This is a genomic window from Sphingobium naphthae, assembly GCF_043589935.1.
GTDB classification, from domain to species: Bacteria; Pseudomonadota; Alphaproteobacteria; order Sphingomonadales; family Sphingomonadaceae; genus Sphingobium; species Sphingobium naphthae_A.
Genome location: NZ_CP171454.1, coordinates 1,289,301 through 1,344,109, shown reverse-complemented (window position 1 = coordinate 1,344,109; position 54,809 = coordinate 1,289,301). Strand labels below are relative to the sequence as shown.

Sequence of the window (54,809 nt, the reverse complement as noted above, 5' to 3'; positions counted from 1 at the left end):
CAGCCGCGCAGGAGTCGGGCGCCACGCTGCTGCCGGTCGACAGCGAACATAACGCGATTTTCCAATGCCTTGCGGGCGGCGCTGTCGACGATGTCGCAAGGATCATCCTGACCGCCAGCGGCGGCCCGTTCCGCACCCGCAGCCGCGCCGAGATGGTCGGCATCACCCCGGCGCAGGCGGTGGCCCATCCCAATTGGTCGATGGGGGCGAAGATCAGCGTCGATAGCGCGACGATGATGAACAAGGGGCTGGAACTGATCGAGGCGGATCATCTCTTCTCCGTCGGGCTCGACCGGATCGAGATACTGGTCCATCCGCAGTCGGTCATTCATTCGATGGTCGAATATCGCGACTGTTCGACGCTGGCACAGCTTGGCGCGCCCGACATGCGCATTCCGATCGCCCATGCGCTCGCCTGGCCCGATCGCATTGCGACGCTCTGCCAGAAGCTGGACCTCGCAACCATTGGCAGGCTCGACTTCGAAGCGCCTGATGCGGAACGTTTTCCCGCGCTGCGGCTCGCCCGCGCGGCCGCCGCGGAAGGGGGCGCGACGCCCGCCATCCTCAATGCCGCCAACGAAGTGGCGGTGGCGGCTTTCCTGGACGGCCGCATCGGTTTCCTTGATATTGCCATGATTGTGGAGGATGTGTTGGGCCGGTATAGCGCAGGGCGGCCCGGCACGATCGGGGACGTGCTGGCGGCCGATGCGCGGGCCCGCGACGTCGCCTGTCAGGTGATGCGGCAGGCCAGCTAATGGAAAGATTGACCGCTTGATCCAGAATCCCGGCTTCCTGCTGACCGTGCTGGCCTTCGTGGCGGTCATCGGACCGCTCGTTTTCGTCCATGAGCTTGGCCATTATCTTGTCGGCCGCTGGTGCGGGGTGAAGGCGGAGGCCTTCTCGATCGGCTTTGGTCCCGAACTGTTCGCCTGGGTGGACAGGCGCGGCACCCGCTGGCGCGTGGCGGCGCTGCCGCTGGGCGGCTATGTCCGCTTCAAGGGCGACATGAACGCCGCCAGCATGACCGATCCGGCCTGGCTGCAACTGCCGGCGAAGGAGCGGGCGGAAAGCTTCCCGGCCAGGCCGCTGTGGCAACGCGCCGCCATCGTCGCCGCCGGCCCGGCGATCAACTTCCTGTTTGCCATCCTCATCATCGCCACCTTCGCCTTCGTCCATGGCGAAAGCCGCACCCCCGCCGTCGCGGGCGTGGTCGAGCGGGGCAGCGCCGCCGATGCCGCGGGCATCCAGGTCGGCGACCGCATCCTGTCCTTCAACGGGCGAGCGATGGACACCTATACCGATATGGTCATGTACACGCGCATCCGGCCGGGCGAGCCCGTCGACGTCGTGATCGACCGGGGCGGCAAGCGGCTGGAGATCCAGACGCGCATCGGCGCGGTGATGGAGGATGACGGCTTCGGCCAGCAATATCGCGTCGGCCGCCTGGGCATCGGCGCCAGCGATCCGGTGGTCGAGCGGGTCGGCCTGCTGCGCGCGCCGGTGGTAGCGATCGAGCGCACTGGACAGATCGTGCGCACCATGGTCGAGACGCTGGGCCAGATCGTCACGGGCGGACGATCGGTCAAGGAACTGGGCGGCCCGCTCAAGATCGCGCAGGTGTCGGGCCAAGCGGCGACGCTGGGGTTGGAGAGCTTCATCTTCTTCACCGCGCTCATCTCGATTAACTTGGGGTTCATCAACCTCTTGCCAATTCCCATGCTCGATGGCGGGCATCTGCTCTTTTACGGGATCGAGGCGGTGCAGCGGCGTCCGGTCAGTGCGCAGGCGCAGGAATGGGCCTATCGGTCGGGCCTGGCGGTGCTGATGGCGATGATGCTGCTGGTGACTTTCAACGATTTGTCGTCTTTCGGGCTTTGGAAAAGCCTGTCCGGCTTGATCGGCTGACGCGCTTCGGGCAGGGAAGCGCGGCTTGGCGTCGTCTGTTGCGACGGAAACATTCTTTTTGCGTTTGAGGTGAGCGGGTGAAAGCGATGAACAGCAGCATGAGGCAGCGCCCGGTCGTGGCCGCCCTGTTGGCGACGACGATGATCGCGGGCCTCGTGGGCGTTCCGGCGATGGCGCAGGATGCGACGGCGCCCGCCGCGGCCCCGGCCGCCGCGCCCACCATGGCGCCGCAGGGCACGATCCGCGCCATCACCGTGACGGGCACGCAGCGGCTGGAGCCGGACACGGTCCTGTCCTACACCAAGCTGCGCATGGGCCAGCCCTTCAGCCAGGAAAGCCTCGACCAGGCGCTGCGCGACCTGTACGAAACCGAATTGTTCGCCGACGTCCAGATCCGCAACGACAATGGCGCGCTGACGGTCGAGGTGAAGGAAAACCCGGTCATCAACCGCATCGTGCTGGAAGGCAATAAGCGGCTGAAGGACGACAAGATCCGTCCCGAAATCAAGCTCGCCCCGCGCCAGATCTACACCCGCTCCAAGGTCCGCGCCGACGTGGCGCGCATCGTCGAGCTGTATCGCCGCCAGGGCCGCTTCGCCGCAACGATCGAGCCCAAGATGGTCCAGCTGGACCAGAACCGCGTCGACATCGTCTTCGAAATCTCGGAAGGGCCAAAGTCCAAGGTCCGCCAGATCAACATCATCGGCAACGACAAGTTCAGCGACGGCGAACTGCGCAGCGAGATGGTGACCAAGCAGTCGCGCTGGTTCCGCATCTTCTCCTCGGGCACCAGCTATGATCCCGACCGCCTCGCCTATGACCAGCAGAAGCTGCGCCAATTCTACCTGACCGAAGGCTATGCCGACTTCCGCGTCATTTCGGCGGTGGCGGAACTGACGCCCGACAAGCAGGACTTCATCATCACGTACGTCGTCGAGGAAGGCGACCGGTACAAGTTTGGCGATGTGAAGGTCGAATCGGACATTCGCGACCTGTCTGGCGAAAATCTGACCAAGCGCCTGCCGATGAAGACGGGCGACTGGTATAATGCCAAGCTGGTCGAGGACACGGTCGACACGCTCAGCGAGACGGCGGGCCTGTTCGGCTATGCCTTCGCCGACGTCCAGCCGGACTTCAACCGCAACAAGGAAGACCTGACGATGGGGATTAATTTCCGCATCGCCAATGCGCCGCGCGTCTATGTCGAACGAGTCGACATCAACGGCAACACGCTGACGCAGGACAAGGTCATCCGCCGCGAATTCCGTCTGGCCGAAGGGGACGCGTTCAACAGCTTCCTCGTCAAGCGCTCGAAGGACCGCATCAACTCGCTCGGCTATTTCCAGGAAAAGCTCGACATCGAGCAGAAGCCGGGCTCGGCGCCCGACCGCATCGTCCTGGAAACCAATGTGCAGGAAAAATCGACCGGCGAATTGTCGCTGTCGGCCGGCTTCTCCTCGCTGGAGCGGTTCATCGTCGCGGCGTCGATCACGCAGCGCAACTTCCGCGGCAAGGGCCAGGAACTGCGCACGTCGGTCAATTATTCGGCCTATTCCAAGTCGGTCGAGGTGGGCTTTACCGAGCCCTATTTCATGGACAAGAATATCGCGCTGGGCGGCGACATCTATCGTCGCGATCTCAACAGCTTCCGCTATCTGACCAATAACGATCGCGACACGACCTACGAACAGACGACCACCGGCTTCCAGATCCGCGCCGGCGTGCCGATCACCGAATATATGTCGCTGGCGCTGCGCTACAGCCTCAATTTCGATGACGTGACGCTGGACGAGGATACCTATTATTCGGACACGGACGGCGATGGCGACACCGAGTGCGACCCGCTGCTGGCCGGCCGCTATCTGTGCGACGCGATCGGCAAGCGCACCACCTCGTCGGTCGGTTATTCGCTGATCTACGATACGCGCGACAATCGCATCCGCGCGACGCGTGGTCATAACATCACGCTGAGCCAAGATTTCGCGGGCCTGGGCGGCGACGTCAAATATGTGAAGACCCGCCTGTCCGCGTCCAAATATTGGCCGCTGGGCGGTGGCTTCATCTTCTCGCTGTCGGGCGAGGGCGGCTATATCCACAGCTTGGAAGGCGAACGGCGCGACGCGGCCGGCAATCTGGTCGACAAGGTCCGCCTGGTCGATCGCTTCTTCCTGGGCGAACCGCAGATTCGCGGCTTCGACATCCGCGGCATCGGCCCGCGCGTGAAGCGTTACTATCTGACCGCGCAGACCGACGACGACGGCAACACCACCGGCTACACCCGCAGCAACAGCAACAACAATGTCTCGGACGACGCGCTGGGCGGCAAGGTCTATTATCTCGCTCGCGCCGAAGTGCAGATCCCGCTGGGCTCGGCTGCGCGCGAAATGGGCCTGCGCCCGTCGATCTTCGTCGATGCCGGTGCGGTCGCCGGCTTGCGTGATCCTGACACGATCCAGTTCAACGGCTATTGCGCCCCCACGTCCGGCTCCGGCTCGACGGTCGAAGCGGGCGGCACGCCGCGGGCGCCGACCTGCCCGGTCAACTACAGCTTCTCGGGCGGCAATTTCGAGGAGGAATATCTCGGCGACACGCTCAAGCCGCGTGTTTCCGTGGGCTTTGGCGTCAACTGGAACTCGCCCTTCGGCCCGTTCCGCATCGACATCGCCAAGGCCCTGCTCAAGGAACCAGGGGACGACAACAAGCTCATCACCTTCAATGTGGGGACTCAATTCTGATGAAGACTATCGTTAAAGCCGCGGCGCTGGTTCTGGCGCCCATGACCGCCATCGCGCTGACCGCTGTCCCGGCCGCCGCCCAGACCAAGTCGGGCATCGCTGTCGTCGACCTGGAGGAAGCCGTCGCCAAGAGCAGCGCCTTCACCACCGCGATGACGCAGATGCAGACCACCTACAAGCCGCAGCTGGACCAGATCAACAGCCGCCGCACCGCGATCGAAACCGATCTCAAGAGCAAGAATGATGCGCTGCAGGCCGCCTACAAGGCCGCCGGCAACAAGTCGACGCCGGCGCTGGAAACCCAGTTCCAGCAGCTGCAGCAGGCCCAGCAGAGCGGCCAGGCCGAACTGCAGCGCCTGACCCAGCCGGTGGCGCTGGCCCGCGCCTATGTCGAGCAGCAGATCGTCGACAAGCTGGACGAGGCGCTCAAGGCCGCGACCGCCAAGACAAAGGCCGAAGTCGTGCTCAAGAAGGCTGCGACCGAAAGCTTCGCCTCGGGCGCGGACATCACCCCGGCGGTGATCACCGAACTCAACGCGCTGGTGCCCAGCGTCGGCATCACCCCGCCGGCCGGCTGGCAGCCCGGCGGCCGCCAGGGTGCAGCGCCCGCCGCTGCCGCTCCGGCGACCCCGGCGCAGGCGCCCAAGTCGCGCTGACACAGGAATGAACGGAGAGGTTGAAACGACCGCGCGTGGCCCGATGGATATCCGTCGGGTCATGGCCGCGCTGCCGCACCGTTATCCGATGCTGCTGATCGATCGCGTGGTGTCGCTGGTGCCCAGCCAGTCGATCCATGCGGTTAAGGCGGTGTCGGTGAACGAGCCCTTTTTCCAGGGCCATTTTCCCACCCGGCCGATCATGCCCGGCGTGCTGATCGTCGAGGCGCTGGCCCAGGCGGCCGGCGTGCTGGCGGTGGAATCGATGAACCTGGCCGATTCGGGCAAGCTCGTCTATTTCATGAGCATCGACGGAGCGAAGTTCCGGTCGCCGGTGGAGCCGGGCTGCCTGCTCGACCTGCATGTCGAAGTGACCCAGAATCGCGGCGCGATCTGCAAGTTCAGCGGCAAGGCGATGATCGAGGGCAAGCTGGCGTCGGAAGCCAATTTCGTCGCGATGATCACCGACCCGCCGCAGGATTGATCGCACGGCCATCACCATGCTTGCTTTGGCGCGCCGAAACCGCTAACGGCGCGCCTTCGCTTATTTTCGCATCCGGCCGGTCGGAAACCGGCCATCAGAGGAGCAGTTCGCCATGAAGGCCGATACCCACCCCGATTACCACATGATCACCGTCCAGATGACCGACGGCACCACCTTCCAGACCCGCTCGACCTGGGGCAAGGAAGGCGACACGCTGGCGCTCGACATTGATCCCAAGTCGCACCCGGCCTGGACGGGCGGCAACCGCCAGCTCGACACCGGCGGCCAGGTGGCGCGCTTCAACAAGCGTTTCGGTGGTCTGACGCTGAAGAAGTAATCGGCCTCACATGGCATGGCAGGATAAGGGCGCCCTGAAACGGGCGCCCTTTTTCGTTGCGGCGGAGCAGCGGGGTCAGCAAGGGGTCATGCGTCGGCCGCCACCGCCACCTCGATTGCGCCGGGCGCGATCTTCACCATCACCGGCGTGCGCGCCAGCACTTCCCCGTCAATCGAGATGCGCTGGGGCGGGCGCGTGTCGATGCGGAACGCCCGGCCGTGAAATTCCAGCGTATGCGCGTCGCGATCGCGCAGCTTGAAGAATTTGGCATACCAGTCCCAGGCGAGCCGCGGCTTGCTGCGCCCGACCACCGCCTGCACTACGATCTCCCCGGTATCGACGTCGGCATGATCGGACAGTTCGACCCCGCCATGATAGGGACCGTTCAGGATGCGCACCTCGGTCGACCATAGCCGATGTTCCTGCGTCCCATCATCGATGATCAGGCGGAACGGGCGGAAGCCGACCGAACATTTCGCTGCCCAGACCAGATAGCCGACGCGGCCCAGATAGCGTTTCAGCTTGTGCGGCACCGTCTGCCCGATCATCGGCGACAGGCCCAGCGAGGCGGCGTTGACGAAATAGTCGCGGTCGATCATCCCCAGGTCGACGCGCCGGCGCCGGCCCGTCGCGATCGCCCGCACCGCGCCGTCCAGGTCCAGCGGCAGGCCCAGCGTGCGCGCGAAGCTGTTGGCGGTGCCCAGCGGCAGCAGCGCGAACACGCAGTCCTTGCCGACAAATTCGTCCACCGTGCTCGACATGGAGCCGTCGCCGCCGCCCACGATCACCATCGGCGCGCCACTGTCGATCGCTTGCCGCACCGTTGCGGCCATCTGCTCGGGATCCTTGACCGCATGCGCGGCGATCAGCCGCACGCCGGCCGCCTCCAGCTTCTCGCGCGCCTGATCGAAATTGTCCTGGCCGCGTCGGCTATGGGCGTTGACGATCAATATGGCGTCTTTGGGCAGGGTCGTCGTTTCCATGTCGCAATAACTCCGCACCGGTGAATCGGCTCCGGCCGGAAACCCTTTCCGCGCGATTCGTTACTCAGCCATGGCCCGTATCGCTCATCTGTCCGACATTCATTTCGGCGCGAACGATCCCAAGATCGTCGACGCCGCCACCGCCTGGCTGCAGGAGCGCCAGCCGGACCTGGTGGTCATCAGCGGCGACTTCACCCAGCGCGCCCGCATCGACCAGTTCCGCCAGGCCGCCGCCTGGCTCGGTCGCCTGCACGCTGCGGGGCTCAGGACGCTGGTCGTGCCGGGCAATCATGACGTGCCGCTCTACGATGTCGTGCGCCGCTTCATGGCGCCGCTGCGCCGCTATCGCCGCTATATCAGCCATGATCTCTGCCCCTTTTACGAGGATGCCGAAGTCGCAATTCTGGGCATCAACACCGCTCGGTCGCTAACGATCAAGGACGGGCGGATCAATCATGATCAAATGGACATGCTTCGCGACCGCTTCGCCTCGGTAGCGCCGGACAAGACTCGTATCCTGGTCACCCATCATCCGCTGTTCGCCATGCCCATCGGCAAGGGCGGCGAACTGAGCGAAGCCGTGGGGCGGCATGAGGATGCCGTCAGAGCTGTCTGCCAGGCCGGCGTCCATGTCGCGCTGGCCGGCCATTTCCACCGCACCTATGCCGAAGCCGCGCAGAAGATGGTGGCGCATAGCGGCGGCGCACTTGTCATCCAGGCGGGCACCGCCACCTCCACGCGCCTGCGCAATGCCGAACCGCAAAGCTTCAACTGGCTCCACGTCCGCCGCAACAATGCAATGGAGTTGCAGGTCATCGTCTGGGACGGCGCCAGCTTCCGCCGCGCCAGCCATGTGGAATATGTCCATGACGGCGAAGGCTGGACCTCCCGTGACGTGGTGGAGCCGCCACGGGTGGGGAAAATTCCGCCGCATCAGGTCCTGCGCGGCTGACGCCGCGACTTGGCGCTACTGCGCCTTGCCTTTCAACGCCTCCGCCAGCGACATTGTGGCGCTGCCGCGCCGCGCGGGTTGCGCCTGGCTGGGATCGGGTTTCCAGCCGGACAGATAAATGACCGCCATCTGCTCGGCGATGCGGCCATCGGGATCGGCGCTGTCGGCGAAATGCGCGGCTGCGCGCATCAGCACCTCGCGCGTCAGCGGTGGGGGGCGATGGGCCAGCATGTTGCCAGCGCCCATGCCGCGCAGGTCGTGCATCAACCGCACGATGTCGCCATAGCGGATCGTCAGCATCTCCCCGTCCGCCACCGGCATGGCGAAGCCGGCGCGGCTCAGCAGGTCGCCGGCGGCGCGGACGTCGACCTGGGGATGGACATGCTGGCCGGGTCGATCACCCTCGGCGGCGAGCAGCGCGGACTTGAGCCGGGGCAGGCTGCCCGCGCCCGCAAAGGCCGCCAGCATCAGCCCGTCGGGCCGCAGCACGCGTCGCATCAGGATCAGCCCGCCGGGCAGGTCGTTGACGCTGTCGAGCGTGCCGCAGGCCAGCACCAGGTCGAAGCTGGCGTCGGCAAAGGGCAGGGCGTCCTCGTCCGCCTGCACGCCTCCGGCCTTTCGCGCCGCCAGGAAGGCGGGATCGACGCAGGCGACGCGCTTGCCCATCGCTTCCAGCGCGACGCGGGCGCTGTCGTCCGGACACCCGATCAGCAGCGCTTCGGGCAGGTCCCGCTGCACATCGCCCAGCCGTTCCAGCAATTCGTCCAGCATCACCCGGTGCAGGAAATCATGCGCCGCAAAACCGGGCAGCATCCGGTCGCGCCGGCGCGCGCGCAGCGATCGGTCGAAAATGTCGGGGCGGGTGTCCATGGCGGGCCTTGTGCATGCGCGGCGAAGCGGGAACAAGGCAGATGATGCCTCTCGCCCCGCTTCTCAAGGCCGCGTTGCGCCCCGCGCTCGATTATGCGCTGCCGCCGCGCTGCCCGGGCTGCGGCGCGATCGTCGGGGAGGATTTCGCCTTCTGCCTCGACTGCTGGAGCAGCATGGAATTTCTGGGCGAACCCTGCTGCGTGCGGTGCGGCCTGCCCTTTCCCCATGATCTGGGGGAAGGGGCGGCCTGCGGCGCCTGCCTCGCCGATCCGCCCGCCTGGGACGGCGCGCGTGCGGTGCTGGCCTACGGCGCGGTTGCGCGCACCGTGGCGCTGCGTCTCAAATATGGCCGGCGCATCGGCCTGGCGCGGCTGATCGCGCGGCAGATGCTGCGCCATGCCGGCACGGGGGAGGCGGGCGATCCGCCCCTGATAGTGCCGGTGCCGCTGCATCGCTGGCGGCTGTGGAATCGCGGCTTCAACCAGTCGGCTCTTATCGCCGATCATCTCGGCCGGCTGACCGGATGGCCGGTGGATCGGCACGGATTGCGACGCATCAGGCGGACGCAGCCGCTGCGCGGCATGAACCCGGCGCAGCGGGCGCGCGCGGTGCGCGGCGCCTTCGCACTGGCGACTGGCCATGGCTTTGGCGGGCGGCGCGTCGTGCTGGTCGACGATGTCCATACCAGCGGCGCGACCGCCGCCGCCTGCGCCCGTGCGCTCAAGCAAGGGGGCGCGGTGGAGGTGCGGCTGCTCTGCTGGGCGCGGGCGCTGCCGGACCGCGATGCCGCGCCTGCCGGCGGCTCCGCGGATGCGTCCGATTGACAAAGCCGCGCGTTCCCCCATCTTCAGGACAAAGGAGCGTTTATCTTCATGGCGAAAGTGGAAATCTATACCAAGGCCTGGTGCGGCTATTGCGCCCGGGCCAAGTCCCTGCTCGACAGCAAGGGCGCGGCCTATCAGGAATATGACATCAGCATGGGCGGCCCCAAGCGCGACGAGATGCTGGGCCGCGCGCCCGGCCGGACGACCGTGCCGCAAATCTTTATCGACGGTAAGCATATCGGCGGCAGCGACGATCTCGCCGCGCTGAACCGCGAGGGCAAGCTGGACGCGCTGCTCGCCCAGTGACGATCCTGCGCGCCGCCCTGTTCCAGATGACGAGCGGGATCGATCCCGCCGCCAATGCCGCCGCGATCGTGGAGATGGTCCACCGCGCCAAGGGCGAGGGGGCGGACATGCTCTTCACGCCGGAAATGGCGGGCTATCTCGATCGCGATCGCAAGCGCGCGGCGCAGACGCTGCGCAGCGAAGCGGAGGATGCCGTGCTGGCCGCCGTGCGCGATGCGGCCGCGCGCGCGGGCCTGTGGGTGCATCTGGGCTCGCTGCCGCTCAGGGACGAACGCGCCGATGGCCGCTGGGCCAATCGCAGCCTGATGATCGACGCCAATGGCGACATCCGCGCGCGATACGACAAGATCCATTTGTTCGACGTCGATCTCGCCAGCGGCGAAAGCTGGCGGGAGTCGGCGGTCTATGGGCCGGGCGAGCAGGTCGTCGCGGTGGATACGCCCTGGGGGCGAATGGGCCTGTCGATCTGCTATGATATGCGGTTTCCCGATCTGTATCGCGCGCTCACCGATGCCGGCGCGACGATCCTGCTCGCGCCGGCCGCCTTCACCGTGCCGACCGGGCAGGCGCATTGGCATGTGCTGCTGCGCGCCCGCGCGATCGAGGCGGGCTGCGTTATGATCGCGACCGCGCAGGCCGGGACGCATGCCGATGGCCGCGTCACCTATGGGCACAGCCTGGTGGTCGATCCCTGGGGCGATCTGCTGCTCGATATGGGGGACGCGGCGGGCTTGGGGCTTGCGGACATCGACTTGTCGCGCATAGGGGATGTGCGCGCGCGGGTGCCCGCGCTCGCCAACCGCCGGATCATGCCCAGGGACGTGACAATTTCGTGATCGTGTTCGACCTTAAATGCAGTGGCCAGGGCCATGTGTTCGAAGCCTGGTTCGGCTCCAGCGCGGACTATGAGGCGCAGCAGGCGCGCGGCCTCATCGCCTGTCCGATCTGCGGCGATGCTGCCGTGACCAAGGCGGTGATGGCGCCCGCCGTCGCGGCCAAGGGCAACAGCCGCGCGGTCGCGCCCCTGCCTGACACGCCCGCGCCGGCCGCCAGCGGCATCGACATGGCGAAGATGCAGGCGCTGGTCGAAGCCGTCGCCAAGGCGCAGCAGAAGTTGCTGGCCGACTCCACCTGGGTCGGCCGCGACTTCGCCGACCAGGCCCGCGCCATGCACTATGGCGAACAGGACCGCGCCAGCATCCACGGCGAAGTCGCTCCCGCCGAAGCCAAGGCGCTGATCGACGAAGGCGTCGAGGTTGCGCCCCTGCCGCTTCCGGTCGTCCCCCCGCACGCGAAGAATTGACCGAAACGCGCGCGCGCAATAGAGCCGTGGCCGGGCACCCATAGCTCAGCAGGATAGAGCATCAGATTCCTAATCTGGGGGCCACTGGTTCGAATCCAGTTGGGTGCACCATTTCGATGGACGCCATCAGCGTCCGGCAGCGCTGCTCTGCGCCCGACACCATGGCTTTGCAGGATTTTTGCCCAGCCGCTCCCTCGCGAAATTTCCAGAGTGACGGGAACATCGAATGTTCTGACGCCGTTATGACGATGTCACCATCGAAACGACGGAGTGTCAGAAAATGGGAGCCCTCAAGACGTCAATGATGATTTTCACGCTCAGCGCCTGTCTTGGCGCCTGCGCGCCGACTGATTCGATTGTTGACGCTGCTCCCGCGCACAATGCCCGCAATTCGCTGGATTGGGTGGGCACCTATAGCGGGATACTTCCTTGCGCCGATTGTCCGGGCATCGCCACGAGCGTCACCTTGAACGCCGATGGGACGTACAGCATGCGATCGCGATATATCGGCAAGTCAGCGCCGGTGACGGCGAGCGATGGACGTTTCACTTGGAGTGCGGATGGGCGCAGCATCCTTTTCTCCGGCGCTGAGCCCGCCCGGTTTCAGGTCGGCGAAAGCCGGCTGACGCGAATTGCGCTCGATGGATCATCGACGACCAGCCTGACGCCCGACCACTATGTGTTGACCAAGGCAAACGATCCGATCAGGGAAAAATATTGGAAGCTCGTTGAACTGCGCGGCCAGCCAGTCGGGGCGATGGAGCGGGAGCCTCATCTTATCTTGAAGGCAGAGGGCGACCGCGTCACCGGGTTCGCCGGATGCAATATGTTCAATGGCCGGTATGTGGTGGACGAACGGACGGCTCGTATCCGCTTCGATCAGCTTGTCATGACGCGAGTGGCGTGCAGCGATGGCATGCAGGTCGAGCGGGTCTTCAGCCAAGTGCTGGAGCAAGTCGATAATTATTCGCTCGACGGCGATCATCTCTCGCTCAACCGGGCGCGAATGGCGCCCCTCGCGCGCTTCGAGGCCGTGCAGCTGCCATAAGGTCTAACGCCGCCGTTCGGGGTTGGGCCCGCCATTGCGGTCAAGGTCGGTTGAGTGGCAGGCGATCATCACGCCCGCGGGCTGGACAAGGACTGGGCTTGCTACGTCATTTGCAACATGCCCGCTCAAAACGCCTTTATTTCGCTATCGAAATGAAATTTCAGCATGTCGCGCAAGCTGTCCAGTTCGCTGTCCAGCTTGATCGCGGAGCCCAGGTCGGGCTGGCCCGGCCAGCCCGCGTCGCGGATCGTGAGGCCCGCGGCGCTGCGGCTGCCTTCGTAGCGGGGGATGACATGGAAATGGACATGGGGATCGACCATCATCAGCATCAGATAGTTGATCTTGTCATAGTCCACCGCCCTGGCGAGCGCCGCTTCGATCGTGGCGGTGACGGTCTTGAGTTCGGCATGCGCCGCCGCCGGCAGGTCGCCAAAGGCGGTGGCCTCGCTCCTGGCCGCCAGCACCAGCGATCCCAGCGTCGGCTGGGCCGGGCGCAGCAGCACCAGCCAATGGTCGAACTGCGCGATCAGCGTCGCGGGATAGCCGAACTTTTCGATCGTGGCGTTCATGCGCGCCGGCCCTCCAATGCCGCTTCGGCTTCGTCCATCCAGCTGACGACCGGCCGGCCCGACGCGCGCATCGCATAGGCCTGCGCCAGACGCACCGCGTGGACGATCAGCGAGATGATGGTCCACCAGGCAAGCGCGATCAGGCCGATGTCCGGCCGCCCTGCCAGCAGGGCGACGAACAGGATCACCATATTGGGGTTGCGCCGCGCGGTGATGAGGCGGAACTGGCTGTCGAAGCGCCGCCAGACATGGATGTGCATGTTGAAGCTGCGCAGGAACAGCCCCTCGATCACCCGTTGCAGCACATAGCCGGCGATCACCGCCGTCATGATGAAGGCAAAGGTTTCGTCCGACAGCGCCAGCCCCCAATAGACGAGCCCGGTTCCCCAGAAATACCACCAGAAGGGCGGGTGGACGAGGTCGACGCCATGGTCGATCACATTGCCCCATTTGGACGAGGTGATGGTGCAGCGGGCAAGCTTCCCATCGACCGTGTCGAGCACCATGAAGATGAAGCCGGAGAGGAAGCCGGTCCAGTAAAGCCCCTTGGCGAAGAGGACGGTCGCGACGACGCACAGAGTGACGCCGATCACCGACACCATGTTCGGCGTCATGCGCAGTTGCGCCGCGATGCGGGTCAGCACCAGCGCCAGTTCGGGCCAGAGATATTTTGTGAGGATGTCGGTCACGCCCTTATAGGCGCCGAAATAGCTGCGCCGTTCGATCTCCCGCCGGTTCGCCGGCGTGAGTTCGCGCACCATGGGCTGCTCCAGCTTGCGCAACTGGCGATTGTAAAGCTGTCGCCCGTCCGACAAGTCGACGATATGGGGGGCGCTCAGCAGGTCAGCCCCCTGCGCTACCTGCCCGACGATCGGCGCGTCGCCCCAGGTGAAAAGCGTCCCCGGCGTGTCCAGCACGAGGGTCAGCAGCAGCGGATCGAAGGCATAGGCCAGGTTGAACAGCAGCTCATGTCCCGGTGCGAGGCGGCTGCCATTCTTCGCCGCGCTCTGCGCCATGCGCCGGTTGCGTTCGGCATTGGACATGCCCCAGATCGGCGTCGCATTGTCGCCGATCAGCCGGACCGGGCCCAGATTGGTGGACAGAAGCTGGCTCATGCGGCGTCCTTCAGAAAGTCGAGGATGATGTCGGCCTGTCGGCGCGAAGCGGGGACGGGGGACCGGTCGATGGAATCGCGCATCGCGGCTTCCTGCACGCCAAGGAACCCGGCTTGCAAGTTGTTCGCGCGGGCAAGCGCTGCGGGCAGGGCGTCCATCGTCTCGATCACCTGCCCCAGCCGCCAATGAGCGAAGGCCTCGCAACTGGCGTCGCGATGGTCGAGGTTGAGGAAGATGCAGGGCCGCGGCTCGATCAGAAATTCATAGACCTGGCTCGATACGTCGCCCAGATAGACGTCCGCGCTCATCGTATAGCTCATGTCGATCGACCGGCGACTGCCCATGTCCACCCGGATGTGAGGTGCCGCGCTGCTGATCGGCGGCACCCGCCGGGCCAGCTTGGTATGCGGCGCAATAAGAACGTTCCAACCCTCCAGCGACTCCAGCGCCGCCATCACTCCCGGGCCATGCCTGATCCAGGAAGACAGGATCGGGTCGAAATGCGGATTATAGAGCAGCACCGGCTTGTCGTCGGCGAAGAAGCGCTGCCGGGCCGCCTTCAGCTCGAATTTGGGATAGCCGCCGATCGCGATGCGCGTGTCGACGCACAGACCGCGCTCGATCATGCGCCGGCGATCCTTCTCGCCCGCGACCAGCGTCAGGTCGAATTCGGCGTGGCGCTTCTTGTACCCGCCCTCCCGGTCGCCCGCGCCATGTTTGATGAGGATCAACCGCGAGGCGAAGCCGGGCATCCGACGCAGCCAGGCGCTGCTGATCTCGGTCGTGACGATTGCGGGATAGCGTGCAATCCGCCGATGGTTGAGCAGCAGCGTGGCCAGGCGCGAAGGCTGGCGGAACAGCGAGTCGGGGCCGGACGGCGGCCGCGCCAGCCGGACCTGCGCCAACCGCCCGTCGGGATCGTAGCTGCCGATGAGCGCCAGCAGCTTGTCCGATGGCGACAGGACGCTCACCCGCACGCCTGGCCGCCGCGCCAGTTCCAGCGCGGCCGGGAGCCAGTGATAGAGCTGCTGCGCTTCGGCGATGGCGAGAAAGGCGATGTCGGTCGGCAAGCGAAGGGTGATCCTGCAAGCGGTTGAGGGACGAAGGGGCGGACCTGCCGCTTTCTCATTGCCCTAGCGCGACCGGCAGAGGAAGCAAGCCGCCGCCCGTAGTTCTGCAAGCCATTTGCAACAAGGGCTTGGGGGGAGAAACATCGCCCTCGACGCTGGACCTTTGCAGATTTTTTGTTATTCGGGCCCCGACTGACAGACACATTCCCGAAGAGGCTCGACGAGCGATGGCCGAATTTGCGTTGCCCAAGAACAGCAAGATCAACGGCAAGGGCGTGACCCACAAGGCGCCGGACGGGGCGACCAATGTGCGCAGCTTCAAAGTCTATCGCTACGATCCCGACTCCGGCGAAAATCCGCGTTATGACACGTTCGAGATCGACCTCGACACTTGCGGCCCGATGGTCCTCGACGCGCTGCTGAAGATCAAGAATGAATATGATCCGACGCTGACCTTCCGCCGGTCCTGCCGCGAAGGCATTTGCGGGTCCTGTTCGATGAACATGAACGGCAAGAACGGACTGGCCTGCACCACCGCGATCGACGAATGCGCGGGCAAGCAGGTGCAGATAACGCCGCTGCCGCACATGGACGTGATCAAGGATCTGGTGCCCGACTTCACCCATTTCTACGCGCAGTACAACAGCATCAAGCCCTGGCTGCAAACCGTCAGCCCCGCGCCCAGCGGCAAGGAACGGCTCCAGTCGCCCGCCGACCGCGAGAAGCTGGACGGGCTCTATGAATGCATCCTGTGCGCTTGCTGCTCGACCAGCTGCCCCAGCTATTGGTGGAACTCCGACAAGTTCCTCGGCCCGGCTATCCTGCTCCAGGCCTATCGCTGGCTGGCCGACAGCCGCGACGAATATACCGGCGAGCGGCTCGACGAGTTGGAGGATCCCTTCCGCCTCTATCGCTGCCACACCATCATGAACTGCGCGAATGTCTGCCCCAAGGGGCTCAGCCCCGCCAAGGCGATCGCCGAAACCAAGAAGATGATGGTCGAGCGGCAGCTGTAAGTTGACGAGTGACGGCATTGCCGGCGGCGCGCCGCTGACCGACGGGAAATGGGCGGGCTGGACCGAATGGTTCGACCCCCATCCCGATACCTTCCTGCAGGCGATCGGCCGCGGCTACATGCATGCCGACGGCCCGGCGCGGGCCCGCGTGGCGCTCGAAACCCGCTCCAGCCACCGCAACCGGCTCGATACGCTGCATGGGGGCTTTCTCGCCGCTTTCGCGGATCACGCCTATTTCGGCGCGCTCTGGATATTGGGGCATGAGGAGCAACTGAACGGCGTCACCATCGACCTCAGCATGCAATATCTGGGCGCGGGCAAGGTCGGGCCGGACCTGGTGGCGCAGGTCGACCTGTTGCGCGAAACCGGCCGGCTCTTCTTCCTGCGCATGCTGCTGACCCAGGACGGCGCGCCGGTTGCGGCCTCCACCGCCACCATCCGCAAGGCGCCAAAGCCGCGGTGACCAGCGTCCTCGCCCGCTATGACGCCCTGGTGAAGGCCGGCGAATTGCGGCCCGACCCGGACCAGCGTGCGGCGGCGGAGCGGCTCTGCCGGCTGCAGCAGGAACTGGAAGCGACCCCGGCGCGCGGCTCCACCCTCTGGAAGCTGCTGCGCAAGGCGCCCGAGCCCCCGCGCGGCCTCTACATGTGGGGCGGGGTGGGGCGCGGCAAGTCGATGCTGATGGACCTGTTCTTCGACACGGTCCAGGTCCAGCGCAAGAAGCGCGCGCATTTTCACGAATTCATGCTGGACGTCCATGCGCGCCTGGCCGAGGCGCGCAAGTCCGAGACGGGCGATCCCATTCCGCCGGTGGTCGAATCCCTGGCCGAGGAGGCGCGGCTGCTCTGTTTCGACGAGATGGTCGTCAACAACATGGCCGACGCCGCGATCATGTCGCGCCTGTTCACCGGCTTGCTCGACAAGCGCGTGACGATCGTCACCACCTCCAACCGCGTGCCCGACGATCTCTACAAGGACGGGCTCAACCGCCAACTGTTCCTGCCCTTCATCGACCTCATCAAGGCGAAGCTGGACGTGATGACGCTGAACGGGCCGGTGGATTATCGCCGCGACCGGCTGGGCGACGCGCAGCTATGGCATTGCCCCAACGGACCGGAAGCGACCCGCGCCCTGTCGGAGGCCTTTTTCCGCCTGACCGACTTTTCGGTCGAGGATCGCGCCAAGGTGCCGGCCGAGGACATAGCGGTGCAGGGCGGCCGCACCCTGCACGTGCCCAAAAGCCTGAAGGGCGTCGCCGTTTTCTCCTTCAAGCGGCTCTGCGTCGAAGCGCGCGGTGCGCCCGACTATCTCGCCATCGCGCGCAAATATCATACGGTGATCATCGTCGGCATTCCGGTGCTCGGGCCCGAAAAGCGCAACGAGGCGGCGCGCTTCGTGATGCTGATCGACTCGCTCTACGAATATAAGGTGAAGTTGTTGGCGTCGGCCGATGCCGCGCCCTCGCGCCTTTACCCGGAAGGCGATGGCGCCTTCGAATTCGAGCGCACCGTCTCGCGCCTGCTGGAAATGCAGTCGGACGACTATCTGGCGCTGGGCCACGGCTCCAAATAGGGCGCGCAGCCCGTCCCGGCGCACCGGTCCGCCCGTCGCAGAGCAGCGGAACCCTTCATCAAGACGCAACTTTATTGCAAGAAAACAGGCCGGGCGCCCCCGAGGAGAAAGGCGCCCGGCAGGGTAGCTCTGCAGGGAAGGCTCGCGGCCAGGGTAGAAGCCGGCGAGCAACAGGCTGTGCGACTCCTCTAATGCAATTGCGAACTAATTGCAAAGATAATTTGTCATCCGCGGGTTTCCTAGGTTGAAACCCCCGCGTGAAGGGCGTAGGCGAGCCAGCAATTCCAGCAATCATGACTTGGAGGATGACAAGCATATGGCCCGTAAGAAGATAGCGCTGATCGGCGCTGGCAATATCGGCGGTACGCTCGCCCATCTGGCGGCGCAGAAGGAACTGGGCGACATCGTCCTCTTCGACATCGCCGAGGGCATTCCGCAGGGCAAGGCGCTGGACCTGTCGCAGTGCGGGCCGGTCGAAGGGTTCGACGCTGTCATCACGGGCACGAATGATTACAAGGACATCGAAGGCGCAGACGTCGTCATCGTCACCGCCGGCGTTCCCCGCAAGCCGGGCATGAGCCGCGATGACCTGCTGGGCATCAACCTCAAGGTCATGAAGTCGGTGGGCGAGGGCATCAAGCAATATGCGCCCGACGCCTTCGTCATCTGCATCACCAACCCGCTCGACGCGATGGTGTGGGCGCTGCGCGAATTTTCGGGCCTGCCCCACAACAAGGTCGTCGGCATGGCCGGCGTGCTCGACTCGGCGCGTTTCTCGACCTTCCTCGCCTGGGAATTCGGCGTTTCGGTGCGCGACGTCACCAGCTTCGTGCTGGGCGGCCATGGCGACACGATGGTCCCGGTGGTCGAATATTCGACCGTCAAGGGCATCCCGGTCCCCGATCTCATCAAGATGGGCAAGTCGACGCAGGAGCGCATCGACGCGATCGTCAAGCGCACCGCCAATGGCGGCGGCGAAGTCGTTGGCCTGCTCAAGACCGGTTCGGCCTTCTACGCGCCGGCCGCCTCGGCCATCGCCATGGCCGAATCCTATCTGGGTGACCAGAAGCGCGTCCTGCCCTGCGCCGCCTATCTGGACGGCCAATATGGCGTGGACGGCCTCTATGTCGGCGTGCCGGTGAAGATCGGCAAGGACGGCGTCGAGGAAGTGATCGAGATCGAACTCAATGACCAGGCCAAGGCCGGGCTCCAGGTATCGATCGACGCCGTCAAGGACCTGCTGGTCGCCTGCAAGGGCATCGACAGCACGCTGGCCTGATCGCCTGACCCCTTCAAGCCCGCCCCGGTATGTGAGCAGCCGGCGGCGGGCCGATTTTCATCCAATTGCCACGTCCGCAGAAGAAAAGGGACACGCATGTCCATTCTGGTGAACAAGAATACCAAGGTCATCACCCAGGGTATGACCGGCGCCACCGGCACCTTCCACACCGAACAGGCGCTGGCCTATGGCACGCAGATGGTTGCGGGCGTCACCCCCGGCAAGGGCGGCACGACCCATATCGGCCTGCCCATGTTCGACACCGTCGCTGAAGCCAAGTCGAAGACCGGCGCCGATGCGTCCGTCATCTATGTTCCGCCGCCGTTCGCGGCCGATTCGATCCTGGAGGCAATCGACGCGGAAATCCCGCTGATCGTCTGCATCACCGAAGGCATCCCGGTCCTGGACATGGTCCGCGTGAAGCGCGCCCTGTCGGGCAGCAAATCGCGCCTGATCGGCCCGAACTGCCCCGGCGTGCTGACCCCCGATGAATGCAAGATCGGCATCATGCCCGGCAGCATCTTCAAGAAGGGCAGTGTCGGCGTCGTTTCGCGCTCGGGCACGCTGACCTATGAAGCGGTGTTCCAGACCTCGAACGCGGGCCTGGGCCAGACCACGGCCGTCGGCATTGGCGGCGACCCGGTCAACGGCACCAACTTCATCGACGTGCTGGAGTTGTTCCTGGCCGACGATGCGACCGAATCGATCATCATGATCGGTGAAATCGGTGGCGACGCGGAAGAGCAGGCCGCGCAGTTCCTGATCGACGAGGCCAAGAAGGGCCGCAAGAAGCCGATGGCCGGCTTCATCGCGGGCCGCACGGCGCCTCCGGGCCGCCGCATGGGCCATGCCGGCGCGATCGTGTCGGGCGGCAAGGGCGACGCGGAAAGCAAGATTGCGGCGATGGAAGCCGCCGGTATCAAGGTCGCGGCCAGCCCGTCAGAGCTGGGCTCCACGCTGGTCGAGGTGTTGAAGGGGTAAGTTAACTCCTGCATATAAGGTGGCCGGGCTGCACCCCGGCCGCCATTCTCCCCTTTCCGCGACTGCACGCGGCTGGGACGGACAGACGATGGGTTACGAGAACCAGGATTTCGAGATCGAGCGCGGACCGAGCTGGGCGCGCGACAATTGGCCGCTGACGGATACGGATGATCTGACCGGCGCGCTGGACCCCACGCAGATGCAGGTGGCCGTCAAGGCCGCCGCCAAGGCGCAGGGCAAGGCCGTGTCGGACGCGGACATCGCCGCCGCCGCCGAAGACAGCATCCGCGCCATGATGCTGATCCGCACCTATCGGGTGCGCGGGCATCTGGCCGCCAATCTCGATCCGCTGCGCCTGGCCAAGCGTGACCAGCCGGCCGACCTGACGCCGGAATATCATGGCCTGACCGACCTCAACAAGAAGATCTACCTCGGCGGTTCGCTCGGTCTGCAATATGCGACCGTCAGCGAACTGGTGGCGATCCTGCGGCAGAATTACTGCGGCAATGTCGGCCTGGAATATATGCATATCTCCGACGTGGAGGAGCGCCGCTTCCTGCAGGACCGGATGGAAGGCAAGGACAAGGAAATCCACTTCACGCCCGAGGGCAAGAAGGCGATCCTGGCCAAGGTCATCCAGGCCGAGCAGTACGAGAAGTTCCTGGGCCGCAAATATGTCGGCACCAAGCGCTTTGGCCTGGACGGCGGCGAATCCATGATCCCCGCGCTCGAAGCCGTCATCAAATATGGCGGGTCGAGCGGCGTGCGCGAAATCGTGTTCGGCATGGCGCATCGTGGCCGCCTCAACGTGCTGGCCAATGTCATGGCCAAGGGCTTCCGCGTCATTTTCCACGAATTTTCCGGCGGCACCGCCAATCCGGAGGATGTCGGCGGATCGGGCGACGTCAAATATCACCTCGGCACCTCGACCGACCGTGAGTTTGACGGGATCAAGGTCCACATGTCGCTGGTCCCCAACCCCTCGCACCTCGAAACCGTCGATCCGGTGGTCCTGGGCAAGGTGCGCGCGCAACAGACCTTCCGCGACGACCTTGCCAGGCATGAGCAGGTGCTGCCGGTGCTGATCCATGGCGACGCGGCCTTCGCGGGCCAGGGCATCGTGTGGGAATGTTTCGGCTTCTCGGGCGTGCCTGGCTACAACACCGGCGGCTGCGTCCATTTTGTCGTCAACAACCAGATCGGCTTCACCACCAGCCCGCAATTCTCGCGCGGCTCGCCCTATCCCAGCGATGTGGCCAAGGGCGTCCAGGCGCCGATCCTGCACGTCAATGGCGACGATCCGGAAGCCGTGACCTTCGCCTGCAAGCTGGCGATGGAATATCGCCAGAAGTTCCATCGCGACATCGTGATCGACATGTGGTGCTATCGCCGCTTCGGCCACAATGAAGGCGACGAGCCCTCGTTCACCCAGCCGCAAATGTATGCCAAGATCCGCCAGCATCCGGCGGTCAGCGACATTTATTCCGCTCGGCTCAAGGCCGAAGGCCTGGTCGACGATGATTTCGTCAGCCAGACCACCGGCGACTTCGTCAACCATCTGGAGGACGAGTTCGAAGCGGCCAAGAGCTACAAGGCCAACAAGGCCGACTGGTTCGCCGGTCGCTGGTCGGGCCTGCACAAGCCCGCCGATGCCGAAACCGCGCGCCAGACGGTGGAAAGCGGCATATCGCAGAAGTTGCTCGATAGCCTGGGCCGCACCCTGACCACCGTGCCCGAAGGCCATAATGTCCACAAGACGCTGAAGCGCGTCCTCGACGCCAAGGCGGAGATGTTCAAGTCGGGCGCGAATTTCGACTGGGCGACCGGCGAGGCGCTGGCCTTCGGCTCGCTCCTGTCGGAAGGCTATGGCGTGCGCCTGTCGGGCCAGGATTCGGGCCGCGGCACTTTCAGCCAGCGGCATGCCGTCTGGGTCGATCAGGAAAATGAGAGCAAATATATCCCGCTCTCGACCGTGCCGCACGGCCGGTTCGAAGTGCTGGATTCGCCGCTGTCCGAATATGGCGTGCTGGGCTTCGAATATGGCTTCGCGCTCGCCGACCCTAAGAGCCTGGTGATCTGGGAAGCGCAGTTCGGCGATTTCGCCAATGGCGCGCAGATCATCTTCGACCAGTATATCGCCTCGTCGGAAACCAAGTGGCTGCGCTCCAACGGCCTCGTCTGCCTGTTGCCGCACGGCTACGAAGGGCAGGGCCCCGAACATAGCTCGGCGCGCCTGGAGCGGTATCTGCAGCTCTGCGCCGAAGGCAATATCCAGGTCGCGAACATCACGACCCCGGCCAATTATTTCCACGCGCTGCGTCGACAGATGCTGCGTCCCTTCCGCAAGCCGCTGATCATCATGGCGCCCAAGTCGCTGCTGCGGCACAAGGCGGCGGTCAGCAAGGCCGAGGATTTCCTGGGCGAAACGCACTTCAAGCGCATCCTGTCCGACCCCAACGGTTCGGCGGACGCGAACACGAAGCGCCTCGTGCTTTGCTCGGGCAAGGTCTTCTACGACCTGACCGAAGCGCGCGACGCCGCGGGCGACCAGGACACGCAGATCGTGCGCATCGAACAGATTTATCCGTTCGCCACCGATGCGCTGGCCAAGCGCATCGAGCGCATGACCAATCTGGAAGATGTGGTCTGGTGCCAGGAAGAGCCGCGCAACAATGGCGCCTGGTTCTTCGTCGAGCCCTATGTCGAGGAAGCGCTGGCCAAGGCCGGCAAGGCGCCGATGCGCGCTCGCTATGCGGGTCGCAAGGCGTCCGCTTCCCCCGCTACGGGCCTGGCCAAGCGCCATGTCGCTGAACAGGCCGCCCTTGTTGCCGATGCGCTGGGTCACAGCGTGCGTGAAGAAATCCGTCGCCAGAAGAAAGGCTGAGAAAGCGCATGGCTACCGAAGTCAAAGTCCCTACCCTGGGCGAATCCGTTACCGAAGCAACCGTCGGTCAGTGGCTCAAGAAGCCCGGTGAAGCCGTCGCCGCCGACGAACCCATCGTCAGCCTGGAAACCGACAAGGTCGCGGTCGACGTGCCCGCGCCGGCGGGCGGCACCATGGGCGACATCGTCGCCAAGGAAGGCGACACGGTCGAGGTCGGCGCGCTGCTGGGTTATGTGAACGAAGGCGCCGCCGCCGCGGCATCGCCTGCGCCCGCGCCCGCTGCTGCGCCCGCCAAGGCCGAAGCCGCCGCGCCCGCGCCCGCCGCTTCGGCGCCGGCGCCCGCCGCCGACGATGAGGGCGAAGGCGAAGGCAGCAACCTCACCTTGTCGCCGGCGGTCCGCCGCCTGGTGCTGGAGCATGGCCTTGACCCCAGCAAGATCAAGGGCACCGGCAAGGATGGTCGCCTGACCAAGGACGACGTCATGGCCGCCGCCGCCGCCGGCACCGCCAAGGCCGCTGCCGCGACGCCTGCCGCCGCGCCCGCCGCCGCCGCGCCTTCGTCGGGCCCGAGCCGCGCGCAGGAGCGCGTCAAGATGACCCGCCTGCGCCAGACGGTCGCCAAGCGCCTCAAGGAAGCGCAGGACACCGCTGCGCTGCTCACCACTTTCAACGACGTCGACATGACCAACGTCATTGAGGCGCGCGCGAAGTATAAGGACCTGTTCGAGAAGAAGCATGGCGTCCGCCTGGGCTTCATGGGCTTCTTCACCAAGGCCGTATGCATGGCGCTCAAGGACATTCCGGGCGTCAACGCGCAGATCGAGGGCGACGAGATCGTCTATAACGACTTCGCCGACATTTCGGTCGCGGTGTCGGCGCCGACCGGCCTGGTCGTCCCCGTCATCCGAAACGCCGAATCGCTCAGCGTCGCGCAGATCGAAAAGACGATCGGCGACTTCGGCAAGAAGGCCAAGGAAGGCAAGCTGACGATGGAGGACATGAAGGGCGGCACCTTCACCATCTCCAATGGCGGCGTGTTCGGCTCGCTGATGTCGACCCCGATCATCAACCCGCCCCAGTCGGCGGTTCTGGGCCTCCACCGCATCGAGGATCGCCCGGTCGTCCGCAACGGCCAGGTCGTCGTCCGCCCGATGATGTATCTCGCCCTCAGCTACGACCATCGCCTGATCGATGGCCGCGAAGCGGTGACTTTCCTGGTCGCGGTGAAGAACGCGATCGAGGACCCAACCCGTCTGCTGATCGACCTGTAAGGCCGGTTGGGCCAGTCCGGCGTGCTCCTGCGAAAGCAGGAGCCCAGGGTGGAGAAGCGCTACGACAGGGGGTTTCGTCTACCTGATGGCCAGCGGTCGCAGCGCCACCTTGTATCTGGGGGTCACGAACGATCTGGTCCGGCGGGTCTGGCAACATCGGAACGGCTTTGGCGGGGAGTTCAGTTCCCGCTATGGGTGTCGCCATCTTGTATGGTTTGAAGCCTATGACGATCTGCAGGAGGCGCGGCAGCGTGAACTGCGGATGAAGAAGTGGAAGCGCGAATGGAAGTTGCGGCTGATCGAGGACGGCAATCCTGGTTGGCGCGATCTGTTCGATGACATAGTGGCATGATGTGCTCCGGCAACGGCAGGAGCCCAGTTGGGGCCTGATCGCGGGATGTCGGCGATGGGCCTAGGTTCCTGCCTTCGCAGGAACACCGATGGGAAGGTGAGAGATGGCAGACTTCGATTATGACGTTCTGGTGATCGGCGCTGGGCCGGGTGGCTATGTCGCGGCGATCCGCGCGGCGCAGCTGGGGCTCAAGACCGCCTGCGCCGAAAGCCGTGAGACGCTGGGCGGCACCTGCCTCAATGTCGGCTGCATCCCGTCAAAGGCGATGCTGCACGCGTCCGAACTCTATGACGACGCGGCCAACGGCATGCTCGCCAAGCTGGGCGTCAAGATCGACGCGATGAGCCTGGACCTGCCCACCATGCAGGGCCAGCGCGTCGACGCGGTCAAGGGCCTGACCGGCGGCATCGAGTTCCTGTTCAAGAAGAACAAGGTCACTTGGCTCAAGGGTCTGGCGAGCTTCACCGGCGCGAACACGGTCGAGGTGGCGGGCGAGAAGGTGACGGCGAAGAATATCGTCATCGCCACCGGTTCCTCGGTCACGCCGCTGCCCGGCGTCACCGTCGACAATGCGGGCGGCAAGATCGTCGATTCGACCGGCGCGCTGGAACTGGACAAGGTGCCGGGACATCTGGTCGTGGTCGGCGGCGGCGTCATCGGCCTGGAACTGGGCAGCGTCTGGAAGCGCCTGGGCGCCAAGGTCACCGTGGTCGAATATCTCGACCAGATCCTGCCCGGCATGGACGGCGAAGTCCGCAAGGAAGCCAACAAGATCTTCAAGAAGCAGGGCTTCGAGTACAAGCTCGGCACCAAGGTGACGAGCGCCGAAATCGTGGGCGAAGGCGTCAAGCTGACGGTCGAGCCGGCCGCCGGCGGCGAGGCCGAAACGATCGAGGCCGATGTCGTGCTGGTGTCGATCGGTCGCCGTCCCAACACCGAAGGGCTGGGCCTCGACAAGATCGGCCTGGAGGTCAATCAGCGCGGCCAGATCGAAATCGATCATGACTTCGCCACCAAGGCGCCCGGCGTCTGGGCGATCGGCGACGTCGTTACGGGCCCGATGCTGGCGCACAAGGCCGAGGATGAAGGCATTGCGGTGGCCGAGAATATCGCGGGCCTGACCGGCATCGTGAACCATGACGTGATCCCGTCCGTCGTTTACACGAGGCCGGAAATCGCGGGCGTCGGCCTGACCGAGGAAGCCGCCAAGGAAAAGGGCGCGGTCAAGGTCGGCAAGTTCCCGATGCTGGCGAACAGCCGCGCCAAGACCAATCATGAGCCCGACGGCTTCGTGAAGATCATCGCCGACGCCGAAACCGACAAGGTTCTGGGCGTCTGGATCATCGCGACGGTCGCCGGCACGATGATCGCCCAGGCAGCGCAGGCGATGGAGTTCGGCGCGTCGAGCGAGGATATCGCCTATACCTGCCATGCGCACCCGACGCACAGCGAAGCGATCAAGGAAGCGGCCATGGCCGTCACGGGCAAGCCGATCCACATGTGATCCGCCGGCGCTCTGCCGATCGAACGGAAAGGCCCCCATTTGGGGGCCTTTTCTTTTGCCCGCCGCCCGCCGCGCCCACTCGGAACGCGGCGCAATAATCTGTCAAAGGGTCTGGCCGTTTGGGGGTGGAGTGGTTACATGGGCCGCCACGAATCCCCATGGGACGCGCCCGCCGTCCCGCAGCAGAAAGTGGCTTTCACATGGACATCCGCCTCGGCCTCACCTTTGACGACGTGCTGTTGCAGCCCGCCGAATCCGATGTGTTGCCCAGCCAGGCGGACACCAGCACGCAAGTCACGCGCGCGATCAAGCTGAACATCCCGATCCTGTCGTCCGCCATGGACACGGTGACGGAAGCCGACATGGCGATCGTCATGGCGCAGCTAGGCGGCATCGGCGTGCTGCACCGGAACCTCACCGTCGAGGAGCAGGCCGATGCCGTCCGCGCCGTGAAGCGGTTCGAAAGCGGCATGGTCGTCAACCCCATCACCATCCTGCCCACCGCCACGCTGGCCGACGCGCAGATGCTGATGCAGCGGCACAAGATCAGCGGCATCCCGGTGGTCGAGGATTCGGGCAAGCTGGTCGGCATCCTGACGCACCGCGACGTGCGCTTCGCCGAAAATCCCGCCCAGCCGGTCAGCGAACTGATGACCAGGGACAATCTCGCCACGGTCAAGGCCGGCGTCGGGCAGGAGGAAGCGATGCGCCTGCTGCACCAGCGGCGCATCGAAAAGTTGCTGGTGGTGGACGATGCCTATCATTGCGTCGGCCTCATCACCGTCAAGGACATTGAAAAGGCCGTCACCTATCCGCAAGCGACCAAGGATGCGTCGGGCCGCCTGCGCGTCGCCGCCGCCTCCACCGTGGGGGACAAGGGGCTGGAGCGCAGCAAGGCGCTGATCGACGCCGAATGCGACCTCATCGTCATCGACACCGCGCATGGCCACAGTCGCCAGGTGGCGGTCGCGGTGGAAGCGGTCAAGAAACTGTCCAACCATGTGCAGGTCGTGGCGGGCAATGTTGCCACCGCTGAAGCGACCAAGGCGCTGATCGGTGCGGGTGCGGACTGCGTGAAGGTCGGCATTGGCCCGGGCTCCATCTGCACCACCCGCGTGGTCGCGGGCGTCGGCGTGCCGCAGCTGACGGCCGTCATGGATTCGGCCGAGGAAGCGCACAAGCATGGCGTGCCGGTGATCGCCGATGGCGGCCTGCGCACGTCGGGCGACGTCGCCAAGGCGCTGGCCGCGGGCGCGGGCTGCGTCATGGTGGGATCGCTGCTGGCCGGCACGGCCGAAGCGCCGGGCGAAACCTTCCTCTATCAGGGCCGCGCCTATAAGAGCTATCGCGGCATGGGCAGCGTCGGCGCGATGGCCCGGGGCAGCGCCGACCGCTATTTCCAGGCCGACATCAAGGACCAGATGAAGCTGGTGCCCGAAGGGATCGAGGGCCAGGTGCCGTTCAAGGGGCCGGCCAAGGATGTCATCCACCAGCTGGTCGGCGGCGTGAAGGCGGCGATGGGCTATACCGGCAGCCGGACCATCAAGGACCTGCAGGAACGCGCGCGCTTCGTCCAGATCACCAATGCGGGCCTGTCGGAAAGCCATGTCCACGACGTCACCATCACTCGCGAAGCGCCCAATTATCCGACGCGCTGACCCGTCCTCCCCGCGTCGGGGAGGGGGACCGCTGACCAAGCCAGTGGTGGAGGGGGCGCACCAGCGGGCGCTGCCTCCGCTGACGTTGCGCCTGACGCCAGCCTTCACCAGCACGTCGCTGCATCGCCCTCTTCCCCTGCGAGGGAGAATATGACCCCCTCCGCGCGCATCCAGGCCGCGATCGACCTGCTGGACGCCATCATCGCATCGGCGCGCGACGGCGGGCCGGCGGCCGACACGCTGATCGCCCGCTATTTCAAGGAGCGGCGCTATGCCGGGTCGCGCGATCGCCGTGCGGTGCGCGATCATGTCTATGACGCGATCCGCCGCGCGGGCGAGCGGCCCGACACCGGCCGCGCCGCAATGATCGGCCTGGCGCAGGACCAGCCCGCTCTTGCCGCCTTGTTCGACGGGTCGCCCCATGCGCCGCTGCCGATCGAGCCGGGGGAGGCCAGCGCATCGGCGGGCGCCGTTCCGGCCTGGCTCCAACCGCTGCTGGCTGCCCCCGTGGAGCAGGATGCGCTGCTTGGCCGCGCGCCGGTCGACCTGCGCGTCAATCGGCTCAAGGCCGCGCCGGCGGATGTCGCGCCCTTGCTGCCCGACGCCGCGCCCATTCCCGGCCTGCCAGACGCGCTGCGCCTGCCCGAAGGCTGGCCGATCGAGCAACAGCCCGTCTGGACGGATGGGCGGGTCGAGGTGCAGGATGCCGGCAGCCAGTGGATCGCGGCCGCCTGCGATGCGCAGCCGGGGATGACCGTGGTCGATCTGTGCGCAGGCGCCGGGGGCAAGACGCTGGCGCTCGCCGCCGCCATGGCCGGGCAGGGCAGGCTGATCGCCGCCGACACCATCCGCACTCGCCTCGCCCGGCTCGAACCGCGAGCGCAGCGCGCGGGCGCGACGTTCATCGAAACGCTGCTGCTGGATCAGAGCCATGAGGCGCGCGGGCTGGCCGCGCTGCAGGCGCAGGCCGATCTGGTGCTGGTCGACGCACCCTGTTCGGGCACCGGGACCTGGCGGCGCAATCCCGAGGCGCGCTGGCGGCTGACCCCCGCGCGGCTCGACCGGCTGGTCGGCGAACAGGCGCGTATCCTGGATTTCGCCGCGCCGCTGGTGAAGCCGGACGGGGTGCTGCTCTATGCCACATGCGCGCTGGTGGACCGCGAAGGCCGCGATCAGGTCGCAGCCTTCCTGGGTCGCCATGCCGGCTGGACGGCCGACGCGATCGACCTGCCGGTCGGGCGGGCGCATGGCGGCGGAACCCTGCTGACGCCCGGCCATGATGGCAGCGACGGCTTCTTCTTCGCGCGGCTGCGCCGAGGCGCATGAATCAGCCCATGGACAAAGCCGCGCGAAATCGCGACACTTGCCCCTTGGACCCGAGCCCGGAATCATCGCCTGAAACATGGCTGGAGAAGATAATGCGTTTCACCCCCGCCTCGATTGCCCTTGCCGGGCTGCTGACCACCGTGTCCAGCATGGGCCTCAGCCAGCGGCCGGACAATCAGATCAGCCCGCGCTCGATCGAATGGCAGAAGGCCGGTGAAGCCGCGCGCAAGGCGGGCAACCTTGCGGGCGCGACCGATGCGCTGGAAAGCGCGCTGGCGGTCGACCCGCGCAACCGCGCCGCCTATGTCGAACTGGCCGAGGTGGCTCGCGCGCAGGGCCTGCAGGGCAAGGCGATCCGCCTCTACAAGGAAGCCTTGCTGCTCGATCCCACCGATGTCGTCGCGCTGGCGGGGCAGGGCGAGGCGATGATGGAAAAGGGCGCGGTCGCGCGCGCCAAGGAAGTGCTGGCGCAGGCGCAAAAGCTTTGCAAGGCCGATTGCACGCCGGTCGGCCAGCTGGCGGCCGCGATCCAGAAGGGCCCGCCCGCCGTCGCCATGACCACGAAGGACGCCGTGCCGTCGCCCAAGCGCGAGACCACCGAGCAGCCCTGATCCCGCCGGTTCAGACGGTGACGATTTCCGGCAGGATGGCGTCGAGCAGCAACATGCCGGTCGCCGCCACCTGAAGCCGCGGCCCCTGCCGGTGAAGCAGGCCGATGTCGATCAGCTGCGCGATCGCGCGTTCGTCCACCAGCTGCGGCGCGGAAACGCCCGAGAGCGCGGCGATCCGGTCCAGGTCCACCCCTTCGCCCAGCCGCAGCCCCATCAGCAGCGCCTCGCGCGCGCGGTCCTCGCCCGCCAGCGGCTCCTCGCTCTGCGCGCCATGACCATTGCGCGCCACCGCGCTCATCCAGTTTTCCGGCTTCTTGTGGCGCATCGTCGCCTGGCCGGTCCGCCGGCCATGCGCGCCGGGGCCGATTCCGACATAGTCGCCATAGCGCCAATAGGTCAGATTATGCCGGCTTTCCTGCCCCGGCCGGGCATGATTGCTGATCTCATAGGCGGGGATGCCCGCCGCCCCCGTCATCGCCTGGGTCAGCTCGTAGAGCGTCGCGCCATGGTCGGGATCGGCCGGCGTCAGCTTGCCCTGCGCGACCAGCGTGGCGAAGCGCGTCCCCGGCTCGATCGTCAGCTGATAGAGCGACAGGTGTCCGGTCCCGTAACCCAGAGCCCGCGCCAGTTCTGGTTCCCAGTCGGCCTCGCTCTGGCCCGGCCGGGCGTAGATGAGGTCGAAGCTGACGCGGTCGAACACGCGCTGCGCCGTCGCCAGCGCCGCCAGCCCTTCGTCCACCCCATGCGCGCGCCCCAGGAAATGCAGCGCCTCGTCGTTGAGCGCCTGCAGCCCCAACGACACGCGGTTGACCCCCGCAACGCCCAGATCGGCGAAGCGCGCGGCTTCGACCGAATTGGGGTTGGCCTCCAGCGTGATTTCAACGTCCACCGACAGGCCCCAATGGCGATCGGCCGCCGCGATCAGGTCCGCGACCAGCGCCGGCGGCATCAGCGAAGGCGTGCCGCCGCCGAAGAAGATCGACGTCACTCGACGCCCGCGCGTCAGCGCCGCTTCATGTGCCATGTCCGCGAGCAGCGCGCCGCGCCAGGCGTCGTTGTCGACCTGATCGCGCACATGGCTGTTGAAATCGCAATAGGGGCATCTGGACACGCAGAAGGGCCAGTGGATATAGAGCGCCAGAGGCTCCGCGGCGCGCGTGGCGGATGAGGGGAGGGCGGAGACCGACATTGCCCGCCGCCCTTAGCGGGGATCGCGCGCCGGGGCCAGCATCGACCAGCGCCGCTGACACATCGTTCCGGGACGCTTGAAACCTGTCGTCTGAGTCTTCAGAACACCGCCTTGACCATCTGCGCGAACGCGTCGGCGCGATGGCTCATCGCGTGTTTCTTGTCCGGGTCCATCTCGCCAAAGCTGATGGCATGGCCATGGGGCTGGAACATCGGATCATAGCCGAACCCCTTGTCGCCGCGCGGCGGCCAGATGATCGTGCCGTCGACCCGGCCTTCGAACGCCTCGACATGGCCGTCCGGCCAGGCGAGCGCCAGCGCGCAGACGAAATGCGCGTCATGCCCCGCCTCCGGCCCCTTGGCCTTGATCCCGTCCCAGACCTTGCGCATGGCCAGGTTGAAATCCTTGTCCGGCCCGCCCCAGCGCGCCGAAAACAGCCCCGGGTCGCCGCCCAGCGCCTCGACGCACAGGCCGCTATCGTCGGCCAGCGCCGGCAGGCCGGACAGGTCGGCCGCCTGCAACGCCTTCAGTTCTGCGTTGGCGATGAAGGTCGTGCCGGTTTCCTCCGGTTCGGGCAGGTCCAGGCTCCCGGCCGAAATCGGCTCGATGCCGTAAGGGCCCAGCAGCGCCGCGATTTCGCGCACCTTGCCGGCATTGTGGCTGGCGATCACCAGCTTGCCCGGCTGCAACTTGCGGATCGCCTGTTCCTGTCCGAAATCGTCGCTCATTGAATCTATTATCTCCGTTCGCTCCGAGCTTGTCGAGAAGCGGTTTGAAAGGATGGTTCTCGACAGGCTCGAACCGAACGGGGGCGATTACCGCCCCGTCGCAACATCCTGCGCCGCGAAGATCTTGGCGCAACCGATCCGCGCCAGCCGCAGCAGGCGCAGCAGCTCTTCCTCGTCATAGGCCGCGCCCTCTGCGGTGGCCTGCACTTCGGCGAACTTGCCGTCGCCGGTCAGGATCAGGTTGGCGTCCGTTTCCGCATTGCTGTCCTCGGCATAGTCCAGGTCGAGCACCGGTGTGCCCTCGTAAATGCCGCAGCTGATCGCCGCGACCTTCTGGATGATCGGGTCCTGCGTCAGCGCGCCCGACGCCAGCAGCTTGTCCACCGCAATGCGCAGCGCCACCCAGCTGCCAGAAATCGCGGCCGTGCGCGTGCCGCCATCGGCCTGGATCACGTCGCAATCGACCACGATCTGCCGCTCGCCCAGCGCCTTGAGGTCGACGACCGTGCGCAGCGATCGGCCGATCAGCCGCTGGATTTCCTGCGTGCGGCCCGACTGCTTGCCCTTGGCCGCTTCACGGCTGCCGCGCGTGTGGGTGGCGCGGGGCAGCATGCCATATTCGGCCGTGACCCAGCCCTGGCCCTTGCCGCGCAGGAAGGGCGGCACCTTCTCCTCCACCGACGCGGTGCACAGCACGCGCGTGTCGCCGAAGCTGACCAGGCAGCTGCCCTCGGCATGGATGGTGAAGCCGGGCTCCATGGTGATGTCGCGCATCTGGTCGGGCGCGCGGCCGGAAGGACGCATAGTCAGTCTCCAACTAGGATCAGGCCGGCAGGCCCTCGTTGGGCCGATGCCGCCAATGCGCCGAAAGGCGCACTTGCAGCGCCGCTTAGCGCCCGGGGACGCGACTTGCCAGTGTCCAGCGCGCCAATTGGACGATATGAGGGGGTATGACGACGAAAATCATGATCGTGGCCGGCCTCCTGGTGCTGGCGGGATGCACGAGCGAAAGGGAGGGGCTGGAACCGCCAAAGGCGCCGGGCGACGTGATCCGCTTCACCGCCGGTCGCTGCTTCGGCGCGTGCCCGACCTACACGGTGCAGGTGTCGCCCGACGGATCGGGCCTGCTGGAGCCCGAGCGCAACACCTCCGTCCCCGGCGCGACGCGCTTCACCCTGTCGACCGCGCAATATCGCCGGCTCGTCACCACGCTGGCGCCGCACCGGCCGCCCACGGGTACGACGCGGCGCATCGCCCATGGCGAAAATTGCGACAGCTTCGCCACCGATCTGCCGGCCTATAAGGTCGAATGGAGCCGGCCGGGTCAGGACGCGACGAAGCTGGAATTCCAGTCGGGCTGCATGGACCCGCGCTATGGCAAGTTGCGCGTCGCGATCGCGTCCGTTCCCAAAATCCTCGATGTCGAACGGATGCTGAACCCGCGCGCGGTGACGCCCTGACCATCTTGAGCGGGACGGCCGCCTTGCCTAGATAGACGCCATGTCGGTCATCCCGATCCCTGAACTGAATGATCGCGCGCGCGACGTTTTCCGCCTGGTGGTGGAAAGCTATCTCGGCACGGGCCTGCCCGTGGGGTCGCGCACGATCAGCAAGATGGCGTCCTTGAGCCTGTCGCCCGCTTCCATCCGCAATGTGATGCAGGATCTGGAGGAGCTGGGCCTGCTCGCCGCGCCGCATACGTCGGCGGGCCGGATGCCGACGGAAACGGGCCTGCGCCTGTTCGTCGACGGCATGATGCAGGCGGCCGAACCATCGGTGGAGGAGCGCCGCGCGATCGAGGCGGGGATCGCCGAAAGCGGCCCGATCGAGGAAGCGCTGTCCGCCGCGACCGCGACGCTGAGCGGCCTGTCCGCCTGCGCCGGCATCGTCATGGTGCCCAAGCGCGAGCCGGTGCTGCGGCAGTTCGGCTTCGTGCCGCTGAACGCGCGCCAGGCGCTCGCCGTGCTGGTGGGGCAGGACGGGTCGGTGGAAAATCGCGTGCTGGACCTGCCCGAGGGGGTCAGCCCGGTGATGCTGAACGAAGCGGCCAATTTCATGTCCGCGCGCTTTGCCGGGCTCACCTTGCGCGAAGCGGGCGAAGCGCTCAGCCGCGAGATGGAGGCGGAGCGCGGCGCGCTCGACCGGGCGGCGCGCGATCTGGTCGCGCGCGGCATCGCCACCTGGTCGCATGACGCCGATGATCGCCCGGTGCTGATCGTGCGCGGCCAGTCGCGCCTGCTCGATGAAAGCACCGCCGCCGACCTGGAACGCGCGCGCCAGTTGCTGGAGCAGCTGGAGGGCAAGCAGGAAATCATGGACCTGCTGCGCGGCGCGCTGGCGGGCAGCGCGACCAAAATCTTCATCGGCTCGGAAAACAAGCTCTTTTCCCTGTCGGGTTCTTCCGTCATAGCCGCCCCCTACCGTGGCGCGGACGGCCGGGTCGTCGGCGTCGTCGGCGTGATCGGCCCCACGCGCTTGAACTATGCGCGGGTGATCCCCATGGTGGACTTCACTGCACAGACGCTGTCGAGATTGATGAGATGAGCGAAGACAATCAGAATCTGGAAAATACCGAAGTCGTGGACGCCCTGCCCGAGGACGCGGCGCCGGCCGGCGACGCCACCGCGGAGCGGATCGCCGCTCTGGAAGCGGAACTGGCGAGCGCGAAGCAGGATATTCTCTACGCCCATGCCGATACGCAGAATGTCCGCCGCCGGCTGGAAAAGGAACTGGCCGACGCGCGCGCCTATGCCGCGACCGCCTTTGCCCGCGATATGCTGTCTGTCGCCGACAATCTCAGCCGCGCCCTGTCCGCCATTCCGGCGGACCTGCGCGAGGATGAGAAGTTCAAGGGCCTGGTCGTGGGGCTGGAAGCCACCGGCCGCGAGCTGGAAAGCGTGTTCGGCCGCAACGGCATCACCAAGCTTGAATCGGTCGGCCAGCCGCTCGATCCCAACAAGCATCAGGCGATGATGGAAGTGCCGTCCGCCGACGCGGAGCCCGGCACCATCCTGGTGGAAATGCAGGCGGGCTATATGATCAAGGATCGCTTGCTGCGCCCCGCCATGGTGAGCGTCGCGAAAAAGCCTGATTGACGCGATGGGCCTTCCGTCCCGCAGGGGAGGGGAGGCCCTTTCGTCAGCGACGGCTCAGCCCGCCAGCTTTGACCGAGGCGCTTGCGCCTCCATCAGTCGGTCGATGGCCGCGCGTTCGATGCCCCAATGGGCCGGATCAACCTCCTCCAGGATCGCGTCGCGCGACAGGCTTTCGCCGATGACGACAATGTCCTTTTCGATCCATTCCTGGTCGCGGGTCGAATAGAAGGCGAGCACCTTGGGCCGCGATGCGCGCCGGCCATTGTCCAGCACCACCCCCAGCCGGTTCGATCGCAGCCGCACGACCATGCCCACGGGAAATGTCTCGATGCTCTGCATGAAGCTGAACAACAGGGCGGAGTCGAAATGCCCCTCCCAGCTGCGCATCCGGGTGATCGCTTCGACCGGGGTCCAGGCCTGCTTGTAGACGCGATTGGACGTGAGCGCGTCATAGACGTCGCAGATCGCACCCATGCGCGCCGCCAGGCTGATCTGCGCGCCGGGCAGGCGCGACGGATAGCCGGTGCCGTCCATCTTCTCATGATGGTGCCGGCACACGTCCAGCGCCAGGTCCGGCACCGCGCCGATCTCCTCCAGCAGCTGTGACCCGCGCTCGGCATGGGTCTGGATGATCGCGAACTCCTCGGCCGTCAGCCGGCCGGGCTTGTTCAGCACATCGGCCGGCACCAGCATCTTGCCGATGTCGTGCAACAGGCCGGCCGTGCCAAGGTCCGCGATGCGGGCCTCGTCCAGCTTGAGCTGCCGGCCCAGGTTGATCATCAATGCACAGACCGCGACCGAGTGCAGATAGGTATATTCGTCCTTCGACTTGAGGCGCAGCACCTTGAGAAAAGCCTGGCGGTTCTTCTCGATCATGCTGGTGACGTCCGCGACCACGGCCGTCACCGACGCGCATTGCACCGCCTTGCCCAGTCGCGCTGAATCGAAAATCTCGCGCATCACCTTCTTCGACTGGTTGGTGACGCGCGTTGCCTCGATCCGCGCCACTTCATGGCCGTCGTCCGGCCGCAGCGGCGTCGCGCGTACGGGCTGCGGCGTTTTCGCGGGACGCGCTGGCGCAGGTGCTGCGGCCGGCCGGAGCGGGGGCGCTGACTGGGGCTCCTCCACATCGACGCCCTTATCGGTGTCGATGATCAGCCGCTCGATCTCGCTGTCCAGCACGGTCGCCAGGTCCTCGTCATCCTCCAGCAGGAAGCGCGCCCGCCAGAAGGGATGCTTGAACCAGGATCCTTCGAAACGGTGGATGAACATGCCGAGCCGCAGCTGGTCGCGCCGGATGGATTTGCGCATCAGCGACAGCCCCGACGCCGATAATGGGGCGCAATGCCGGATCGAATCGATGCGCGAACGGGTGGCGTATCCCACGCATCATCCGCCATCCATCGGGCTGCGCCAACGACCATCATGTCTCCACCGTATGGCCTTTGCTAGCGCCCCGCCGGTCAAAATTTCTTTAATGGACAAGGCATAGCGGCGTTGGCGGCGACAAAAATTAGAATGCGGTCTTGACGTTCAGATGTTTTAAGATATATCTCAAAGCATCTAGATACTATGAAAGAACCCTTGATGCGTTTTCTCAAATCCCCCTCTCACCACCGCCATGGCGGCGGCTTCCATCATCCCCGCGCAGCTGTCGCTTTCGCTGTCGGTCTTCGCGCCGCGCGCGACGGGCGCAACCCGTTCAGCGGCGACTCCTTCGGCAGTGATCCTTTCGGCGGAGACGGCCCGCGCGGCGGCGGACGTGGCGGGCGCGGCGGTGGCCGTCGTCGGCTGTTCGACAATGATGCGCTGCGGCTGATCCTGCTCAAGCTGATCGCCGATGAGCCGCGCCACGGCTATGAACTGATCCGCGCGATCGAGGCGCTGTCGGACGAGGTCTATGCGCCCAGCCCCGGCGTCGTCTATCCGACGCTGACGCTGCTGTCGGACATGGAACTGATCGTCGAGCAGCCCGGCGATGGCAGCCGCAAGCGCTTCGCCATCACCGATGCGGGTCGCACGAAGCTGGCCGAAGATCAGGCCGCGCTCGACATCGCGCTGGAACGGCTCGCGCATCTCGCGCGCAAGGCCGACCGGATTGACCCCGCGCCCGTCCGCCGCGCCATGCACAATCTGCGCTACGCCGTGCAGCAGCGCCTTGAAAAGGAAGGGGCGGACAACCAGACCATGTTCGACGTCGCCGCCCTGATCGACGAGGCCGCCGGCAAGATTGAAAGGCTCTGATTCATGACCCTGACCGCAACCGTTCCGACCACGCATGGCAGCCGCTATCTGCAGCAGCTGTGCAAACATTGGAGCCACAAGTTCGACGTCGATTTCGACGCGGAGAAGGGCGAGATCGGCTTCCCAATGGGGCCGATCCGCATGGAGGCGCAGGCCGAGGCGCTGGTCGTCACGCTGGAGCCCAATCCGGACACTGACGTCGATCGCTTCAAGCAGGTGGTCGCCGACCATCTCGACCGCTTCGCCTTCCGCGAAGCGCCGCTCAGCTTCGACTGGCGGTAAACCCAAAGGGGGCGGGCGCTCCGCCCCTACTTCACCGGCGCGGGATGCGCCGCGCGCTCGCCAGATGATGGGCATGGGTGATGGCGACCGCCAGCGCGTCGGCGGCGTCCGGCCCGGCGATCTTCGCGCCGGGCAGCAGCCGCTGCACCATCGCATGGACTTGGTCCTTGGATGCATTGCCCACGCCGACGACCGATTTCTTGACCAGGCGGGCGGCATATTCGCCCACCTCCATGCCCGACCGCGACGCGGCGAGCAGCACCACGCCTCGCGCCTGGCCCAGCTTCAGCGTCGATTGCGGGTTCACATTGACGAACACCTCCTCGACCGCCGCGCCATCGGGCCGATGCTCCAGGATGAGGTCGGTCAAGGCAAGGTCGATCGCCAGCAGCCGCGTCGCCAGCGCCATATCGGCATCGGTCTTGATCTGACCGTTGCCGATATGGGTGAGGCGGTTGCCATCCGCGGCGATCAGGCCCCAGCCCGTAGTGCCAAGGCCGGGGTCCAGTCCCAGAAGGATCATGCGGCAGGGTCCGTTCGCACGGAACGGAAGGCCGGGCCTCTCAGCCCAGCTTCTCCATCACTTCGTCAGACACTTCATAATTGCCCCACACGGTCTGGACGTCGTCATCATCCTCCAGCGTGTCGACCAGCTTCATCAGCGTGCCGGCATTGCTTTCGTCGACCTCGACGGTGGTGGTGGGCTTCCAGGCCAGCTTGGCGCTGTCCGCCTCGCCCAGCTTGCTTTCCAGCGCCTTGGCGACCTCGTGGAGCGCGTCCATCGCGGTCCAGATCTCATGCTCGTCCTCGTTCGACGACACATCGTCCGCACCGGCTTCCAGCGCGGCTTCGAACACCGCGTCGGGATCGCCCGCGCTCGCCGGATAGGTGATGAGGCCCAGGCGTTCGAAGCCATGGCTCACCGCGCCTGACGCGCCCAGATTGCCGCCATTTTTGGAAAAGGCGGTGCGCACATTGGTGGCGGTGCGGTTGCGGTTGTCGGTCAGCGCCTCGACGATGATCGCGACGCCGCCGGGCCCATAGCCCTCATAGCGCACTTCCTCGTAATTCTCCATGTCGCCGCCCGACGCCTTGTCGATCGCGCGCTGGATATTGTCCTTGGGCATGGACTGCGCCTTGGCGGCGTTGACGGCCAGGCGCAGGCGCGGGTTCATGTCCGGGTCGGGCATCCCCATCTTGGCCGCGACGGTGATTTCGCGGCTCAGCTTGGAGAACATCGACGAGCGCTTCTTGTCCTGCGCGCCCTTGCGATGCATGATGTTCTTGAATTTGGAATGGCCGGCCACGGCCTGTCTCCTGACATTTTCTGTGATCCGAAGCGCGCTCTCTAGCGAGCGCGCCCCGATCCTGCAATGTCGGACGGCGTGTCGCCGCCCGATGCGCGTTCGTCACGCACTGCGCTTATTCCATGCCCAGCGCGGCGAGATAGGTCTGGAGGATCGCCTCCATCTCCTGCCGGTCGTGCGGCTGCATCTTCCGCAGGCGCACGATCTGGCGCATGATCTTGCCGTCATAGCCGTTGGCCTTGGCCTCCAGATAGACGTCCTTGATGTCGTCGCCGATGCCCTTCTTCTCTTCTTCCAGGCGCTCGATGCGCTCAATGAAAAGGCGTAGCTGGTCGGCCGCGACGTTGCCCTCGCTCATGGGGTTCTCCGTATGTGAGTGTGAATCGGTTGGCGCTCGCCTCTAATGGCTGTCGGCGTTCTTCGCCACACTCTCCTGCATCTTTGCGATCTGCTCGGGCGTCGCCTCGCTCTGGTGCTGTGCTTTCCACTGGGGGAAGGGCATGCCGTGGATGATCTCGCGCGCCGCCTCGCGGCTAAGGTCCCCATGCGCTTGCGCCACCCAGTCGGCCAGGCAGTTGCGGCAGAAGCCCGCCGTTCCCATCAGGTCGATATTCTGCACGTCGGTCCTGTGCTGCAAATGCGCCACGAGGCGTCGGAAGGCGGTTGCGGCAACCGCATCCGTGAGTATGGTGTCGGCCATCGGCGATCCTTTCGCTGATCTACATCATCCTGTCGTGCAGCACGGATAACCCATAACGACGCGCTGGCAAGGCCATGAGGCCGGGCCAGGAGCGATCATGACGGTCAGGAGAAGACATGACTAAGTTGCCGCCCCGCTCGCGCAAGGTTCGCATCCTGGCGACCCTTGGCCCTGCCAGCGATACGCCGGACATGATCCGGGCGCTGTTCGTCGCCGGGGCCGACGCCTTCCGCATCAATATGAGCCATGGCGCGCATGAGGATCATGCGGCGCGCATCGCCGCGATCCGCGCGCTGGAAAAGGAATTCAACCGTCCGACGACCATCCTTGGCGACCTTCAGGGGCCCAAGCTGCGTGTCGGCACATTCGAAAAAGGGCTCGCCATCCTGGAAAAGGGCGCGTCCTTCGTGCTGGACCGCGACGAGACGCCGGGCGATGCGCGCCGCGTCAACCTGCCCCATCCCGAAATCTACGCCGCTCTGGTGCCCGAAACCCGCCTGCTGCTGGACGATGGCAAGCTGGTGCTGCGGGTGAAGACGGTGAGCGATGACCGCATCGACACCATCGTGGAAGTCGGCGGCACCCTGTCCAATCGCAAGGGCGTCAATGTGCCCGACGTGGTGGTGCCGGTGCCGGCGCTCACCGACAAGGATCGGCGCGACCTTAGCTTCGCGGTGGAGCAGGGCTGCGACTGGATTGCGCTGAGCTTCGTGCAGCGGCCCGAGGATCTGGCCGAGGCGCGCAAGCTGATGGGCGGCCATGGCGCGCTGATGGCGAAGATCGAGAAGCCGTCCGCCGTGCAGCGGCTGGAGGAGATCATCGAACTGGCCGACGGCGTGATGGTCGCGCGCGGCGACCTGGGCGTCGAACTGCCGCCGCAGGCCGTGCCGCCGCTCCAGAAACAGATCGTCGCCACCGCGCGCACGCTCGGCCGGCCCGTGGTGGTCGCGACCCAGATGCTCGAATCGATGATCAAGTCGCCATCGCCCACGCGCGCCGAAGTCTCCGACGTGGCAACGGCCGTCTATGACGGGGCCGACGCGATCATGCTGTCAGCCGAGACAGCGGCGGGCGACTGGCCGGTCGAGGCGGTGACGATGATGGACAGCATCGCCCATAGCGTGGAGCGCGATCCGGGCTATCTCGCGCGGCTGCACTTCACCGAAACGCGGCCCGATCCGACCACCGCCGACGCCTTGGCCGAAGCGGCGAGCAGCATCGTGTCGGTCATGGGCGCCAGCGCCATCACCTGCTTCACTTCGTCTGGCAGCACCGTGCGCCGCGTCGCGCGCGAACGGCCGTCTGCTCCGATCCTGGCGCTGACGCCGCGATCCGACACGGCGCGCAAGCTGGGCCTGACCTGGGGCGTCCATGCCGTCCGGACGAAGGATATCGGCAATTTCGAGGAGATGATCGGCAAGGCCCGGCGCATGGCGCTGCGCCATGGCATGTCCGAAAAGGGCGGCAAGATCGTGGTTCTGGCCGGGGTTCCCTTTGGCACGCCTGGGTCGACGAACGTCCTGCATGTCGCGGCCATTCGCGGCGACGAACTCAAGGGCCGCGACGAATCGCCGTCCTTTTGATGGTTGCGGCTCCGGCAAGAGGGTGCGCCCTCTTGCCGGAACAGGCGGCGTCATCTGCCTGGGCAACGCGAAAAGGCGCCCGATCATCGACCGGGCGCCCTTCATATGTCTTTGCGTTGCTTCCTGAAGGAAGCGACGATCGTTTAGCCCTGGCGAGCCTTGAAGCGACGATTGGTCTTGTTGATGACATAGGTGCGGCCGCGACGACGGATCACGCGGTTGTCCCGGTGGCGGCCCTTGAGCGACTTGAGCGAGTTGCGGATCTTCATGGCAATCGGCCTTTGGTGAATCTGGTTTCGGTCTGAATTTCGAAGCGCTGCCCCTATGGGTCGGGACGTCGAAAGTCAAGCGCGATGCGCCGCTTTTTGCCCCTGTTCATCGTCCATGCAGCAAGTTCATGGCTTCGCGCGTTGGAGGGGATTATGCCCGTCGCGCCGTGTATGCGGCAAATGCCCGTTGGAGTGAAGTCATGTCGAAGCGTCCCCTGATCGCCGCCATCCTCGCCTTGCCCCTGGCCGCCTGCGCGACCGTGCCGCCGGTCGAGGTCACTCGTTTCCATATCGACAATCCCGCGCGGTCGGGCACGCTCGCCGTGGAGGAAATGCCCGGCAATCCCGATGTCAGCCTGGAATTCCGCACTTATGCCGCGGCCGTGCAGCAGCAGTTCCAGCAGGTCGGCTTTTCCGCAGTTCCGGCCGGCGCCAGCAGCGACTATGTCGCGCTTGTCAACTTCCGCCGCAGCTTCCGCCCGAGCGGCATCGACCGCAGCGGCAAACCCGTGTCCGTCGGCGTGGGCGGCGGCATCGGCAGCGGCGGCTATTCGGGCCTGGGCGTGGGCGTCGGCATCAACCTGTCGGGCAAGCCCAAGGACATTGTGACCACCGAATTGCAGGTGCAGCTGCGCCGCCGGTCCGATTCGACCACTATCTGGGAAGGCCGCGCCTATACCGAAGGCAGGCAGGGCTCGCCCGCGGCGCAGCCGGCCGCCGCAGCGCAGAAGCTCGCCGCCGCCTTGATCGGGGGCTATCCCGGCGAATCCGGCCGCACTATAACGGTCAAATGAGCATCAGCATTTCGAGCGCTTTCGATAGCGGCAATATTCGCGTCCTCTCCATCACCGACACAGCCGCCGGCGTCCGCGCCGAGCTGGAAATCGTCACCGATCACCAGAGCGACTTCTATCAATGGTTCCACTTCCGCCTCGCCAACGCGGCCGGGCGCGAGGTGGAACTGGCGATCGTCAACGGCGCGGGATCGGCCTATCCCGACGGCTGGCCGGGCTATGCCGCGCGCATGAGCGAAGATCGCGAAAACTGGTTCCTGGCCGATACAAGCTATGCCGACGGCACGCTGACGATCCGCCTGACGCCCGACAGCAATGCTGTCTGGATCGCCTATTTCGCGCCCTATTCGATGGAGCGCCACCATGACCTGATCGCCTGGGCCGCGGGCCAGCCGGGCGTCGTCCATCGCGAACTGGGCCTCACGCTCGATAAGCAGCCGATGGATCTGCTGACGCTGGGCGACGGCCCCAAGCAGGTATGGCTCTATGCGCGCCAGCATCCCGGCGAAACGATGGCGCAGTGGTGGATGGAAGGCGCGCTGGAGCGCCTGTGCGACGAGGAGGATGCGGTCGCGCGGCTGCTCCGCCAGAAGGCGACGATCCATCTCGTCCCCAACATGAACCCCGATGGCAGCCGGCGCGGCCATCTGCGCACCAATGCGGCAGGGGTGAACCTCAATCGCGAATGGCATGAGCCGAGCGCGGAGCGAAGCCCCGAAGTGCTGCTGGTGCGCAATGCGATGGACGAAAGCGGCGTCGACTTCGCGATGGACGTTCATGGCGACGAAGCGATCCCCGCCGTGTTCATCGCCGGCTTCGACGGCATTCCGTCGATCACCGAACGCCAGTCGGCGCTCTATCATCGCTACCGCGATACGCTCGCCCGGCGCACGCCCGACTTCCAGACGCGGCTCGGCTATCCCGTCGCAGCCGCGGGCAAGGCCAATCTGTCCATGTCGACCAACCAGCTTGCCGAGCGATTCGGTGCGGTGGCGATGACGCTGGAAATGCCGTTCAAGGACAATGACGACCTGCCCGACGCCGATTATGGCTGGTCGCCCGCCCGGTCGATGCAACTCGCCAAGGACTGCCTCGCCGTGCTCGCCGAGATGATCGACGAGCTGTGAGGCGAGGGCCCTTGCGGTCTAGTCGAACAGTTCGGACAGGAAGTCCGTCATCGCCTTGAAGCTCCGCCGATCGGCGACGGGGCTGTAGGCCAGGCCCTTTTCGGGCATGTGCACCGATTCGTCGGTGAAGGCGTGGCCGGTATGGCCATAGGCGTGGATCTGCCAGTCGCAGCCGGACGCGGTCAGTTCGCGGGCGAGGCCGACGGTTGCTTCGGGCGGCGCGATCGGGTCTTCCCAGCCATGGCAGACCAGCAGCTTCGCACTGATCGTGGCATTGGGGAAGGGCGGCGCGTCATAGACGCCATGGAAGCTGACGCCGCCGGCGATGTCGGCGCCGCTGCGGGCAAGGTCGAGCACGCACAATCCCCCGAAACAGAAGCCGATCGCCGCCGTCCTTGCAGGGGCGACGCTCTCCTGCTGCTTGAGCAGTCGATGCGCCGCGTTGACGCGGTCGCGCAGCAGCGCCCGGTCGTTCTTCAGGGCGTTCATGTAGCGAGCCGCGTCCGGCTCCGCCCGCGTGCTGCGCTTGCCTTCGCCGAACAGGTCCACGACCAGCAAGCTGTAGCCGAGCGCCGCGACCTTTTCGGCATAGGCGAAGTCAGCTTCCTTGGTGCCGAGGACATTGGGAAACAGCAAGATGCCAGGGCGCGGACCCGCGGCGAGATCGGCCACGACCATATGGTCGAACGGCTCGCCGTCGATGGCGTGGATCAGCCTCTCGCGAGTGATGCTCATGATCGTCTCCTTGGTTCTTTACAGACTGCCGAATCCGGGGGCCTCGCCGCGCGCCCCCGCGCGCAGCCGCTGCGGTCGCTTCCACCCGATGCGCGGGCGCTTGCGCAGCCGCAACGTCGGCCAGTCGCCGCGGTCGCTGCGTTCGGCAAGGCGCATGCCCTGCGCGCGATAGGCGGCCAGCACGGCGTCCGCCTGGCTGTCGAGCAGGCCGGCGAGCAGGATGGTCCCGCCCTCTTCGACAAGGGCGCAGAGCGCGGGCGCCAGTTCGATCAGCGGCCCGGCCAGAATATTGGCGATCAACAGGTCATAGGGGGCGCGGCCGATGATCGCGGCATGATCCGCGCCCGCCGCCGTCACCAGCGCCAGCTGTCCCGCGCCGCTGCCCAGCGCCACGCCATTGGCGCGCGCATTGTCGGCGCTGATCTCCACCGCGACCGGATCAATGTCGGACGCGATGGCATGAGCGCGGGGCCACAGATGCAGGGCGGCGAAGGCGAGCAGGCCGGTGCCGGTGCCGATGTCGGCGATGTTGCGCGCGCGCATGCCCACGCGCCGCATGCGGTCGAGCATGGCGAGGCAGCCGGCGGTGGTTTCATGCTGGCCGGTGCCAAAGGCGCGGCTCGCCTCGATCAGCAGATTGACATGGCCGGGCGCTTGCGGATCGCTCGCCAGATTGCGGACATGAAAGCGGCCGGCGGTGACGGCCTCCAGGCCCTGCTGGCTGATCGTCACCCAATCCTCGTCGGGCAGTTGCTCGATCAGCGGCTTCACCCCGGCGGCGCTGGGCACCAGCGTCTTGAGCAGCTTGACCGCGGCGGGGCTCGGCTTGCCTTCGAAATAGGCGTCGAGCTGCCATTTGTCTTCGTCGTCGGGCGCGGCCTCGCTGGTCATCAGCACCGGCGGCCGGTCCATCAGGGCGAAGGCGGCGATGTCGCCATCCAGCGCCTCGGCTTCGGCGCGCGTGCAGGGGAGCGTGACTTTCCAGCTTTGCGCGGCTGGCGCGGCGACATCGTTCATGCCGCCGCCCTTACTCCAGCATCGGGGGCAGGGGAAGCGTCAGGCGACCTGCCGGCCGAAGTCCGACGAAGCGTGGCGCAGGCCCGCCAGCTTGCCCTCGACGCTCATGAAGCCGCGCTCCAGCTGGTCGATTTCCGACGCGACGATCTCGGTATCCTGGCGGATCGCCGAGATGGTGCTCGACATGGAATCGGCGGCGAGCGCGGTTTCGTCCACCGCCGCAGTGATCATGGTGACGGTCTGCGCCTGCGCGTCCATCGCATGGCGGATGCGTTCGGCGCTGGCCTGAACCTCGCCCACCGTGTCGCGGATGCGTTCGTTGGTCTCGACCGACTGGCGGGTCGAATTCTGGATGTCGGCGATCTTGCCGGCGATCTCGTCGGTGGCGCGCGCGGTCTGGTTGGCGAGGCTCTTGACCTCCTGCGCCACCACCGCGAAGCCGCGCCCGGCATCGCCCGCCCGCGCCGCCTCGATCGTGGCGTTGAGCGCCAGCAGGTTGGTCTGGCCGGCAATGTCGCGGATCAGCCCCAGGATTGATTCGATCGACTTGGCATGTTCGGACAAGGTGGCGGACATGCTGACCGCGTCGCCGGACTGCTCCGCGGCGCGCTGGGCGACATCGGCCGCCCCCTCGACTTCGGTGCGGGCGTCCTCGATCGCGCGGATGAGGCCGGCGGACGTGCGCGCGGCTTCCCGCATCGCGAGCGCCGACTGCTCGGCCGCAGCGGCGACTTCCGACGCCTTGCCCAGCATGCCGCGGGTGGCGGCCGACGCATCCTTGGCCTGTTCGCGCAGCGATTCGCCCAGCTTGGTCGCGCCGTCGATCTCACCCATGATGCGCTGTTCGAACAACAGGCCATAGCGCTGGCGCTCGGACCGCTGGGCTTCGGCTTGGTCGTTGGCCAGCACGTTGCTCATCAGGCCCGAATCGAGCATCGCAATCTGCAGCATGGTCCGTTGCAACCGGCGCGCGCAGGCTTCATCGTCGGCGCAGCGTTCCCAGATCAGGTCCAGGATGGTTTCGTTGGCGGCTGCGACGGCAGTCAACACCGCGCGGACCGACACGTCATGCTTGCGCGCGTGGCGCACGCAATTGGCAGCCGACTGCGCCCATTTCCCTTCCTGGAAATGCAGCAGCTTCTGTTCGATATAATTGTGGGTCTCGACGCGGATCCGCTCCACGACGGCCGCGCTCAGCCGCTTTTCGAGGCCCGTGTCGCGCATATAGGCGGTGAAAAACGCTTCGGCGACCTTCCCGATGTCCCCCTCGATCAGCAGGCCGATTTCGCGGGCGTCTCGCCCCACGGCGCTGCTGGCGTCAATTTCCGCCACGAGTTCGGGATTGAGGGTGGCGGTGGAAACGAAGGACGGCATGGATGACAGGCCCCTGCTGGTCATATGTGCTTTGAACGGGTTCATCCTAGCCGCCTTTGGTTAATCACTTCTTATGATTGGCGTCCGCGCGAACAAGTCTTTCGCGCCGCTCCGCTGCTTGCCCTCTTCGCGCTTCGCTCCTAAGGGGACGGGACTCGAGCACAAGCATCAGGGACAAGGGTAGACATGGCGCGAACCACCAGCCGGCCGCTCTCGCCGCATTTGACGATCTGGAAATGGGGCCCGCACATGGCCGTTTCCATCATGCACCGCGTGACGGGCAATGGCCTGGCCACCGTCGGCGCGCTGGGCCTGGTCTGGTGGCTGATGGCGGCCGCGATCGGCCCCGAAGCCTATGCGACCTTCGTCCGCTGCGCGACATCGCCGATCGGCTATCTGGTGATGGTCGGGTTGAGCTGGTTCTTCTTTCAGCATCTCTGCTCGGGCCTGCGTCACTTCGTGCTCGACATGGGGGCGGGGTATGAACTGCGGACCAACAAGAGCTGGTCGATCGCGACCTTCATCCTGTCGGCGCTGCTGACCATCCTGTTCTGGTCCTACATCTTTTTCGGAAAGGCGTTCTGATGGGCACCGGAACTGGTATCGGCCGCGTCCGCGGCCTTGGCTCGGCCAAGCATGGCGCGCACCACTGGCTGGCACAGCGCTACACCGCCGTCGGCAATCTGCTGCTGGTGCTGTGGCTGCTGTTCAGCCTGATCAGCCTGCCGGGGCTGGACTATGAAAGCGTCGTCGGCTGGATCGCCAACCCGCTGGTCGCGGTGCCGATGATGCTGATGCTGGTCAGCATCTTCTATCACCTGCGCCTTGGCATGCAGGTCATGCTGGAAGATTATGTCCATGATAAGGGCCTGAGCTTCCTTTCCGTCCTGCTGCTCAATTTCTATGCCATTGGCGGCGCGGCCGCCGGCATCTTCGCGATCGCCAAGATCGCCTTCACGGGGGCTGCCGACTAATGACCGAAGCCTATAAGATCATCGACCACAGCTATGACACCGTCGTGGTCGGCGCGGGCGGTTCGGGCCTGCGCGCCACCATGGGCAGCGCCGAAGCGGGCCTGAAGACCGCCTGCATCACCAAGCTGTTCCCAACCCGCAGCCACACCGTGGCGGCGCAGGGCGGCATCGCCGCGAGCCTTGGCAACAATTCGCCCGACCACTGGACCTGGCACATGTATGACACCGTCAAGGGGTCGGACTGGCTGGGCGACCAGGACGCGATCGAATATATGGTGCGCGAAGCGCCCGCGGCCGTCATCGAGCTGGAACATGCCGGCGTGCCGTTCAGCCGCAACGAGAATGGGACGATCTACCAGCGTCCCTTTGGCGGCCATATGCAGAATATGGGCGAAGGCCCGCCGGTGCAGCGCACCTGCGCCGCGGCCGACCGCACCGGTCACGCCATGCTGCACGCGCTGTATCAGCAGTCGCTGAAATATGACGCGGACTTCTACATCGAATATTTCGCCATCGACCTGATCATGGAAAATGGCGAATGCCGCGGCGTCATCGCCATCTGCATGGAGGATGGCAGCATCCACCGCTTCCGCAGCCATGCCGTGGTGCTGGCGACGGGCGGTTATGGCCGCGCCTATTTCTCGGCGACGTCGGCGCATAGCTGCACCGGCGACGGCGGCGGCATGGTGCTGCGCGCGGGGCTGCCGCTGCAGGACCTGGAGTTCGTGCAGTTCCACCCGACCGGCATCTATGGCGCGGGCGTGCTCATCACCGAAGGCGCGCGCGGCGAGGGCGGCTACCTCACCAACAGCGAAGGCGAGCGCTTCATGGAACGCTATGCCCCATCGGCCAAGGACCTGGCGAGCCGCGACGTCGTATCGCGCTCCATGGCGATGGAAATGCGCGAGGGGCGCGGCGTTGGTCCCAACAAGGACCATATCTTCCTGCACCTCGACCATATCGATCCCAAAGTGCTGGCCGAGCGGCTGCCCGGCATCACCGAAAGCGGCAAGATCTTCGCGGGCGTCGACCTGACGCGCCAGCCGCTGCCCGTCACGCCGACGGTCCATTACAATATGGGCGGCATTCCCTGTAACTATCACGGCCAGGTCGTCACCAAGGTCGGCGACGATCCCGAAGTCGTGGTGCCCGGCCTTTATGCGGTCGGCGAAGCGGCCTGCGTGTCGGTCCATGGCGCGAACCGCCTGGGCTCCAACAGCCTGATCGACCTTGTCGTGTTCGGCCGCGCCACGGGCCTGCACCTCAAGGAGACGCTGAAGCCCAACGCGCCGCACAAGCCGCTGCCCAAGGATGCGGCCGACCTGGCGCTGGGCCGCCTCGACAAGTATCGCAACGCCAAGGGCGGATCGCCCACGGCGGCAATCCGGCTCGAAATGCAGCACACCATGCAGAAGCATGCCGCCGTGTTCCGCGACAGCGAGTTGCTGGCCGAGGGCGTCACCAAGATGGAACAGGTCAACAAGCGGATGGAGGACGTGTCCGTCGCCGACCGCTCGCTGATCTGGAACACCGACCTCATCGAGACGCTGGAGCTGGACAATCTGATGGCGTCGGCGGTCTGCACCATGGTGAGCGCTGAAAATCGCAAGGAAAGCCGCGGCGCGCATGCGCATGAGGATTTCCCCAATCGCGATGACGAAAACTGGATGAAGCACACGATCAGCTGGTTCGACGGCTGGGGTGGTCAGGGCGGCAAGGTCAGCCTCGATTATCGTCCGGTCCACGACTATACGCTGACCGACGAAGCGGATTATATCAAGCCCAAGGCGCGCGTGTACTGATCGCGCCGCCAGGCGTCGGAAGCGCAAGGGGGCGGGCCGCAGGGTCCGCCCTTTTTCGTTGGCGCAGACGGCGCGACGGGGCGCAGCGAAGTTCACAGTGTCGTCGGCCTTTTTCGGCCCGAAGCGACCGGAACGCGCCCGCGACGCGACAACGACGCGACCGGGATGCGACAGGAACGCGACACCGGCCTCGGCCCGTTGCAGGGCGTCGGAGCGGGCCGAACAGGTTCGGAAGGAACGGGGCGGAAGCACCGGCATGATAGATCATGCTTCGCCGCAATAGGACAGCGGTAACGAGGAGCCGCATCCCGGCTGATCGCTCGGATGATCCGCCAGATGTTGCTCTGCTATGCGCGCCCTTCAGCGCGCGAACGGCAGTAGCGCCTCATAGACGGCCCGGCCCGGCTTGCCGTCGACGGCGCGGCCGTGGCGCAGGTAGAAGGCGTGCTTCACGATTTCCGCCTGCTGTTCGATGCCGTAGCGGGCGAAGGGCTTGCCGGGGATGATGGCATAGCCATAGCGGCAGAAGGGGTGGCGCATCAGCGGCAGCCACCATTTGCCCGATCGCTGCGCCTGCCAGACATGCGTCATTTCGTGCAGGAAATGGCCCTGGAGGTGGAGCGGCTGGTCGCTAAAGTCGGCGCAGAACAGGCCGCCCTGCGGATGGAACCACAGGTCGCCGTCGGGCGCCATGGTGACGCGGCGGGGCTGGAGCGGCCACCAGGGGCGGTTGTGCACCCGCACCCGCGCGTAGTCGATCGCATCGCCGAACAGCGAGCGGGCGAGCGCCACTTCGCCCGGCGTAAGCGAGCGGCTGGTCAATGGGCGCTATTATCTGCCGGCTGCGGGGCGGGGGCGGGAGTGGGGGCAGCGGCGCCTTTGGGCTTGCGGATGACCGCGTCGACCAGCAGCCGGTCGCCATTGGCGAGCAGGAAGGTGAGCTGCATCTTGCCGCGGCTGATGGCGGTGTCGTTGACGCCCCACAGCATCAGATGCTTGCCGCCCGGCGCGAAGGCGACCGTGCCCTTGGCCGGGATGTCGACGCTGCTGACCGGCTTCATCGTCATGACGCCGCCTTCGTCCACTGTTTCGTGCATCTCGACCTTGAGCGCATAGTCGGTCAGCACGCCGCGCAGTTGCGTGCCGGCATCGCCCCCATGCGCGACGAAATAGCCCGCCGACGGGCGGTCCTTGTTGGGCGACAGCCGCACCCAGGCCTGGTCGATATAGGTGGGCGCCGGGTCGCCGCAGGCGCTCAGCGCCAGCGGCGCTGCAAGGGCGATGAGGGCAAGGCGACCGCGCATCCGTCACTCCATGTCTGTCTCGTTTCAGATCGGTTGCATAGGTAATCGCCCCAGCGCCTTGTGCCAAGGAAAAGCACGCCTATATCCCCCATGCAAACCGGCCTTGCCTTGGCGCTTTCGTGAGGTATGGGGCCTTCAACCGCTGAATTCGGATTTGGGGTTAAAAGAGGAAACAATGGCAAAAGTTATCGGGATCGACCTTGGCACCACCAACAGCTGCGTGGCTGTGATGGACGGCGGCAAGCCCAAGGTCATCGAAAATGCGGAAGGGGCGCGGACCACGCCCTCGATCGTCGCCTTCGCCAAGGATGGCGAACGCCTGATCGGTCAGCCGGCCAAGCGCCAGGCGGTCACCAATCCGGACAACACGATCTTCGCGGTGAAGCGCCTCATCGGCCGCCGCTTCGATGATCCCATGACCAAGAAGGACATGGAACTCGTCCCCTATTCCATCGCCAAGGGCCCCAATGGCGACGCCTGGGTCAAGGCCGGCGGCCAGGATTACAGCCCGTCGCAGATCAGCGCCTTCACGCTGCAGAAGATGAAGGAAACCGCCGAATCCTATCTGGGCGAGACGGTCACGCAGGCGGTCATCACCGTCCCTGCCTATTTCAACGACGCCCAGCGTCAGGCGACCAAGGACGCCGGCCAGATCGCAGGCCTGGAAGTGCTGCGCATCATCAACGAGCCGACGGCCGCGGCGCTGGCCTATGGCCTCGACAAGCAGGACGGCAAGACGATCGCGGTCTATGACCTTGGCGGCGGCACGTTCGACATTTCGATCCTGGAGATCGGCGACGGCGTGTTCGAAGTGAAGTCGACCAATGGCGACACCTTCCTGGGCGGCGAGGATTTCGACGCCAAGCTGGTGGAATATCTGGCGGCCGACTTCCAGAAGGCCGAAGGCATCGACCTCACCAAGGACAAGCTGGCGCTGCAGCGCCTGAAGGAAGCGGCCGAGAAGGCGAAGATCGAACTGTCTTCGGCGCAGACGACGGAAGTCAACCTGCCCTTCATCACCGCCGACCAGAATGGTCCCAAGCATCTGGTGAAGACCGTGACGCGCGCCGATCTGGAGCGTCTGGTTGCTGACCTCATCAAGCGGACGATGGAGCCGTGCAAGAAGGCGCTGGCCGACGCCGGCGTGTCGGCGAGCGAGATCAGCGAAGTGGTGCTGGTGGGCGGCATGACCCGCATGCCCAAGGTGCGCGAAGCCGTGAAGGATTTCTTCGGCAAGGAACCGCATACCGGCGTCAACCCGGACGAAGTCGTCGCCATGGGCGCGGCGATCCAGGCGGGCGTGCTGCAGGGCGACGTCAAGGACGTGCTGCTGCTGGACGTCACGCCGCTGAGCCTGGGCATCGAGACGCTGGGCGGCGTGTTCACTCGCATGATCGACCGCAACACGACCATCCCCGCCAAGAAGTCGCAGACCTATTCGACCGCTGACGACAATCAGCAGGCGGTGACGATCCGCGTGTTCCAGGGCGAGCGCGAAATGGCGGCGGACAACAAGCTGCTGGGCCAGTTTGACCTGGTCGGCATCCCGCCCGCGCCGCGCGGCGTGCCGCAGATCGAGGTGACGTTCGACATCGACGCCAACGGCCTGGTCAACGTGTCCGCCAAGGACAAGGGCACCGGCAAGGAACAGCAGATCCGCATCCAGGCGTCGGGCGGCCTGTCTGACGCCGACATCGACCAGATGGTCAAGGACGCCGAGCGCTTCGCCGAAGAGGACAAGAAGCGTCGCGAGGCGGCCGAAGCCAAGAACAACGCCGAAAGCCTGGTCCACACGACCGAGGCGCAGCTGGCCGAGCATGGCGACAAGGTCGATGCGAGCCTGAAGGGTGAGATCGAGACCGCCATTGCTGCAACCAAGTCGGCGATCGAGAGCGGCGATGCCGAAGCCATGAAGACCAAGGCGCAGGAGCTCGCCACGGTCGCCATGAAGCTGGGCCAGGCCATTTACGAGAAGGAGCAGGCCGCGGCCGCATCGCCCGAGGCTGACGCGCCCAAGGCGGATGACGACGTCGTCGACGCCGAATTCTCCGAAGTGGACGACAACAAGGCGTAAGCCGCTAGACTGTCCCCGCTGCACCGCAATCATGGTGCCGCGGGGACAGCCGGGAATGCTATGACTGAAACGGATTATTATTCGCTGCTCGAAGTCGAGCGTACGGCAGACGGCAAGGCTATCAAAAGCGCGTATCGCAAGCTTGCGATGAAATATCACCCGGATCGCACCGGGGGATGCACCGACAGCGAGGCCAAGTTCAAGGCCGTGTCGGAAGCCTATGAGTGCCTGAAAGACCCCCAGAAGCGCGCGGCCTATGACCGCTATGGCCATGCCGCCTATACCAATGCGCAGAACGGCGGAGGCGGCGGCGGGTTCCGTGGCCAGGCCGGCGGTTTTTCCGATCTGGGCGATATTTTCGAGACGATCTTTGGCCAGGCCGGCTTTGGCGGCGCGGGCGGACGCCAGCAGCAGCGGCGGGGCGCCGACCTGCGCTATGATCTGGAGATCAGCCTGGATGAAGCCTATCATGGCAAGCAGACGCAGATCGAGATCGAGGTGTCGGCCGCCTGCGACAGCTGCGATGGGTCCGGCGCGCAGCCGGGCACCGGCGTCAAGACCTGCGCCACCTGCGGCGGTCACGGCCAGGTGCGGGCGCAGCAGGGCTTTTTCGTGGTCGAGCGCACCTGCCCGTCCTGCCATGGCGCGGGCCAGGTGATTGAAAGCCCGTGCCGCGCCTGCCGCGGCGAGGGGCGAGTGGACAAGCCCAAGTCGCTGTCCGTCACCATTCCCGCGGGCGTCGACGAAGGCACGCGCATCCGCCTGACCGGCGAGGGCGAAGCGGGCGCGCGCGGCGCGCCGGCGGGCGACCTGTATATCTTCCTGCATGTGAAGCGGCATCCGATCTTCGAACGGGACGGCACGACGCTCTTCTGCCGCGCGCCGGTCAGCTTCACCACGGCGGCGCTGGGCGGCGTGATCGAAGTGCCGGGGCTCGACGGCAGCCGGCACGAGATCAAGATTCCCGTCGGCATCCAGTCCGGCAAGCAGATCCGCCAGCGCGGCGCAGGCATGCCGGTGTTGAACGGCCGGGGACAGGGCGACCTCGTCATCCAGGTCGATGTCGAAACCCCCACGCGCCTCAGCGCACGGCAGAAGGAATTGCTCGAAGCCTTCCGCGAGACCGAGACGGGCGAGGAATGCCCGCAATCGACCGGCTTCTTCGCCAAGCTCAAGGAAATGTGGGGGGACTGATTCTTCCCGATTGGGATGACGTGCTCCTGCGAAGGCAGGAGCCCAGTTCCGGGCGTTGAACTGGGTTCCTGCCTTCGCAGGAACATGCTGTCCTTCATGTCTTTGTGTGCCGCTCCCGCCGCGCCCAGGCATAGAAGGGCAGGCCGGCGAGCATCAGCAGCAGGCTCGATCCGCTGGCGACAAGGCCCGCGCCCCACAAGGTCCAGAGCGCATAGCCCAGGCCGATGACCGCGGCCGGCACCACCAGGCGGAAGCGCAGGCTCGCCAGCGCGCAGCCGACATAGAGCCACAGCGTCGCCGACGTCGCCAGCAGCGCCATTGCCGTGAACAGCGCCACCAGCCCCTGCAGGCTGTTGGCGACCAGCATCAGGCTGGCGAGGATGGTGGAGAGGATGAGCGCGCGGCGCGGCGTGCCCTTTGCATCCGTCGCCGCCAGCCAGCGCGGCAATTCGCCGCCGCGCGCCATCGCCAGCGGCACTTCGCCCTGCAGCAGCGTCCAGCCATTGAGCGCTCCCAGGCAGCTGACCACGACGAACATCGCCACCAGCCCGGCGGGTCCGGGCGACCAATAATGGCTGACGAACGCGCCGAAGGGCGAACCGGTCTGCGTTTCCGCCGCCGGCAGGGTCAGGGCGATGCCTGAACAGACGAGCAGATAGATGAGCCCCGTCACCGCCGTGCCGATCAGCGTTGCGCGCGGTATGGTGCGCGCGGGATCGCGCACCTTGTCGGCCGCGACGCTCGCCGATTCAAAACCCAGCAGTGCCCAGAGCGTCAGCGCGGCCGAAGCGGTGATGCCGGCGCCGGTCAGGCCCTGCGCGGGGAAGGGCGCGATGTCCGCCCGGCCGCTGCCCAGGATCAGCAGCAGCAGGATCAGGACGACGACGATCGGGATCAGCTTGATCGCCGTGGTGCCGATCTGCGTCAGGCCCGCCGCCCGCGCGCCCGCCAGGTTGATGCCGGTCATCAGCCAGAGAAAGCCGATCGAGCAGAGCGCCCCCATGCCCGGCCGGGCGAGCGCGGGCGCAAGGCTGCTGAGATTGGCGGTCGCCGCCACCGCGATGGTGACATTGGTGATGATGAGCGAGATCCAGTAGATCCAGCCGATCGCAAAGCCGGCGAGCGGCCCATAGGCGCGCGCGATCATCTGCGACGCGCTGACATCGGGCATGGCGACGGTCAGCCGCGCGATGACGAAGGCCAGCACCAGCGACCCGGCGATGGTGAACACCCATCCCGCCACCGCGTCCCAGCCGAAGGGGGCAAGGCTGGCTGGCAGCAGGAAGACGCCCGATCCGATCATGTTGCCCATGACCAGCGCGATGCAGGCGGCAAGGCCCAGCGTGCGGGAGGAGGGCGAGGGGGAAGGGGATAAACGGTCGTTCATGGTCGTCCCGCCTAATGAT

57 protein-coding genes and 1 tRNA gene (1 of these 58 only partly in view) are annotated in these 54,809 nt (G+C 65.9%); 38 read left to right on the top strand and 20 right to left on the bottom strand.

The window, feature by feature from the left end; genetic code table 11:
- The 6 genes from ACGGKE_RS06570 to rpmE all read left to right on the top strand — a co-directional run.
- A protein-coding gene (locus ACGGKE_RS06570) for a 1-deoxy-D-xylulose-5-phosphate reductoisomerase (protein ID WP_394441188.1) crosses the window boundary here: on the top strand, nt 1-755 show its 3' portion. 400 nt of this gene lie to the left of the window's left edge; 755 of the gene's 1,155 nt are visible here — the last part of the coding sequence; its start codon lies beyond the left edge, outside the window; its stop codon occupies nt 753-755.
- A 16-nt stretch (nt 756-771) separates the two neighbouring features.
- On the top strand, nt 772-1,905 hold the full coding sequence (rseP, locus tag ACGGKE_RS06565; RefSeq protein ID WP_394441186.1) for an RIP metalloprotease RseP: 1,134 nt from the start codon (nt 772-774) through the stop codon (nt 1,903-1,905).
- A gap of 86 nt (nt 1,906-1,991) precedes the next feature.
- Nucleotides 1,992-4,640, top strand: coding sequence for an outer membrane protein assembly factor BamA (bamA, locus tag ACGGKE_RS06560; protein WP_394441183.1), 2,649 nt, complete (start codon nt 1,992-1,994; stop codon nt 4,638-4,640).
- Complete coding sequence (locus ACGGKE_RS06555; protein ID WP_394441181.1) at nt 4,640-5,296, top strand: OmpH family outer membrane protein; 657 nt, start codon at nt 4,640-4,642, stop codon at nt 5,294-5,296. The genes bamA and ACGGKE_RS06555 overlap by 1 nt, the downstream gene beginning before the upstream one ends.
- Nucleotides 5,297-5,339: 43 nt before the next feature.
- Complete coding sequence (gene fabZ, locus ACGGKE_RS06550) at nt 5,340-5,780, top strand: 3-hydroxyacyl-ACP dehydratase FabZ (protein WP_394441179.1); 441 nt, start codon at nt 5,340-5,342, stop codon at nt 5,778-5,780.
- 112 nt (nt 5,781-5,892) lie between these two features.
- A complete protein-coding gene (gene rpmE / locus ACGGKE_RS06545; protein WP_009822308.1) occupies nt 5,893-6,117 on the top strand; it encodes a 50S ribosomal protein L31 in 225 nt (74 codons plus the stop codon).
- A gap of 86 nt (nt 6,118-6,203) precedes the next feature.
- Here the strand turns inward: rpmE and ACGGKE_RS06540 are convergent, their stop codons facing one another.
- Nucleotides 6,204-7,100, bottom strand: coding sequence for a diacylglycerol/lipid kinase family protein (locus tag ACGGKE_RS06540; protein ID WP_394441175.1), 897 nt, complete (start codon nt 7,098-7,100; stop codon nt 6,204-6,206).
- Nucleotides 7,101-7,170: 70 nt separating this feature from the next.
- Here ACGGKE_RS06540 and ACGGKE_RS06535 point away from each other — a divergent pair, with 70 nt between their 5' ends.
- Nucleotides 7,171-8,052, top strand: a complete 882-nt coding sequence (locus ACGGKE_RS06535; RefSeq protein WP_394441172.1) for a metallophosphoesterase family protein — start codon at nt 7,171-7,173, stop codon at nt 8,050-8,052.
- Nucleotides 8,053-8,067: 15 nt separating this feature from the next.
- Here the strand turns inward: ACGGKE_RS06535 and ACGGKE_RS06530 are convergent, their stop codons facing one another.
- Nucleotides 8,068-8,922 carry a methyltransferase domain-containing protein gene (locus tag ACGGKE_RS06530; protein WP_394441169.1) on the bottom strand — a complete coding sequence of 285 codons (855 nt, stop codon included), beginning with the start codon at nt 8,920-8,922 and terminating at the stop codon, nt 8,068-8,070.
- Nucleotides 8,923-8,963: 41 nt separating this feature from the next.
- On the opposite strand from ACGGKE_RS06530, the gene ACGGKE_RS06525 reads away from it, so the two are divergent.
- The 6 genes from ACGGKE_RS06525 (at nt 8,964) to ACGGKE_RS06500 (ending at nt 12,403) form a co-directional block, all read left to right on the top strand.
- On the top strand, nt 8,964-9,746 hold the full coding sequence (locus ACGGKE_RS06525; protein ID WP_394441166.1) for a double zinc ribbon domain-containing protein: 783 nt from the start codon (nt 8,964-8,966) through the stop codon (nt 9,744-9,746).
- 48 nt (nt 9,747-9,794) lie between these two features.
- Nucleotides 9,795-10,052 (top strand): glutaredoxin 3, encoded by a 258-nt coding sequence (gene grxC / locus ACGGKE_RS06520; protein WP_228165763.1) that lies wholly within the window; start codon nt 9,795-9,797, stop codon nt 10,050-10,052.
- 5 nt (nt 10,053-10,057) lie between these two features.
- A complete protein-coding gene (locus tag ACGGKE_RS06515; RefSeq protein WP_394441775.1) occupies nt 10,058-10,888 on the top strand; it encodes a carbon-nitrogen hydrolase family protein in 831 nt (276 codons plus the stop codon).
- Nucleotides 10,885-11,355: a DUF1178 family protein gene (locus ACGGKE_RS06510; protein ID WP_394441163.1), complete on the top strand. Its 471-nt coding sequence runs from the start codon at nt 10,885-10,887 to the stop codon at nt 11,353-11,355. Before ACGGKE_RS06515 ends, ACGGKE_RS06510 begins: the two co-directional genes overlap by 4 nt.
- Nucleotides 11,356-11,389: 34 nt before the next feature.
- Nucleotides 11,390-11,466 (top strand) — tRNA-Arg (locus tag ACGGKE_RS06505).
- 169 nt (nt 11,467-11,635) lie between these two features.
- Nucleotides 11,636-12,403: an META domain-containing protein gene (locus tag ACGGKE_RS06500; RefSeq protein ID WP_394441161.1), complete on the top strand. Its 768-nt coding sequence runs from the start codon at nt 11,636-11,638 to the stop codon at nt 12,401-12,403.
- Nucleotides 12,404-12,528: 125 nt separating this feature from the next.
- On the opposite strand, the gene ACGGKE_RS06495 is transcribed toward ACGGKE_RS06500, so the two are convergent.
- From ACGGKE_RS06495 to ACGGKE_RS06485, 3 genes are read right to left on the bottom strand one after another with little or no spacing between them, the layout of a single operon-like run.
- The gene (locus ACGGKE_RS06495; RefSeq protein WP_394441159.1) at nt 12,529-12,972 is read right to left on the bottom strand and encodes an HIT family protein; all 444 of its coding nucleotides are present in this window, start codon (nt 12,970-12,972) and stop codon (nt 12,529-12,531) included.
- Nucleotides 12,969-14,087 carry a CDP-alcohol phosphatidyltransferase family protein gene (locus ACGGKE_RS06490; protein WP_394441156.1) on the bottom strand — a complete coding sequence of 373 codons (1,119 nt, stop codon included), beginning with the start codon at nt 14,085-14,087 and terminating at the stop codon, nt 12,969-12,971. Before ACGGKE_RS06490 ends, ACGGKE_RS06495 begins: the two co-directional genes overlap by 4 nt.
- Nucleotides 14,084-15,157 (bottom strand): glycosyl transferase, encoded by a 1,074-nt coding sequence (locus ACGGKE_RS06485; RefSeq protein ID WP_394441153.1) that lies wholly within the window; start codon nt 15,155-15,157, stop codon nt 14,084-14,086. Before ACGGKE_RS06485 ends, ACGGKE_RS06490 begins: the two co-directional genes overlap by 4 nt.
- 227 nt (nt 15,158-15,384) lie before the next feature.
- Between ACGGKE_RS06485 and ACGGKE_RS06480 the strand changes: the two genes are divergently transcribed.
- The 12 genes from ACGGKE_RS06480 (at nt 15,385) to ACGGKE_RS06425 (ending at nt 29,611) form a co-directional block, all read left to right on the top strand.
- Complete coding sequence (locus ACGGKE_RS06480) at nt 15,385-16,173, top strand: succinate dehydrogenase iron-sulfur subunit (protein WP_394441150.1); 789 nt, start codon at nt 15,385-15,387, stop codon at nt 16,171-16,173.
- 1 nt (nt 16,174) lies between these two features.
- Nucleotides 16,175-16,636, top strand: a complete 462-nt coding sequence (locus tag ACGGKE_RS06475) for a PaaI family thioesterase (protein ID WP_394441148.1) — start codon at nt 16,175-16,177, stop codon at nt 16,634-16,636.
- Nucleotides 16,633-17,745, top strand: coding sequence for a cell division protein ZapE (gene zapE / locus ACGGKE_RS06470; protein ID WP_394441146.1), 1,113 nt, complete (start codon nt 16,633-16,635; stop codon nt 17,743-17,745). Before ACGGKE_RS06475 ends, zapE begins: the two co-directional genes overlap by 4 nt.
- Before the next feature lie 316 nt (nt 17,746-18,061).
- On the top strand, nt 18,062-19,024 hold the full coding sequence (gene mdh, locus ACGGKE_RS06465) for a malate dehydrogenase (RefSeq protein WP_394441143.1): 963 nt from the start codon (nt 18,062-18,064) through the stop codon (nt 19,022-19,024).
- Between the two features lie 96 nt (nt 19,025-19,120).
- On the top strand, nt 19,121-20,005 hold the full coding sequence (sucD, locus tag ACGGKE_RS06460) for a succinate--CoA ligase subunit alpha (RefSeq protein WP_228165773.1): 885 nt from the start codon (nt 19,121-19,123) through the stop codon (nt 20,003-20,005).
- Between the two features lie 88 nt (nt 20,006-20,093).
- Nucleotides 20,094-22,889, top strand: coding sequence for a 2-oxoglutarate dehydrogenase E1 component (locus ACGGKE_RS06455; RefSeq protein WP_394441140.1), 2,796 nt, complete (start codon nt 20,094-20,096; stop codon nt 22,887-22,889).
- Between the two features lie 8 nt (nt 22,890-22,897).
- Nucleotides 22,898-24,160, top strand: a complete 1,263-nt coding sequence (odhB, locus tag ACGGKE_RS06450; RefSeq protein ID WP_394441137.1) for a 2-oxoglutarate dehydrogenase complex dihydrolipoyllysine-residue succinyltransferase — start codon at nt 22,898-22,900, stop codon at nt 24,158-24,160.
- A gap of 82 nt (nt 24,161-24,242) precedes the next feature.
- Complete coding sequence (locus tag ACGGKE_RS06445; protein ID WP_394441772.1) at nt 24,243-24,512, top strand: GIY-YIG nuclease family protein; 270 nt, start codon at nt 24,243-24,245, stop codon at nt 24,510-24,512.
- 103 nt (nt 24,513-24,615) lie between these two features.
- Nucleotides 24,616-26,016 carry a dihydrolipoyl dehydrogenase gene (gene lpdA / locus ACGGKE_RS06440; RefSeq protein WP_394441135.1) on the top strand — a complete coding sequence of 467 codons (1,401 nt, stop codon included), beginning with the start codon at nt 24,616-24,618 and terminating at the stop codon, nt 26,014-26,016.
- Between the two features lie 200 nt (nt 26,017-26,216).
- On the top strand, nt 26,217-27,674 hold the full coding sequence (gene guaB / locus ACGGKE_RS06435) for an IMP dehydrogenase (protein ID WP_394441132.1): 1,458 nt from the start codon (nt 26,217-26,219) through the stop codon (nt 27,672-27,674).
- 150 nt (nt 27,675-27,824) lie between these two features.
- Nucleotides 27,825-29,000: an RsmB/NOP family class I SAM-dependent RNA methyltransferase gene (locus tag ACGGKE_RS06430; protein ID WP_394441129.1), complete on the top strand. Its 1,176-nt coding sequence runs from the start codon at nt 27,825-27,827 to the stop codon at nt 28,998-29,000.
- Between the two features lie 92 nt (nt 29,001-29,092).
- Nucleotides 29,093-29,611: a tetratricopeptide repeat protein gene (locus tag ACGGKE_RS06425; RefSeq protein ID WP_394441126.1), complete on the top strand. Its 519-nt coding sequence runs from the start codon at nt 29,093-29,095 to the stop codon at nt 29,609-29,611.
- 10 nt (nt 29,612-29,621) lie between these two features.
- Here the strand turns inward: ACGGKE_RS06425 and hemW are convergent, their stop codons facing one another.
- From hemW to rph, 3 genes are all read right to left on the bottom strand, one after another.
- Nucleotides 29,622-30,800, bottom strand: a complete 1,179-nt coding sequence (gene hemW, locus ACGGKE_RS06420; RefSeq protein WP_394441123.1) for a radical SAM family heme chaperone HemW — start codon at nt 30,798-30,800, stop codon at nt 29,622-29,624.
- A gap of 98 nt (nt 30,801-30,898) precedes the next feature.
- Nucleotides 30,899-31,528 carry an RdgB/HAM1 family non-canonical purine NTP pyrophosphatase gene (gene rdgB, locus ACGGKE_RS06415; RefSeq protein ID WP_394441120.1) on the bottom strand — a complete coding sequence of 210 codons (630 nt, stop codon included), beginning with the start codon at nt 31,526-31,528 and terminating at the stop codon, nt 30,899-30,901.
- Nucleotides 31,529-31,615: 87 nt separating this feature from the next.
- On the bottom strand, nt 31,616-32,332 hold the full coding sequence (rph, locus tag ACGGKE_RS06410) for a ribonuclease PH (RefSeq protein WP_228165784.1): 717 nt from the start codon (nt 32,330-32,332) through the stop codon (nt 31,616-31,618).
- A gap of 146 nt (nt 32,333-32,478) precedes the next feature.
- On the opposite strand from rph, the gene ACGGKE_RS06405 reads away from it, so the two are divergent.
- From ACGGKE_RS06405 to grpE, 3 genes are read left to right on the top strand one after another with little or no spacing between them, the layout of a single operon-like run.
- On the top strand, nt 32,479-32,988 hold the full coding sequence (locus ACGGKE_RS06405; RefSeq protein ID WP_394441116.1) for a DUF6438 domain-containing protein: 510 nt from the start codon (nt 32,479-32,481) through the stop codon (nt 32,986-32,988).
- Between the two features lie 40 nt (nt 32,989-33,028).
- Nucleotides 33,029-34,072 (top strand): heat-inducible transcriptional repressor HrcA, encoded by a 1,044-nt coding sequence (gene hrcA / locus ACGGKE_RS06400; RefSeq protein WP_228165786.1) that lies wholly within the window; start codon nt 33,029-33,031, stop codon nt 34,070-34,072.
- The gene (gene grpE / locus ACGGKE_RS06395) at nt 34,069-34,623 is read left to right on the top strand and encodes a nucleotide exchange factor GrpE (RefSeq protein ID WP_394441113.1); all 555 of its coding nucleotides are present in this window, start codon (nt 34,069-34,071) and stop codon (nt 34,621-34,623) included. The genes hrcA and grpE overlap by 4 nt, the downstream gene beginning before the upstream one ends.
- Before the next feature lie 54 nt (nt 34,624-34,677).
- Here the strand turns inward: grpE and ACGGKE_RS06390 are convergent, their stop codons facing one another.
- Nucleotides 34,678-35,934, bottom strand: a complete 1,257-nt coding sequence (locus tag ACGGKE_RS06390; protein WP_394441111.1) for an HD-GYP domain-containing protein — start codon at nt 35,932-35,934, stop codon at nt 34,678-34,680.
- Between the two features lie 276 nt (nt 35,935-36,210).
- On the opposite strand from ACGGKE_RS06390, the gene ACGGKE_RS06385 reads away from it, so the two are divergent.
- Both ACGGKE_RS06385 and ACGGKE_RS06380 read left to right on the top strand, forming a co-directional pair.
- A complete protein-coding gene (locus ACGGKE_RS06385) occupies nt 36,211-36,867 on the top strand; it encodes a PadR family transcriptional regulator (RefSeq protein ID WP_394441108.1) in 657 nt (218 codons plus the stop codon).
- A 3-nt stretch (nt 36,868-36,870) separates the two neighbouring features.
- Entirely contained in the window at nt 36,871-37,149 is a 279-nt protein-coding gene (locus ACGGKE_RS06380; RefSeq protein ID WP_394441106.1) for a DUF2218 domain-containing protein, read from the top strand.
- A 31-nt stretch (nt 37,150-37,180) separates the two neighbouring features.
- Here the strand turns inward: ACGGKE_RS06380 and ruvC are convergent, their stop codons facing one another.
- The 4 genes from ruvC to ACGGKE_RS06360 form a co-directional block, all read right to left on the bottom strand.
- On the bottom strand, nt 37,181-37,672 hold the full coding sequence (gene ruvC / locus ACGGKE_RS06375) for a crossover junction endodeoxyribonuclease RuvC (RefSeq protein WP_228165791.1): 492 nt from the start codon (nt 37,670-37,672) through the stop codon (nt 37,181-37,183).
- Nucleotides 37,673-37,712: 40 nt separating this feature from the next.
- Nucleotides 37,713-38,456, bottom strand: a complete 744-nt coding sequence (locus tag ACGGKE_RS06370) for a YebC/PmpR family DNA-binding transcriptional regulator (RefSeq protein ID WP_394441102.1) — start codon at nt 38,454-38,456, stop codon at nt 37,713-37,715.
- Between the two features lie 115 nt (nt 38,457-38,571).
- A complete protein-coding gene (locus ACGGKE_RS06365; protein WP_009822273.1) occupies nt 38,572-38,814 on the bottom strand; it encodes a DUF2312 domain-containing protein in 243 nt (80 codons plus the stop codon).
- A gap of 42 nt (nt 38,815-38,856) precedes the next feature.
- Nucleotides 38,857-39,156, bottom strand: coding sequence for a DUF1244 domain-containing protein (locus ACGGKE_RS06360; protein WP_394441099.1), 300 nt, complete (start codon nt 39,154-39,156; stop codon nt 38,857-38,859).
- 116 nt (nt 39,157-39,272) lie between these two features.
- Here ACGGKE_RS06360 and pyk point away from each other — a divergent pair, with 116 nt between their 5' ends.
- Complete coding sequence (pyk, locus tag ACGGKE_RS06355; RefSeq protein WP_394441096.1) at nt 39,273-40,739, top strand: pyruvate kinase; 1,467 nt, start codon at nt 39,273-39,275, stop codon at nt 40,737-40,739.
- A gap of 143 nt (nt 40,740-40,882) precedes the next feature.
- On the opposite strand, the gene ykgO is transcribed toward pyk, so the two are convergent.
- Entirely contained in the window at nt 40,883-41,008 is a 126-nt protein-coding gene (gene ykgO / locus ACGGKE_RS06350) for a type B 50S ribosomal protein L36 (protein ID WP_004210176.1), read from the bottom strand.
- A gap of 200 nt (nt 41,009-41,208) precedes the next feature.
- Here ykgO and ACGGKE_RS06345 point away from each other — a divergent pair, with 200 nt between their 5' ends.
- Nucleotides 41,209-41,802: a DUF4136 domain-containing protein gene (locus tag ACGGKE_RS06345; protein WP_394441088.1), complete on the top strand. Its 594-nt coding sequence runs from the start codon at nt 41,209-41,211 to the stop codon at nt 41,800-41,802.
- Nucleotides 41,799-42,929, top strand: a complete 1,131-nt coding sequence (locus ACGGKE_RS06340) for a M14-type cytosolic carboxypeptidase (RefSeq protein WP_394441086.1) — start codon at nt 41,799-41,801, stop codon at nt 42,927-42,929. Before ACGGKE_RS06345 ends, ACGGKE_RS06340 begins: the two co-directional genes overlap by 4 nt.
- A gap of 18 nt (nt 42,930-42,947) precedes the next feature.
- On the opposite strand, the gene ACGGKE_RS06335 is transcribed toward ACGGKE_RS06340, so the two are convergent.
- Genes ACGGKE_RS06335 through ACGGKE_RS06325 form a run of 3 tightly spaced genes read right to left on the bottom strand, consistent with a single transcriptional unit; the run spans nt 42,948 to nt 46,055 of the window.
- The gene (locus tag ACGGKE_RS06335) at nt 42,948-43,664 is read right to left on the bottom strand and encodes a dienelactone hydrolase family protein (RefSeq protein WP_394441083.1); all 717 of its coding nucleotides are present in this window, start codon (nt 43,662-43,664) and stop codon (nt 42,948-42,950) included.
- An 18-nt stretch (nt 43,665-43,682) separates the two neighbouring features.
- Nucleotides 43,683-44,681 (bottom strand): 50S ribosomal protein L11 methyltransferase, encoded by a 999-nt coding sequence (locus ACGGKE_RS06330; protein ID WP_228165798.1) that lies wholly within the window; start codon nt 44,679-44,681, stop codon nt 43,683-43,685.
- 39 nt (nt 44,682-44,720) lie between these two features.
- A complete protein-coding gene (locus tag ACGGKE_RS06325) occupies nt 44,721-46,055 on the bottom strand; it encodes a methyl-accepting chemotaxis protein (RefSeq protein WP_394441080.1) in 1,335 nt (444 codons plus the stop codon).
- A 186-nt stretch (nt 46,056-46,241) separates the two neighbouring features.
- On the opposite strand from ACGGKE_RS06325, the gene sdhC reads away from it, so the two are divergent.
- From sdhC to sdhA, 3 genes are read left to right on the top strand one after another with little or no spacing between them, the layout of a single operon-like run.
- Nucleotides 46,242-46,640, top strand: a complete 399-nt coding sequence (gene sdhC, locus ACGGKE_RS06320) for a succinate dehydrogenase, cytochrome b556 subunit (RefSeq protein ID WP_394441078.1) — start codon at nt 46,242-46,244, stop codon at nt 46,638-46,640.
- Entirely contained in the window at nt 46,640-47,029 is a 390-nt protein-coding gene (gene sdhD / locus ACGGKE_RS06315; RefSeq protein ID WP_228165801.1) for a succinate dehydrogenase, hydrophobic membrane anchor protein, read from the top strand. The genes sdhC and sdhD overlap by 1 nt, the downstream gene beginning before the upstream one ends.
- A complete protein-coding gene (gene sdhA, locus ACGGKE_RS06310; RefSeq protein WP_394441075.1) occupies nt 47,029-48,831 on the top strand; it encodes a succinate dehydrogenase flavoprotein subunit in 1,803 nt (600 codons plus the stop codon). The genes sdhD and sdhA overlap by 1 nt, the downstream gene beginning before the upstream one ends.
- A gap of 360 nt (nt 48,832-49,191) precedes the next feature.
- Here the strand turns inward: sdhA and ACGGKE_RS06305 are convergent, their stop codons facing one another.
- Both ACGGKE_RS06305 and ACGGKE_RS06300 read right to left on the bottom strand, forming a co-directional pair.
- On the bottom strand, nt 49,192-49,653 hold the full coding sequence (locus ACGGKE_RS06305) for a vgr related protein (RefSeq protein WP_394441073.1): 462 nt from the start codon (nt 49,651-49,653) through the stop codon (nt 49,192-49,194).
- Nucleotides 49,650-50,135 carry a copper chaperone PCu(A)C gene (locus ACGGKE_RS06300; RefSeq protein ID WP_394441070.1) on the bottom strand — a complete coding sequence of 162 codons (486 nt, stop codon included), beginning with the start codon at nt 50,133-50,135 and terminating at the stop codon, nt 49,650-49,652. Before ACGGKE_RS06300 ends, ACGGKE_RS06305 begins: the two co-directional genes overlap by 4 nt.
- A 175-nt stretch (nt 50,136-50,310) precedes the next feature.
- Here ACGGKE_RS06300 and dnaK point away from each other — a divergent pair, with 175 nt between their 5' ends.
- Together dnaK and dnaJ are read left to right on the top strand one after the other, a co-directional pair.
- Nucleotides 50,311-52,209, top strand: a complete 1,899-nt coding sequence (gene dnaK / locus ACGGKE_RS06295) for a molecular chaperone DnaK (protein WP_228167652.1) — start codon at nt 50,311-50,313, stop codon at nt 52,207-52,209.
- A gap of 60 nt (nt 52,210-52,269) precedes the next feature.
- On the top strand, nt 52,270-53,403 hold the full coding sequence (gene dnaJ / locus ACGGKE_RS06290) for a molecular chaperone DnaJ (protein WP_394441065.1): 1,134 nt from the start codon (nt 52,270-52,272) through the stop codon (nt 53,401-53,403).
- 94 nt (nt 53,404-53,497) lie between these two features.
- Here dnaJ and ACGGKE_RS06285 read toward each other — a convergent pair whose 3' ends face one another.
- On the bottom strand, nt 53,498-54,790 hold the full coding sequence (locus ACGGKE_RS06285) for an amino acid permease (protein ID WP_394441063.1): 1,293 nt from the start codon (nt 54,788-54,790) through the stop codon (nt 53,498-53,500).
- Between the last annotated feature and the right edge of the window lie 19 nt (nt 54,791-54,809).

Bases quoted from the DNA above. Each gene is read 5' to 3' on its own strand.
- bamA (WP_394441183.1), top strand. From the start codon at position 1,992: ATGAACAGCAGCATGAGGCAGCGCCCGGTCGTGGCCGCCCTGTTGGCG.
- ACGGKE_RS06555 (WP_394441181.1), top strand. From the start codon at position 4,640: ATGAAGACTATCGTTAAAGCCGCGGCGCTGGTTCTGGCGCCCATGACC.
- fabZ (WP_394441179.1), top strand. From the start codon at position 5,340: ATGGATATCCGTCGGGTCATGGCCGCGCTGCCGCACCGTTATCCGATG.
- rpmE (WP_009822308.1), top strand. From the start codon at position 5,893: ATGAAGGCCGATACCCACCCCGATTACCACATGATCACCGTCCAGATG.
- ACGGKE_RS06540 (WP_394441175.1), bottom strand. From the start codon at position 7,100: ATGGAAACGACGACCCTGCCCAAAGACGCCATATTGATCGTCAACGCC.
- ACGGKE_RS06535 (WP_394441172.1), top strand. From the start codon at position 7,171: ATGGCCCGTATCGCTCATCTGTCCGACATTCATTTCGGCGCGAACGAT.
- ACGGKE_RS06530 (WP_394441169.1), bottom strand. From the start codon at position 8,922: ATGGACACCCGCCCCGACATTTTCGACCGATCGCTGCGCGCGCGCCGG.
- ACGGKE_RS06525 (WP_394441166.1), top strand. From the start codon at position 8,964: ATGATGCCTCTCGCCCCGCTTCTCAAGGCCGCGTTGCGCCCCGCGCTC.
- grxC (WP_228165763.1), top strand. From the start codon at position 9,795: ATGGCGAAAGTGGAAATCTATACCAAGGCCTGGTGCGGCTATTGCGCC.
- ACGGKE_RS06500 (WP_394441161.1), top strand. From the start codon at position 11,636: ATGGGAGCCCTCAAGACGTCAATGATGATTTTCACGCTCAGCGCCTGT.
- ACGGKE_RS06495 (WP_394441159.1), bottom strand. From the start codon at position 12,972: ATGAACGCCACGATCGAAAAGTTCGGCTATCCCGCGACGCTGATCGCG.
- ACGGKE_RS06490 (WP_394441156.1), bottom strand. From the start codon at position 14,087: ATGAGCCAGCTTCTGTCCACCAATCTGGGCCCGGTCCGGCTGATCGGC.
- ACGGKE_RS06480 (WP_394441150.1), top strand. From the start codon at position 15,385: ATGGCCGAATTTGCGTTGCCCAAGAACAGCAAGATCAACGGCAAGGGC.
- mdh (WP_394441143.1), top strand. From the start codon at position 18,062: ATGGCCCGTAAGAAGATAGCGCTGATCGGCGCTGGCAATATCGGCGGT.
- sucD (WP_228165773.1), top strand. From the start codon at position 19,121: ATGTCCATTCTGGTGAACAAGAATACCAAGGTCATCACCCAGGGTATG.
- ACGGKE_RS06455 (WP_394441140.1), top strand. From the start codon at position 20,094: ATGGGTTACGAGAACCAGGATTTCGAGATCGAGCGCGGACCGAGCTGG.
- odhB (WP_394441137.1), top strand. From the start codon at position 22,898: ATGGCTACCGAAGTCAAAGTCCCTACCCTGGGCGAATCCGTTACCGAA.
- lpdA (WP_394441135.1), top strand. From the start codon at position 24,616: ATGGCAGACTTCGATTATGACGTTCTGGTGATCGGCGCTGGGCCGGGT.
- guaB (WP_394441132.1), top strand. From the start codon at position 26,217: ATGGACATCCGCCTCGGCCTCACCTTTGACGACGTGCTGTTGCAGCCC.
- ACGGKE_RS06430 (WP_394441129.1), top strand. From the start codon at position 27,825: ATGACCCCCTCCGCGCGCATCCAGGCCGCGATCGACCTGCTGGACGCC.
- ACGGKE_RS06425 (WP_394441126.1), top strand. From the start codon at position 29,093: ATGCGTTTCACCCCCGCCTCGATTGCCCTTGCCGGGCTGCTGACCACC.
- hemW (WP_394441123.1), bottom strand. From the start codon at position 30,800: ATGTCGGTCTCCGCCCTCCCCTCATCCGCCACGCGCGCCGCGGAGCCT.
- rdgB (WP_394441120.1), bottom strand. From the start codon at position 31,528: ATGAGCGACGATTTCGGACAGGAACAGGCGATCCGCAAGTTGCAGCCG.
- rph (WP_228165784.1), bottom strand. From the start codon at position 32,332: ATGCGTCCTTCCGGCCGCGCGCCCGACCAGATGCGCGACATCACCATG.
- ACGGKE_RS06405 (WP_394441116.1), top strand. From the start codon at position 32,479: ATGACGACGAAAATCATGATCGTGGCCGGCCTCCTGGTGCTGGCGGGA.
- hrcA (WP_228165786.1), top strand. From the start codon at position 33,029: ATGTCGGTCATCCCGATCCCTGAACTGAATGATCGCGCGCGCGACGTT.
- grpE (WP_394441113.1), top strand. From the start codon at position 34,069: ATGAGCGAAGACAATCAGAATCTGGAAAATACCGAAGTCGTGGACGCC.
- ACGGKE_RS06390 (WP_394441111.1), bottom strand. From the start codon at position 35,934: ATGCGCAAATCCATCCGGCGCGACCAGCTGCGGCTCGGCATGTTCATC.
- ACGGKE_RS06385 (WP_394441108.1), top strand. From the start codon at position 36,211: ATGCGTTTTCTCAAATCCCCCTCTCACCACCGCCATGGCGGCGGCTTC.
- ACGGKE_RS06380 (WP_394441106.1), top strand. From the start codon at position 36,871: ATGACCCTGACCGCAACCGTTCCGACCACGCATGGCAGCCGCTATCTG.
- ruvC (WP_228165791.1), bottom strand. From the start codon at position 37,672: ATGATCCTTCTGGGACTGGACCCCGGCCTTGGCACTACGGGCTGGGGC.
- ACGGKE_RS06365 (WP_009822273.1), bottom strand. From the start codon at position 38,814: ATGAGCGAGGGCAACGTCGCGGCCGACCAGCTACGCCTTTTCATTGAG.
- ACGGKE_RS06360 (WP_394441099.1), bottom strand. From the start codon at position 39,156: ATGGCCGACACCATACTCACGGATGCGGTTGCCGCAACCGCCTTCCGA.
- pyk (WP_394441096.1), top strand. From the start codon at position 39,273: ATGACTAAGTTGCCGCCCCGCTCGCGCAAGGTTCGCATCCTGGCGACC.
- ykgO (WP_004210176.1), bottom strand. From the start codon at position 41,008: ATGAAGATCCGCAACTCGCTCAAGTCGCTCAAGGGCCGCCACCGGGAC.
- ACGGKE_RS06345 (WP_394441088.1), top strand. From the start codon at position 41,209: ATGTCGAAGCGTCCCCTGATCGCCGCCATCCTCGCCTTGCCCCTGGCC.
- ACGGKE_RS06340 (WP_394441086.1), top strand. From the start codon at position 41,799: ATGAGCATCAGCATTTCGAGCGCTTTCGATAGCGGCAATATTCGCGTC.
- ACGGKE_RS06335 (WP_394441083.1), bottom strand. From the start codon at position 43,664: ATGAGCATCACTCGCGAGAGGCTGATCCACGCCATCGACGGCGAGCCG.
- ACGGKE_RS06330 (WP_228165798.1), bottom strand. From the start codon at position 44,681: ATGAACGATGTCGCCGCGCCAGCCGCGCAAAGCTGGAAAGTCACGCTC.
- ACGGKE_RS06325 (WP_394441080.1), bottom strand. From the start codon at position 46,055: ATGCCGTCCTTCGTTTCCACCGCCACCCTCAATCCCGAACTCGTGGCG.
- sdhC (WP_394441078.1), top strand. From the start codon at position 46,242: ATGGCGCGAACCACCAGCCGGCCGCTCTCGCCGCATTTGACGATCTGG.
- sdhD (WP_228165801.1), top strand. From the start codon at position 46,640: ATGGGCACCGGAACTGGTATCGGCCGCGTCCGCGGCCTTGGCTCGGCC.
- sdhA (WP_394441075.1), top strand. From the start codon at position 47,029: ATGACCGAAGCCTATAAGATCATCGACCACAGCTATGACACCGTCGTG.
- ACGGKE_RS06300 (WP_394441070.1), bottom strand. From the start codon at position 50,135: ATGCGCGGTCGCCTTGCCCTCATCGCCCTTGCAGCGCCGCTGGCGCTG.
- dnaK (WP_228167652.1), top strand. From the start codon at position 50,311: ATGGCAAAAGTTATCGGGATCGACCTTGGCACCACCAACAGCTGCGTG.
- dnaJ (WP_394441065.1), top strand. From the start codon at position 52,270: ATGACTGAAACGGATTATTATTCGCTGCTCGAAGTCGAGCGTACGGCA.
- ACGGKE_RS06285 (WP_394441063.1), bottom strand. From the start codon at position 54,790: ATGAACGACCGTTTATCCCCTTCCCCCTCGCCCTCCTCCCGCACGCTG.